Here is a 56687-nt window from a genome sequence, read left to right as displayed (position 1 = left end):
CATTGAACGCCTCTTTAGTCAGCATATGCACTTCGTCGATTATGAAAATTTTATAGCGCGCCATCGCGGGCTTGTATTTGGTTTGCTCGATGAGCTCTCTTATGTCGTCGATCTTTCGGTGGCTGGCTGCGTCCATCTCGATGATGTCCATATGGCGCGATTCGTTTGCCATTATGCACTGAGGGCAGGTCTCGCAAGGCCTTGATGTCGGACCTTTTTCGCATACGAGGGCTTTTGAAAATATCCTGGCGCTTGAGGTCTTGCCGCTTCCTCTAAGTCCCGAAAACAGATATGCGTGGCTTATGCGCCCCTCATCTAGTGCGTGCGTGAGGCTTTTGCTGACGGCTTCTTGGCCTATCAGCTCGTCGAAATTTTTGGGTCTATACTTGAGTGCGAGTGCTTGCAAGGCGTTTTCCTTTTGCAGATTAGATTTGCAGATTTTACAAAAAAATGGATAAATTTTTGATATAATGCGCGAAAATTTTAAAGGAAAGAACGTATGAAAAGCTTGATATTAGCCGTTTTGATCGCTCTAACGGCAGTCTGCTTTAGCGGCTGTGAGCGAAACGACTATCAGCATCCGCTTCACCGCTCGACAAAATCAAAATAAATCTACCGTGAAATTTTGAGGGATGAACCCTCAAAATTTAGCAAGAAAAACAAGTCTTGAACTCATAAGCCGTAGGGCGCGCCTCGTATGGCCAAACCTGCGTTTCAAATTTAAAATGCTGATATGTATCGATCATAAATTCGCTCATCGCCGGTCTTAGGTATTCGTTGTCGCGGATGAGCGCCTCAAGACTGCCGCGAAGTGTATGCGGCAGCTGCTCGATGCCCTTTTCTCTGATCTCATCAAGCGTTAGGACAAATAAATTTTCATCCATCGGGCCTACCGGTTCGTATTTGTTTTTTACTCCGTCAAGTCCCGCCATCAGCATCGCTGAAAAGGCTAGATAAGGATTCGCCGTGCTATCTGGAAATCTCATCTCCGCACGGACGGAATTTTCACCCGCGCCGTAAGGTATGCGGATGCTAGCCGAGCGGTTTTGACTGGAGTAGGTGAGTATGGACGGCGCTTCAAAGCCCGGTATCAGGCGCTTGTAGCTGTTCGTACTAGGGTTTGTAAAGGCGGCTACGCTTCTGGCGTGTTTTAATATCCCGCCGATGTAATGCCTCGCAAAGTCGCTTAAATTCGCGTAATTCCCCTCTTTGTAAAATAAATTTTTACCGTCTTTCCAGACTGATTGATGCACGTGCATGCCGCTTCCGTTATCGCCGTAAAGAGGCTTTGGCATAAACGTCGCCGTCTTGCCGTTTAGATGAGCGACCATTTTGACGACGTATTTGTAGATCTGCACGTTGTCGGCGGCCTCGACTAGGGTGCCAAATTTCACTCCGATCTCGCCTTGACCCTGGGCGACTTCGTGATGTCCTAAAAAGACCTCTAAGCCCACTTGCTCGAGCACTTGCATCATCTCGGCCCTTAGATCGACCATGCTATCGATCGGCTGTGTCATCAGATAGCCGCCTTTCCTACGCGGACGATGGCCCGTGTTGTAGCTGTCTTTAAACTCTCTGTCGTCGTTCCATTCGCCTTCTTCGGTATCTACCTCATACATCGCACAGTTTGGACGATCGACGATTTTGACGTTGTCGAATATAAAAAATTCGTTCTCCGGCCCGAAATAAGCCACATCGCCAAGCCCGCTCTCTTTTACGTAAGCCATCGCTTTTTTGGCGATCGAACGAGGGCATTTCTCATAAATTTGACCTTTGTAAATATCATAAATATCGCAAAAAACGACCGCAGTCACGTCTGCGGTGAAAGGATCTAAAAACGCGCTCGTGGCTTCTGGTTTCATAAGCATGTCACTTTTATCTATCGGCTGCCAGCCTCCAAGCGAGCTGCCGTCCATCGGTATGCCATGCGTGAAATTTTCTTTCGTGACAGCTTTGAAATTGTAGCTTATGCTGTGCCAGCCGCCGTTTAAGTCGGTAAATCTAAAATCTACGAATTTGACCTCGTTTTCTTTACAAAATTCAAAAAAATGATCGATGCTCGTTACGAATTTTCCCATCATATCTCCTTTGGTTTGGTTTTAATTTTCGTATTTTATCATAAAATCTAATGTTTAAGATTAGCTTTATATTAAATTTTTACTCATTCTAAAATTTTACAAAATACCTATCCCTTTTCTCGAAACAAACGCATTTGTCATAGCCTATCTCACGGGCTAAATTCTCACAAATTTCGCCGTTTGCGCCGACATCTTTTGGCGAGTGAGCGTCCGAGCCGAAGCTGATCGGGATGTCCATCTCGTAAGCTAGGCTTAAAATTTCGCGGCTTGGATACTGCTCGCCGATAGGTTTTCTAAAGCCTGCAGCGTTTATCTCGATCGCTAAATTTGCCTTTTTTATCGCTTTTAGGGCATCTTGGATCAAAATTTTGATATCCGCCTTTGGCAGGAATTTAAAGATTTTTAAAAGATCAATATGCCCTACGATGTCAAATTTACCGCACTCTGCAAGAGCTTTGACGCACTCAAAATAATCGCGCCAAATTTTATCTATGTCTTTGTTCTTGTATTCGCCTATGAATTCTAGATTGTCAAAGCCCCAACCGCCGATAAAATGCACCGAGCCGATCAGATAATCGACCTGCCTGGCAAAAACTCGCTCGTCCATGAATCCTGGTAAAAAATCTACCTCGTAAGCCAGTAAAATTTTGATCCTATCGGCGAAAATTTCGCGCGCTTCAAGCACCATTTTTTCGTATTCGTCCATTTGCTCGAAGCTCATCCTATAAGCCTCGTCGAAATTCATGGGATTATGATCGCTAAAGCCAAAAATTTCGGTACCGCATTTGATCGCAGCTTCGATATATTCGCTGACGCTGCCCTCGGCGTGGTTGCATAGGTATGTGTGATTGTGCAGATCTATTTTCATTTCAAGCCTTGCAAATTTTTGCGATTTTAACAAAAATGCAATTAAATTTTAATCAACCGACTATAAAATTTAAAGTTAGCTTTTAGCGGAGTGATTGTATAATCCTTACATTTCATTTTCAGGAGCTTTTATGACCCAAGAGGAACTTGACGCCCTTATGGCGGGCGGACTCGATGATATGGACGACACCGGCGAGACCGAGCCTAAGACAGAAGAGACAAAAACGCAAGAGATAAAAGAAGAGCCGACTCCGGCTAAACAAGCTAAAGATGACGGCGTGATGACGATAGATCCTAGCACTTACCGCGTCAGTGCGGAGGCTGCGTGGCCACCGCCGCCACCGACCGAGGATCATAAAATGGTGCACCAGCTCGACGATGTCACGCGCGACAGCGAGGCAAAAGCTACCGAGATGCTGGATAAACTAGAGACCATAAATAACTTTTTCATGGACGCAGAGAGCGGCTGCGGGACTATAAACGACGGGATATCGGCAAATATCGAGCTTTTTGGCACGCTTAAAGAGAAATTTCCTAACGTTGCGGCTTTTGCCGAGGCTTTCGAGCGAAACAACGCCCTAAAATCAAGTGTAGACGAGATAATAGGAAATCTACAAATGGGTCAAGACGAGATAATGATGGCTATGGATATGATGCAATATCAAGACATCCATCGTCAAAAGATAGAGCGCGTTATCAACGTCATGAGGGCGCTTAGCAAATACATGAACACCTTGTTCGAGGGCAAGATAGATGACGATAAACGCGTCGGCTCGGCGGTGCATATCGCAGGCGATACTACGACTGAAAATTTAGTCAGCAACGACGATATAGAAGCGCTTATCGAAAGCTTGGGCAAGAAGTGATAAAGCCCGAGCTGCTCTGTCCCGCGGGAAATTTCACCAAGCTTAAAATCGCTCTAAACTACGGTGCAGACGCGGTTTACGGCTCGGTGGCCAGTTTCTCGTTACGCACCCGCTCGGCACGCGAATTCAACCTTGAAAGCTTTGAAGAGGCTATAAAATACACGCACGCTAAAGGCAAGAAATTTTACGCGACGGTGAATGCTTTCCCGTTTAACGGGCAGATCGAGCCGCTAAAACGTCACCTGGAAATGATAAGCGAATTTAGGCCGGACGCTTTCATCATCGCAACGCCAGGAGTGATGAGCCTGGCAAAGCAGATCGCACCCGATATAGACATACATCTTAGCACGCAAGCAAACGTCATGAACTGGCTAGATGCTAAAATTTACCACGAAATGGGCGCGACTCGCATCGTCGTAGCCCGTGAGATGAACCTAAAAGACGTCATAAAGATAAAAGAAATTTTACCCCAGCTTGAGATCGAGATTTTCGTTCACGGCTCGATGTGTTTTGCGTATTCCGGGCGCTGTCTGGTGAGCTCGGTGCAAAGTGGCAGGATGTCAAATCGCGGCAGCTGCGCGAACGACTGTCGTTTCAAATACGAGCTTTACGCTAAAAATCCTGAAAGCGGCACTCTTTTTCGCCTCGAGGAGGATGAGGAGGGCGGCACTCACGTGATGAACTCGAAGGATCTAAATTTAAGCGCTCATATCGAGGAGATAATGAAAAGCGGGGCGGTAGATAGCTTCAAGATAGAAGGGCGCACAAAGAGCGAATACTACGCTGCATGCACCGCTAGGGCTTACAGGATGGCGATAGATGACGCCGCGGAGGGTAAATTTGACGCTGAAATTTACGCAGCTGAGCTTAATACGCTCAAAAATCGCGGTTTTACAGACGGCTATCTCGTTCATCGCCCTTACGAGCGCACCGATACGCAAAATCACATCTCCAGCCTCGAGGAGGGCACGCATCAGGTGCATGCCATAAGCGAGGACGGAGAATTTTTAAAGTGTAAATTTAAGCTCGTGGCGAATGAGGAGTATGAGATAGTAGCTCCGCTTGGCGCGAATGTCGGCGAGTGCGATAACGAAATAGGCGAAATTTTCACACGCGATGGCAAAAAATTCGTGAAATTTCACCAGCTCGTGACCAAAAAAGGCAAGATGATGAGCGAGATTCACAGCGGAAACGAAAACGAGATAAGATTGCCGGCAAAACTGCCTGAATTTAGCTTTTTGAGAAAGGAATTTAAATGAAATTCGTATCGATCATAATGGGAAGCAAGAGCGATTACGACGTTGTGTTAAATGCGGCGCACGAGCTTGAAAAATTTGGCGTCAAATACGAGCTCATCATCAGCTCTGCGCACAGAAGCCCGCAGCGAACGGCTGATTATGTAAAAGAGGCCGAGGCTAAGGGTGCGCAGGTGTTCATCGCAGCTGCCGGGATGGCGGCTCATTTAGCAGGCGCGATCGCTGCAAATACGACTCGTCCGGTCATCGGCATACCGATGAGCGGCGGTGCGTTAAACGGAGTCGATGCGCTTTACTCGACCGTACAAATGCCAGCCGGCATGCCCGTAGCGACCCTGGCTATCGGCAAGGCAGGGGCGATAAATTCCGCATATCTGGCGATGCAAATTTTAGCGCTTAGCGACAGTGAGCTGGCTCAAAAGCTAAAAGCCGACAGGGCAGCCAAAGCGCAAGGCGTAGCTAGCGACTCGGCTAGCGTGGAAGTCATACTTTAAGGAGGCTTTATGCAGACTTTTTTAAAGATAGATGAATTTTGCCAGCTCGTGCATTTGCAGCGCGAAGTCATCGAGGGCATGATAGAGCGCGGCGTGCTAAACACCAGGACGGACGACGGAGAAATTTACATCGAGGCCAGTCAGGGCATGATGAGCGTCGTACCGGCTGCAAATACGAATTTAACAGCGAGCCCGAATGCGCTAAACGGCGAGAGCTTCGTAGAAAAGACGATAGGCACGATATTAAATTTACACGAGAAGGTGCTTGACGCGAAAGACGAGACGCTTGAAGTGCTGCGAAATGAGAATAAATTTTTAAAAGAGGCGCTTTTTTCGATGCAAGAGCTTTACGACGAGGACAGAAAGACGATCGAGACGCTCACACAGCAGCTCAAGCTCGCACAAGACGAGGTCGAGTTTTTGAAGCGAAAATACAAGCTGATGTGGAACAAAGCGGTTGAAAATTTTAAGGAAAGCTAAAATTTATGCAAATCGTTGAGGTAAAAAGCGGCTTTGAAATTTGCGGACTAAAGACGCGAACGAGCAATACCCTTGAGATGAGTGGACGCGGTAAGATCGCGGCGCTTTGGGATGAATTTTTAAAATTTAGCTACGATGAAACGGGCGAGGTATTCGTGCCGCAGAGTGAAATTTACGCCGTATATCATGACTATGAGAGCGATTTTAACGGCAAATACTCGCTTCTTATCGGTGTAAAAGCAGATACTTTAAAGCCGGGTGCGAATTTAGAAAAGATTTACGTGCATGCAGGGCGATATGCCGTTTTTGGCACGGAGGATCTAAGCGATGAAAATTTAGGCGCTAAGGGGGCGGATCTAACCATCGCACTTTGGAAAGCGATCTGGGTAAATTTTGAAAATTCAAGCTTAAAGCGAGCGTATGGCACGGACTTTGAGCTATATTTGGGCGATGGGATCAAAATTTACATATCGATAAAATAAAAGGCTCTATTAAAATATTTCATTGATTTTTAACTTTCAAGAGCGAAGTCAAACCTTGTGAAGCGACGCTATCGCCGCCGATTTACAGGGAAGCGGTAGCTGACCGCGTAAATCGTGCTATATGTTCGGCGTTTTGCGGAGCGAACAGGGTTTGCGAAGTAAGTGTCAATGATTTATTATAATAGAGCCAAATAAAAATAAAGGCAAAAAATGACATTTTCAGAGATTATTTTAACACTTCAAAGCTACTGGAGAGAGCAAGGCTGCGTGATACTTCAGCCATACGATATGCCGGCTGGTGCGGGCACCTATCATCAAGCGACCTTTTTACGAAGTCTTGGACCAAAACCTTGGGCGACAGCCTATGTAGCGCCTTCACGCCGCCCGACTGACGGCAGATACGGTGAAAATCCAAACCGCCTCGGAGCCTACTATCAGTTTCAAGTGCTTATCAAGCCAAGCCCTGAAAATATCCAAGAGCTTTATCTAAAGAGCCTCGAGCGACTCGGTCTTGATCTGAAAAAGCACGACATACGCTTCGTAGAGGACAACTGGGAGAGCCCGACGCTGGGTGCTTGGGGACTTGGCTGGGAGGTCTGGCTAGACGGTATGGAAGTGACGCAGTTTACTTACTTTCAACAAGTAGGCGGCATTGCATGCGAGCTGATCAGCGGTGAGATCACCTACGGGCTTGAGCGTCTGGCTATGTATCTGCAAGATATCGATAACGTCTATGATATCGTTTGGGACGATAAAAACGGCATCGTGACCTATGGCGACGTGCATAAGCAAGGCGAATACGAGTGGAGCAAATATAACTTCGAGATCGCCGACACCGCGATGCTTTTTAATCAATTTGAAAACGCATTCAAGGAGTGCAAGCGCTGCCTTGAAGCCAAAATTTCGCTGCCTGCGTATGATTATTGTATGCTGGCGGCGCACACGTTTAATGTCCTTGACGCGCGCGGAGCGATCTCGGTAACGCAAAGGCAGGAGTATATCCTCAAAATTCGCGAACTAGCTAAAGAGTGTGCGCTCACATATAAAGCTAGCCTTGAGGAAAAAGGTGAGTAAAATTTTATGAAAATCGTTGAAATTTATAAAATTTTAGATGCCATAGCTCCATTTGATAGCCAAGAGAGCTGGGACAATAGCGGCCTGCTCGTTGGCTCGCTCGAGGGTGAATTCGAGCGGATTTATCTAAGTTTAGATCTAAGCCGTGAAATTTTGGAAAACGCCCTGCCAAATTCCCTTTTCATAACTCATCATCCGCTGATCTTTAAAGGGCTAAAAAGCCTAAATTTCAGCTGCTACCCAAGCAATCTGATCCAAAAAATGATAGAGAAAAACATAAACCTCATCTCGATGCACACAAATGCCGATCTGGCGTTTTTAAACGAGTATTTCACTCGCGAAATTTTAGGCTTTGAGCCAAGCGGAAAAGATGGATTTTTGATGTATTGCGAGGTGAAATTCAGCTTTGATGAGCTCGCTTGTCTTTTAAAAGAAAAGCTCAGGGTCGAGACTATAAGAGCGGTTCATGCAAAAGATGAAATTTCAAGGATCTGCGTTTGCACCGGTAGCGGAGCCGATCTTATCGGCGATGTCAGAGCTGATGCCTTTTTGACCGGAGATCTAAAATATCACCAAGCACTCGAGGCAAAAGAGAACGGGATAAATTTATTTGACATCGGACATTTTGAGAGTGAGCGCTATTTTGGGGCTGCTTTGGCAAAATATTTGCAAAATCTTGAAATTGAGGTTATAATAGCGGATTTTAAAAACCCATTTACGCATTGCTAATAAAGGACATACATGAATAAATACCTGGAACAATTGGTCGAGCTTTCAAAATTTGATAAACAAATCGACGAATTCACGCCTCGCATAGAAAACGTAGAAAAAGCCTACAAGGCTATACAAGACGAGTGCAACGAGCTTGCGCAAAAGATAGGCGAACTAGAGGACGAGATGAACGAGCTAAGATCTCAAAAATCCGGCACGAACGCGCATATAGCGGAATTTTCAGCCAAGATAAAAGAGGTCGCCAAAAAAAGCGGCTCGGCAAAGAGTGAAAAAGAGGTAAAAGCCCTTTCTCTTGAAGAAGACATCGCAAAAGAGCAGCTCGAAGCTGCAAACGAGGAGATCGCGAGACTTGAAAAGCTGATCGATAATAAAACTTCCCAAAAAGATGAGCTTGGCACTAAAAAATCCGAACTCGAAACAAATCTGAGCAAGATCGAGAGTGAAATTTCATCTCAGCTAGAAGCCATCGAAAAAGAGCGTGCCGAAGTCTATGCTAAAAAAGAGAAATTAGTCGGCCAGATGAATCAAAAAATCCTCACATTTTACGAGAAGATCCGCAAATGGGCGCACAATACCGCTGTCGTTCCGGTCAAAAAACAAGCTTGCTACGGCTGTTTCATGCAGATAAACGACAAAACGTTCTCGGCCGTCGTCCGCGGCGAGGACATCATCACTTGCCCGCACTGCGGAAGAATTTTATTTAAAGAAAACGTAGAGGCATAAGCCTTTTTGTGGTTGCGATCTATTATATTTTAGCCCTGATAGTTTGGCTTTTCGGGGCTGTTTTCCTACTTTTTTTAAGCCTTAAAACAAAATATCGTCGTTCGATCCCGGCTAGATTTTTTTTATATAAAAATGCGAAATTCGCCCCATCAAAGGTGCATTTTCACGCCTGCTCGTTTGGCGAGATCCAAGCCCTTAAGCCTATTTTAGAGCTTTTTAACGACAAGGCTATCAGCGTCGTAACGAATACCGGCTACGAAGCGGCTAAAAAAATAACGCAAAATTCACGTTTTTTACCGTTTGAAATTTTCATACCTTTTTGGCTGCAAAAGAGTAAAATTTTAGTCGTTTTTGAGGCTGAGCTTTGGCTAATGCTCGTTTTTTGGGCGAAATTCCAAGGCTCTCGCGTGATACTCATAAACGCCAGGATCTCAGACAGAAGCTATGAAAGATACCTGAAATTCGCCTTTTTTTACCACGTCATATTTAAGTATATCGACCGCGTCTATGCGCAAAGTCAGATCGATAAAGAGCGTTTGAGCACGCTTGGAGCGAGGGAAATTTTGGTTTGCGGCAATATAAAATCAGCCTTTTTGCCAAAGCCAAGTAAAATTTATAAAAAGCCAAAAGAGCGGGTCATAGTGCTAGCCAGCACGCACGAAGGCGAGGAAGCGGCCTTGCTAAACGGGCTAAATTTAGGCGTTGATGATAAGCTCATTATCGCTCCGCGCCATCCAGAGAGATTTGGTGAAGTCGCAAATTTAGCGGTCAAGTTTGCCACTAAAGGCGGCCTTAGCTTTGCGAAATTTAGCCAAAGCCAAAATTTGGGTGCACAAGTAAATCTCATAGATAGCCTAGGCGAGCTCGTAAATATCTACGCGATCAGCGATGTAGTAGTGCTTGGCGGTAGTTTCATGCCGGGTATCGGAGGGCACAATCCCATCGAGGCTGCGCAGTTTGAGCCGGTACTGATAAGTGGAAAGCACATTTTTAATCAAAAGGCGCTTTTCTCGCTGGTCAGTGATGTGAAATTTGCAAGCGCGGACGAGGTGGCAAAGCTCATAAATAGCGAGTTAAAAAGGTGTAAGATCATGCAAAAAGGCGACGTGTCGCAAATAATCGAGGACATCAGGAGCGCTTATGAATGAGGAAAAAGCATATAAAATTTTAGCCATGCAGCTAAATATATCAAACAACGAAGCTAAGGACTTGATAGACAGCGGGCTTGTTTTTGCAAAGGGGCAAAAGGTCGCTATCGCAAGGGCTTTGATGAACGTAAATACGAAATTTAGCGTGCAAGAAACATCAAAGCCAAGCGTCATCTTTGAGGATGAAAATCTACTCGCCATAAATAAACCCGCCTTCATCACGAGTGAAAAGATCTCTCAAATGTATAAATTTCCTCTCTTACACCGACTCGACAAGGAGACTAGCGGCGTTTTGTTGCTCGTAAAAAACGAGGAATTCGCTAAGCGTGCGATAGAGGAATTTAAGCATATGCGCGTGGAGAAAATTTATGTTGCTGCAGTGCGCGGGATTTTAAGCGAAGAAATGAGGGTGAGCGAGCCCATTTTGACGATAAAAAGTAAAGGCGCAGCGATCTCTAAGATATCAAAAGACGGCAAAGAGGCCGTCAGCGACGTCACACCGCTCATGGTAGTGGGTAAAAAGACGCTCGTGAAAGTAGCGATAAAAACGGGCAGGACTCATCAGATCAGGCTTCATCTAGCAAGCATAAATGCACCTATAATAGGCGATGAAAAATACGGTAAAAATCGTGCGAAAAGAATATATCTGCACGCTTATTTCATAGCTCTTTTGGGGTATAAATTTAAGGCTGATGTCCCAAAAGATTTTAACGAGCTCGGGTTTGAGATATCAAATAAGTTTGATATTTAAAGAGCAATAAAGAAAAAATTTAGTAAAATACGCCCTTTAATGAGAAATTTAGAAAGGTAGAGTCGTGTTTGAACAAATCAGCGAGTCGTTTCGTTTAGCCGTCAGCAAGATACGTTTCGTCGATGACGAAAAGGCTTTGAAAAACGCTCTTGACGTGCTAAAAAAAGCTCTTTTAAAAGCTGATGTTCATCATAAAGTCACCAAAGACCTCCTCGCCGCGATAGAAAACGATATAAAAAAGACCGGTGTGGGTCAAAAGAATTTCCTAGATGCGATAAAGTCGAATTTGACAAACATCCTGACTGCACCGGGTAATCAAGGCTTTGTATATGCAAGCTCGGCTCCTACGATCGTTTTGATGGCCGGTTTGCAAGGATCTGGCAAAACGACCACGACGATAAAACTGGCAAACTATCTAAAGCTCAGAAAAAAGAAAGTCCTAGTCGCGGCGTGCGATCTACAAAGACTCGCTGCAGTCGAACAGCTCAGGCAGCTTTGTGAGGCAAACGAGATCGATCTGTTTTTCATAGAAGGTGAAAACGATCCGATAAAAGTGGCAAGGGCTGCTTTACAAAAAGCCAAAAGTGGGCTCTATGACGTTCTTTTGGTCGATACTGCGGGACGCCTTGCGATAGATGAAACTTTAATGAATGAGATAAAGCTTGTGAAAGAAGCGATAAAGCCGCATGAAATTTTTTATGTAGCCGATGCGATGAGTGGGCAAGACGGTGTCAAATCAGCAGCTAGTTTCAACGAAGCGCTAAATATCACCGGTGTCATTCTTTCTAAATTTGACTCCGATTCAAAAGGCGGAGTAGCTATAAGCATTGCAAAGCAGCTTGAAATTCCGCTTAGATTTGTCGGTATCGGCGAAAAAGCGAGCGATCTTGAGAGCTTTATACCAGAGCGCATAGTAAGCCGCATAATGGGTGAGGGCGACCTTGCTACGCTTGTAGAGAAAACAAGCATGGTGATCGATGAGAAAGAGGCCAAGCGATTAAATCAAAAGATAAAAAAAGGTCAGTTTAACTTCAACGACTTTTTAGAGCAGATGGAAAGCGTAAAAAAGCTTGGAAGTATGAAGTCGTTGATAGGCATGATACCGGGGCTTTCAAATATGGCAAATCAGATAAAAGATATAGATCTTGACAATTCAAAAGAAATTTTACATATCAAAGCGATGATAAATTCCATGACTCAAAAAGAGCGTGAAAATCCTGAGCTTTTAAACAATAGCCGCAAGCGTCGTTTGGCAGCTGGGGCAGGGCTGAATCAAATAGAGGTCAATCGCTTTTTAAAGCAGTTTGAAAATGCCTCGAAACTAGCAAAGAAATTTTCAGGAAAGGGTGGAGCGAAGGGGCTGGTGAATATGCTGGCACAAACAAACGTAAAGCATCCTATGTAAAATGGATTTAAATTTGGACAGCTTTTGTGTCTAAATTTAAGCCTTATTTAAAAATATAAAAGGAGAAATCAATATGGCAACAGTAGTAAGACTAACAAGAATGGGACGTAAGAAAAGACCATTTTATCGTATAGTTGTAACGGATAGCAGAAAAAGACGCGATAGCGGCTGGATAGAGAATATCGGCTATTATAACCCTATGGCAGAGCCTGAAGTCGTTAAATTTGACGCTGAGAGACTTTCTTACTGGAAAAGCGTAGGTGCGAAACTTAGCGACAGAGTAGCTCAAATAACAAGCAAATAATAAAATGGTTGAAGATTTTTTATACGAATACGCCAAACTGATAGCGGACTATCCTGAAAAGATCAAGATCGAACGAGAAGAGCTTGGCGAAAATTTTGCCGAGATCATCATAAGCGCCGATAAGGTCGATACCGGGAAGCTTATCGGAAAAGACGGCAAGATGATAAATGCCATAAAAACCGTCATCATAGGCTGCAAGGCAAAAGATCCGACTAGTTATAGAGTAACGGTAAAAGCGCTTGAACAGTGAATTTGTAGAAGTTGCGATAATAGGCAGATGTGTTGGACTAAAAGGATGTGTCAAGCTTCATAATAAGGGCGACTTTCCCGAACAATTTAAAAAAAATGCAGTCTTTTTTGATAAAGACGGTAACGAATTTATCATCAAAAGCTACGACGTATCAAAAGAAACGGCTTTGTTCGAGGGATACGAGGATATCGACTCGGCAAAAAGCCTTGTAAATAAAATTTTATATACTACAAAAGAGCTTACTCGTAAAAATTGCAAACTTAAAGAGGGTGAGTTTTTTTATTTTGACGTGCTTGGCTTAAATATAGTCGAAAATGGCGAAATTTTAGGCGTAGTAAAAGATATAGAAGATAATCTGAATAATGCCTTGCTATATGTAAAAACAAGTGACGATCTCGTTTCTATCGGCTTTGCAAAAAACTTTTACGTCCCATATATAGATCGCTTTGTTATAAGCGTGAGTTTGGAAAATAAAGAGATTTTAACAAAAGACGCTAAAAGCATACTTGAAAATTCATGAAATTTACTTTTGTCACGCTTTTTGAAAATTTAGTAAAGCCTTATTTTGATGACTCGATCCTTGCAAGAGCGGTCGAAAATAACAAAATCGATGTAAATTTCATAAATCCTCGTGATCATACTACACAAAAACATTTCAAGGTCGATGAATATATGATAGGCGGTGGAGCGGGGCTATTGATGATGCCTCAACCGCTAAACGATACTCTAAAAAAGATCAAAGAAAACGATCCTGATGTGCATATGGTATTTTTAACGCCTGCGGCCAAAAAATTTAACCAAAAAGACGCGAAAAGATTAGCCGGTAAAAAACATATTTGTTTTGTATGCGGCAGATATGAGGGGATCGATGAGAGGATCGTTGAGCTTTGGGCTGATGAGGTGTTTTGCGTAGGGGATTTTATCTTGACCGGTGGAGAGCTCGGAGCCCTTTGTCTAGCTGATGCTATCGCTCGCAATATAGAGGGGGTGTTGGGAAATAGTCAAAGCCTTGCGATAGAGAGCTTTGAAGATGGTTTGCTTGAGGCGCCGTCCTTTACTAAGCCCGATGTATTTGACGGGAATTTTGTAGTTTCAGAGTTTTTAAAGGGAAACCATGCTAAAATCCGTCTTTTAAAAAACAAGATGGCGCATTGTAAAACAAGGTTTTTTCGCCCTGATTTATACCAAAAGCTCAAGCCACAAATTAAGGAAAAACATGAGAAATAAATATATCCAAGCATTTGAAGACGCTCAAATTGCTAGCAAAAGCGTGCCTGATTTTCGTGCAGGAGATACACTTCGCGTAGCTATACGTATCCACGAAGGCGATAAAACTAGAGTTCAAAATTTTGAAGGTATCTGCATAGCTAGGCGCGGAAGCGGTGTCGGCGAGACTTTTATCATAAGAAAAATCGGCGCAAATAGCGTTGGCGTAGAGAGAATTTTCCCTATTTATAGCGACAGCATAGAAGAGATAGTGGTTCTTAGAAAAGGTCGTGTCAGAAGAGCTAAATTGTTTTATCTACGCGATTTACGTGGTAAAGCTGCTAAGATACGCGAGCTTAGAAAATAATGCATTAATCCAAAAGAGGAATTTCTCTTTTGGATTTCCTTCTTTAAACATCTACTTTCATTAAATATAACTTAATCAGTATCAACGATATCATTCTAGGATAATACTATAATCCTTAAATCAGAGGATCAAAAATGGAAAAAATAGTATGGAAAAATGATATATTCAATGGTATTACTATAAATAAGCTTCATGAAATGGGCGGTATCAAAGAGATACGTATAAATTTACAAAAAGACTCTGAGATGAAAGAGCATCAAGCCCCAGGAGAGATAGTGATCTAAGTTCTTAGTGGCAAGATAGAATTGGTGCAAAAGAGGATAGCATCACCTTGGACGCCCTTGATATGGTCAGTCTAGAGGCCAATGCCCCGCACTCTTTGCTCACACTTCAGGGGTAGTATCGTCCGTCTTAGTCTTAGTAAAAATGACGATGTGAGTCACATGTTTAGAGTATTGTGAAAATAAACTAATTGATATCGTGAGCCAAAAGTCAATCTAAAATTCGGCTGTGTTTCAATAAAGTGTTGATTGCTCAAATTTTTATAACACTCTAGCTAGGTCAAATTCATGAAGCAAAAAATCGTGCTACAAGTTTAGGTTTGCTATTACTCGCACTATCTCCCCTTGCGCAGGCTTAGGAACGGTAGAATAAATTTTGCGAAGCGCCCTTTGCGAAGGCATTGGTGCTTTGGAAGCATTAAAGCAAAATAAGGCCTTATAAAATTAAGCCATTGTTTGCACTGCATACCACAGTGAAAAGTATTTGACTATATCTATCTGCAGCGATTATAAAGCACCCATAAAGGCCATCGGCATCTTGTCAAATAGCTTAACTGCTCTATTTTTTAGCTTTTGGTTTTACCGGTTTTTTAGCTTTCGCTACGGAAATTTTATCTTTTATCTTTTGAACTTGCGAAAAATTTACACCCTTTACTTTTGTTAGCTCGTCCGTGCTTTTAAAAGGGTGCGCCTTTCTATACTTTATGATGTTCATAGCTTGGCTTTTGTTAAAGCCTAGCTCGATGAGCTCTTTTTTATCAGCCTTGTTGATGTCGACGCTAGCAAGTGTGAAATTTATACCACATGCTAGAGCCAGTAAAATTCTGGAAAATTTCATTTTTGTCCTTTAGAAAATCAAACCTTCGTTCTCCTGATCTTGAATGATCTCGTTTAAAGGCGTCATCTGAGGCAAAGGCGAGTCGTTGGTGTAAAACTCGTCACCACCATCGTAGTAGCCCTTATAAACGCCCTCGGGCTGCTCAAACACCCGTCTGAGCGTCGGATATTGCTTTATATACTCTTCCATAAATTTCTTAAATACAGGTGCCGCCGTCCTACCGCCGCCCTCGATCTTTTTCATCGGTGAGTTATCGTCGTTCCCGTACCAGATGATGGCCTCGATGTCCGGAGTGTATCCGCAAAACCACGCGTCTATGTTGTTGTTTGTCGTGCCGGTTTTGCCTGCTATTTGTATGCCTTGTATCTTTGCGTTTCGCCCGGTGCCGTTGTTTACGACATTTTGAAGCAGAGTAGTCATCAAAAATGCCTGCTCGGGCTTAAGCACTTGCTTTTTTTGCCCTTCATAGTCCATCGCCGCTCCAAAGCTGTTTTCGATGTGTTTTATCAAAGTAGGTTCGACTATCTCGCCTTCATTTGGGAACATCGAGTAAAATTTTGCAAATTCAAGCGGTGAGATCCCAAAGCTTCCAAGTGCGATGGATAAGTTTTCAGGGATATTTTCAAAGCCCATTTCGACCAGCTTCTTGCGAACAGAGCTTAGACCAAGGTCGTTTAGTAAATTTATAGTCGCTAGGTTGCGCGACTGAGTGATGGCGGACTTGATCGTGATGTAGCCCTGAAAGCCGCCGCTATAGTTTTTAGGTGTCCACTCCTTGCCATTTCCCATATCAAAAGTGCGTGCGACGTCGGCTACTTGAGAGACGACCGAGTAGCCGCTGTTAAGGGCTATTTGATATATGAAAGGCTTGAAGCTCGATCCTGGCTGGCGCTGACTTTGCGTCGCACGGTTGTAGCTGCTTTTTGCGTAGTCTATCCCTCCGATGAGCGCTAAAATTTGCCCGCTTTGAGGCTGGGTCACGACGATGGCACCGTTTAGCATTTCAGGGTTTGCCTTTTTGTCGCGCTTTAAAATTTCATTGTATCCATATACCAGTGCGTCTTGTGCCATTTTTTGCACACCAAGGTCGATAGTGCTTTGTATGCGGTATCCGCCAGTTTTTATGTCGTCAAATTTTTTAGAGGCCTCTTTGATGATCTCGTCGACTACGTAAGGGGCTTTGTTTCTAGTGAGCGTATCGTCAAACACCGCAGGCTCTTCCAGCACACCTTTTCGGTATTCGTCCTCGTTTATCCAGCCGATGTTATACATACGCTCGAGCACGCGGTTCGCGCGGCTTAGCGAGAGGTCCAGGTGTTTTGTAGGATCGTATGTGCTAGGTGCTTTTGGCAGGCCGACTAAAATGGCGATCTCTTTTATGCTAAGCTCGTTCAGCTCTTTTCTGAAATATCCCTCGGCGGCCGTTTTTATACCGTAGTAGCCGTGGCCGAAATAGACGTGATTTAGGTATCTTTCTATGATGTCTTCTTTAGAAAGCTCATTTTCAAGCTTGATAGCGAGGACTATCTCTTTGATTTTTCTTGTAAATTTCTTCTCGCGAGTAAGGACCAAATTTTTAACGAGCTGCTGCGTCAAAGTAGATGCGCCCTCTACTAGCTTTTGAGCCTTGATATCTTTTACGACGGCTCTTGCTATGGCTTCGTAGTTCGCTCCGCCATGCTCAAAATAGCTCGTATCCTCGATCGCCACTAGCGCCTCGATGACTCGCGCGGGGATGTCGTTATATCTTACGTAAATTCTGTTTTCTTCAAATATATTTGCGATCAATTCGTTGTTTCTGTCAAAAATTTGCGTCGTTAGCTTCGGCTTATAGTCGATTATACTGTAAGCCTCGAACCTCACCTGCGCGTAAAAATATAAAAAAGCACCGCAAAAAGCGATAGCCACGGCAAAACAAAAAGCCAAGATATATTTCATAAAAATGCCTTTAAAATTTTCACATTGAGCCCCATCGCGGTACTAGTTTCGCCCTGTTGGCTAATGATATATTTTTTATTAAAATTTTCGATCGTCATCGCCCCCGCTTTACCCCGCCACTCGCCGCTTTCTAGATAGCTCTGCACGTCATCTCGGCTGAATTTATCAAATTCATATGCCGTTTCGCTGACGTTTAGTAGCTCAAAATTTTCACCCGTAAATATCATCGCACTAAAAACGCTGCAAACTTTACCGCTTTGAAGCCAGAGCATATCCGAGGCTTCGTTTTTATCTGTCGCTTTGCCTAAAATTTTACCCTCGCAAGCGACGCAGCTATCAGCAAACAGCACATTTCTAGCGTCAGGATAGGCTTTAAAAAACTGCTCTTTTTTGGCTTTTGCCACCCTTTGGACATAAATATGCGGCGCACAACCCTTTGAAATTTCGCTTTCGTCGAATTCAAACGAAATTTGTTCGAAATTTATCCTGTTTTCGGTCAAAATTTTAGCGCGTGTTTGGGAGCTTGAGGCTAAGATCATCATCAAAATTCCTTATATGCGATACCAAGATAAACGGCGATGAAAGAGACGACGAGGTTTAGCGGGACGAAATAATATATCACGACGATCAGGCTCTCTTGCATTTCTAGCATTTCATGCGCCTTGAAGGCTTTGAACGCCTTTTTGTAATGATAAAACATATAGGCCAAATTTAACGCCAAAAATATCTCCAGTGCCCATTTTGTCGCCAGTATCGCCTTTGCCATTGGATTTGCCGACTTCATTAGTCCTCCGCTGTGACCGACCGTCATGCTTGTGAGCGCGATGATGACTAGTAGGATCACGATGCAGATACCAAAGCGCCTTAAAATATGCATCAGTAGCGGGTATTTCAGTGCGTCTTTGAGCTTGCTTTTCATAAAATAAGTCGCCACCAGCCAAAGGCCAGCTTGAAGCCCGATAAAAAGCGTGACCATCGACACATGAAAGAACGGCATCAGCTGATCAAGGCGCGCAAAGGCGATGTTGTATTCAGGCATTTAGTAGCTTCTCTCTTGCAAACTCAAACGCTTCTTTGACGGCGGTCTCTATCATCAGCACGTTTTTGCCGCCTGCTGTGGCGAAGTCATCGCGTCCGCCGCCGTTTCCGTCTAAAATTTTAGCCGCCATCTTGACCCACTCGCCGGCTTTTATCGGAGCGTTTTTCACGCCCGCAGCGATCGCGATCTTATCGTCATTTACCTGTAATAGCAAAATAGCAAGGCTGGCAAATTCGTTCTTGTAATTATCTATCATCGTTTTGATGTCGCCGCTTTTGACGACGGCAACGCCCATTTTTGTATCATTTATACTCGTAAATGCGATGGCGTGGGAGTCGCCGATATTTTTGAGCTTGTCTTTTAGCTCTCGCACCTCGCCTTTTAGCTTTTTGATAGCGACCATCGGTTCGTTCGTTTTTAGCTCGTTTGAAATTTCAGCCAGCTCGCTTCTAAAACCGCGAGCCAAATTTAGCGCGGCACGCGAACAGACCGCCTCGATACGGCGCACGCCCGCACTCACGCCGCTTTCTTTGGTGATGAAAAACGCGCCTATCTCGCTGACGTTTTTCACGTGCGTTCCGCCGCAAAGCTCTTTGCTCACATCACCAAGGCTTAGCACGCGCACTTTTTCGCTGTATTTCTCACCAAAGAGCGCGATCGCACCGCTATTTTTGGCAGCTTCGACGTCCATTATTTCAGTCTTTGCCGCCGCGCCGCTTGCCACGGCGTCATTCACAAATTTTTCTATCATTTCTAGCTCCTCGCTCGTTAGCGCCTTTGGATGCGAGAAGTCAAATCTAAGCCTGTCTGCTTCGACGTTCGAGCCAGCTTGCGCCACATGCGTGCCTAAAATTTTACGCAGCGCAGCGTGCAATAAATGTGTCGCCGAGTGGTGGCGCGCTATCTCGGCTCTTGCGTCGCTGACCTTTAAATTTAACACATCGTCCGTTTTTATCTGCTTGCCTACCTCGACTTGGGATAAATTTAGCCCGTGAAATTTTTGCGTATCCAGCACTTCACCTACGCCCACTATCTCGCCCGTATCGCCCGTCTGACCGCCACTTTGCGCGTAAAATGGCGTAACGTCAAACATCACCCAGCCGCTCTCACCCGCGCGTAAATTTTGCACTCGTTTAAAATCATTATCAAGCAGGGCTAAAATTTTGCTTTGTCTTTCTAGCTCGTCGTAGCCGCTAAATTTATTTTCGCCAAATTCTTCAAGAAGCTCTTTAAAATCGCCCTTTGAGCTCTTGTCGCCGCTGCCTTTCCATGCAGCCTTTGCGCGCGCTTTTTGCTCGCTCATGAGCTCGTCAAATTTAGCCTCATCGACTTTTAGTCCCTTTTCGCGCAGCATATCGGCGGTGAGATCAAGCGGAAAGCCGTAGGTGTCGTAAAGCTTAAACGCCGTTTCGCCGCTAAAAATTTCTTTGGTTTTGGCTAGCTCTTCGTTAAATAGCTCCAAGCCCGATGCGATCGTCGCTAGAAACCTCTCCTCTTCCAGGCGCACCTGCTCCTTGACCGCCGCTTTTTTCTCGTTTAGATAGGTGTAGTGCCCGCCCATCATCTCGCAGACCTTATCCACGAGCTTATACATAAAGGGCTCCTTGATGCCTAGCAGATAGCCATGGCGGATCGCGCGGCGCAAGATGCGGCGAAGCACGTATCCACGACCTTCTTTGTCAAATGTTGTGCCCTGAGCGAGTAGGAACGTGACCGAGCGGATATGATCGCTGATGACGCGGTAGCTAGCCCCACTATCGTAGCTGTAAGGCTTGCCGCAAAGCTTCGCGACCTCGTCGATGAGCGGCATGAAAAGCGAGCTGTCGTAGTTGCTAAATTTGCCCTCCATTATCGCCGTGACGCGCTCTAAGCCCATGCCCGTGTCGATACTTGGCTTTGGTAGCGGGCTTAGTTTGCCGTCCGCCGAGCGTTCGTATTGCATGAAGACTAAATTCCAAATTTCAAGGAAACGGTCGCCATCGCCGCCCATGTAGTCCTCGGGCGTATTAAAATGCTCGCCGCCTTGATCGTAAAAGATTTCAGAACATGGTCCGCAAGGTCCAGTATCGCCCATTTGCCAGAAGTTATCGTGGTCGCCAAAGCGGTAAATCCTGTCTCTTGCGATGTGCTGCGCCCAAAGCTCGAATGCTTCGTCATCGCTCTCATGCACGGTCACGTAAAGGCGGTCAATTGGCAGTTTTAGCACCTGCGTTACAAATTCCCACGCGTATGCGATCGCGTCTTTTTTGAAATATTCGCCGAAACTGAAATTTCCAAGCATCTCAAAAAACGTGTGATGGCGCGCGGTGTAGCCGACGTTGTCAAGGTCGTTGTGCTTACCGCCGGCGCGTATGCAGGTCTGACAGCTGGTGCGGATCGGTGGGGTAGGGCGCGGTACTTCGCCTGTGAAAATGCTCTTAAACGGCACCATGCCGGCGTTTGTGAAAAGTAGCGTCGCGTCGTTTGGCACGAGCGGTGCGGAGGGGATGATCTCATGTCCTTTTGATTTAAAAAAATTCAGATAAGCTTCTCTTACGTCTAAATTTTGCATATTTTTTCCTATAAATTTTAAAATTTCGCTTGATTTTACCTAAAAATCGTTTTGAAATTTATAAAAAATCTAAAATTTCGCCAGGTTTGGGCGCTCTTTAAATTTATCTGTTTAAAAGTGAGATGTAAATATAATTGGTTCTGTTATATTAAAGTATTGATACTTACTTCGCTTCTGCTTTGCAGTTGCGAACGAAGTGAAGCAAAAACCTTGCTCGCTCCGCAAAGCGCCGAACGTATAGCACGATTTACGCGGTCAGCTACCGCTTCCCTGTAAATCGGCGGCGATAGCGTCGCTTCACAAGGTTTGATTTCGCTATTGAGAGTTAAAAATCAATACTTTGTCAGAATAGAGCCATATAATTATTAAAAATTTCTAAAATTTTAAAGGGCGCAAATGAAGCTAAAGATCGGTATCGTTGGCTATTCGGATGTTGGCAAAAGGCACTACGCAGAGCTTAGGCGTTCTGATAAATTTGAAGTTTGCGGCGTCTTTGACAAACAAAATACCGATACCTTTTGCAGGGCTGAATTTTTTACCGATTTCAAGCGCTTCATAGAAGTAGCCAAACCCCAAGCCATCGTGCTTTGTCTGCCGCATCAAGAGACGATGGATGCGTTTTGTCAGAGCGTGAAATACTGTCAAAATATCCTGATCTCTCGCCCGATCTTTAAAAACGCCAGTGAGCTTAAAGAGATAAAATACGCTGCGGGCGTGAATAAAGCGCGAGTTTGCACGGGAGTTGATGAGAGGTTTAACCCCACGGTCGTATCGCTGAAAAGAGCGCTTGCTAGAGAAGAGGAAGTATATAGCGTAAATATCGCTCATTTTAAGCCCTCGCACGAGGGAAACATCATAAATGAGCTCTCTTTGTGCGACATCGATCTGGCAAAGACCCTACTGGAGAGTGAAATTTGCGAATTTTCCTGCATGCAGACAAATAAAACCAACACCAGATCCTCTGACAACGCCATCATAAATTTCAAAAGCAAAAACCAAATTTTAGTAAGTATCACCGACTCTTTTTGCGGATCGTTCGAGCGCTTTGGCATCGAAGTGAATGCAAAAAGCGGCGTGTATTTCGGCGATCTTATACATTACAGACTTCATCAGCTCACCGAGGACGGGCAGATAAATTTAAAGATAGACGCGCAGATGAACGAGCTAAGAGCGCAATACGACGCCTTTTACGATCTTTGTCAAAGCGGCGATAGCGACGAGCTCTCAAGCGTGGATGACGCTATAAAGATCAAAGAGCTTTTTGCATGAAAAAACTTATATTGCTCCTAAATATGGGCGGCCCTAGCAAGCCCGAAGAGATCGAGATCTTTTTAAAAAATATGTTCAACGACCCCTGTATCCTGGGGATAAAAAACAAAATTTTGCGAAAATTCGTAGCGATGATGATAACCAAAGGACGACTCAAGACCGCGCAACGAAACTACGCCAAAATAGGAGGCAAGTCTCCGATATGCGAGCTCATTCAAGCGCTTTGCGATAAAATTTCAAACTACCAAGATGAATACGCAGTAGATTTTGCGATGAACTACACGCCGCCATTTACAAAAGATGTGCTCGCAAGATATCAAAATTTTGACGAAGTGATCGTTTTGCCGCTGTATCCGCATCACTCGGTGACTACGGTGGTCTCTAGCCTAAATGACCTTGAAAAAGCCTGTAAAAAGCTAAATTTTAAGGGCGAGATACGCGTGCTAAAGCCATTTTATGATGAGCAAAGCTACAACGAGCTCATCATAAAGAGCATAAAAAATAAAATTTTAGGCGTTGATATCAGCGATATGAGTTTGATATTTTCGGCTCACTCTTTGCCTCAAAAGATCATCGATAACGGCGATATATACGAGGCTCACGTCAAAGAGCATGTAAAAATACTCTCAAAAATGCTAAACGATGAGGGTTTAAAATTTAAAGAGATCAAGCTAGCCTATCAGTCCAGACTAGGACCGGTTAAATGGCTGGAGCCGCCATTAAACGAGGCTTTGAAGGTTTGTGAGAGCAAAAAAGCGCTCATCTATCCGATCTCATTTTGCATCGACAACTCGGAGACGATCTTCGAGCTTGTCATAGAATATAAGCGTGTTGCCGATGAGCTTGGCTTTAGCTTTTACGATGTCGTGGAGTGCCCTAACTTTAGCGATGAATTTGTAAATTTCATCTTGCGATACGCAGTGGAATAAAATTTGCTTGCGTAAAGTATCTCATCTTAAAGGAGATACATGAGAGTCGAGAACAACGATATTGTTGATTATCTGCTTCAACGCGGTAAGGCTAACGGCAAAAACAAAAGCAATAGTTTTGATGAAATTTTGAACCTTTCGCTCAAAAAAGTAGCTAGCGAGTCTAAAATTTCAGGTAGCGTCGAGGAATTCAAGCGCAAACTCACCGAGCTTGGCGCCTACGGATATCTCACGCAGCTAAACGCCGACAAGATAGAGCAGAAGATCCAGCAAAAGAAAAAGGAGCTCACCGAGCTTTTGGGGCTCAATGACGCGAGCAAAACGGATAGCCAAAGGGCTGAGCTCGCAAAGGTCGTGGACGAACTGCTAAGCGAGTATCGCAAGGAGCTAAACGCCGCCATGACGAGCTCGACTTTGCTTGAGAGGCAAAAGAAGCTAGCCGGCACTTCAAGCTCGTCTGTCGATCTAAATTCCGTCCTTTCGGAGTTTGGACTATTGTAGGCAATGGCCTGAATTTGGACGTCGCCAAACGATAGCGTCCAAATTTTCAGTCTAAAATTTGCTTTTGCGGCTTTGCTTTCTCGTCTTTTTGCTTCTCTTTTTTAGCTTCAAATTCAGCTATGACCTGTTGATCGGGTACGAGATATCCCTCTTCTATCATCAGATCGATCGCTTTTTTAAAGGTCGGTAGCGCACTTTGCGCACCAAAGTAATAATACGGCTTTTTAGGGTCGCGCGCTAGTACGCCGATGGTGTAGCTGTTGCCTTTGGTGTCGTTTGCGAAGCCAAAAAACGAGCCATTATAAGTGTTGCTGTATCCGCCTTTGCCGGAGGCTATGTGCGCCGTTCCCGTTTTGCCGCCCACTTCAAGACCCGGTGTCATCGCCTTTAGACCGGTTCCCTTTTCTACGGTTTTGATGAGTATCCTTTTCATGATCTTAGCTGTTTCTTGGCTGATGACTTGCTGGGGTTCAGGCTTTGGCAGCTCGAAGCGCTTGCCGTTTTTCTCCAGGAATTCGACTATATGAGGCGTGACCTCGACGCCTTTGTTGTTGAAGGTGTTGTAGGCTTTTAAAAGCTGCATAAATGTCGCTTGTAGGCCGTATCCATAGCTCACGGTCGCTTTGTAGGTGGAGGAATTTAGCTTATTTACCGTCGGCATCATGCCTACTTGCTCGTATGGCATATCGATGCCACTCTTTCTTGAAAAGCCGAAGTTTAAAAGCCCTTGATAAATTTGTGGACCGTTTAGGCGCTCTACTAGCTGTATCATGCCGATATTTGAGCTATGCACGATGACATCCTCCGCGCTCATGAAGGGCTCTGGGTGCGTGTCTTTGATGATGCGCTTGCCAAGCTGATAGCGGCCGTTGTAGGTATTTACGAGTTCAAAAGGATTTACCTTTTTTTCTTGAAGCAAGAGGGCGAAGACAAAGGGCTTGAATACCGAGCCAGCCTCGTATGCGTATTCTGTCGCGGTAGAATTTAGCGCACCGTAGTCTTGCTTTTTGATATTTGAGGGATCGTATCTGGAGCTTGAGGCGAGGGCTAAAATTTCGCCGTTTTTGCTGTTCATTATACAAATGACAAGCTCCTTGGCGTCTAAAAATTCTCGCCTATCGTCTAATATCTGCTCGATCTTGGTTTGAAATTTCAGCGGTATGGAGAGCACAGCGTTGTAGCCGTCCACTCTGTTTGCCAGATTTGAGTCGCTTGTTAGGATTATGTTGTTGCCTATGTCTCTAGGGCCTAAAATTTTGGCGTTTTGTATCGGTGCCAGATAGTCCTCGTAGTATTTTTCGAGCCCTTTTACGCCTTTACTTTTAGTGAGTGCGTCGCTCTCGGTTTTATTGACGTATCCGATGACCGGTGTCAGCGCACTTTTTGACATGAAAAGCCTGTTTTGCCCGCTTTCCATTATACGCATACCTTGAAAGGAAGCCAGTCCTGTCTTTGGGTCTTGATAGGAGATCAAGATGCTTTTTCTATTTAGCTTTCTTGAGAGCTCTTGAAGATATGTAGCACCCTTTGCATCGATACTGTAAGATAGTGTGACAAGCCCTTTGGTGGCGTTTATTATCTTTCTTACTTTGTCAGGATCGTCGCCGCTGTAAAGCGAATAAAGCTTGATAAACATCTCTTTTTTGTTAGGATCGATGTTTCTGGTGTCTAGCATGACTTTATAGAGCTTTTGGCTGGAGGATACGCTAAAGCCGTCTTTTGTTACGATATTGCCGCGAAGTGCGGTGTTTATCTCGCTAGTTTGGAGTTTAGGCAGTCTGCGTTCGATCGTCGCTCGGTAAAATACTACCGCGACAAAGATGATGATCCCAAATGTGATAAATAAAAAAAGTATGGTTATTTTTGATTTTTTGGGATTCATAAAGCTTTAAATTTGGGTTCTTGAAATTTCTTTATATGCGCTGAGCGCTTTGTTACGGATTTCAAGCATGAGCTTCATGCTAGTCTCTGCTTTGCCGATGGCTAGAGCCGCTTGGTGCAGGTCTTTTACCTCGCCGGTAGCTAGATCGGCGATGGCTTTATCGGCATTTTCTTGGACTTTATTGAGTTCTTTTAGCGAGTCGTTTAGCATGCTGGCAAAGTCGCTGCCATCTGCTGCCGGAGCTATCTTTTTGCTATTTTGAGAGCCGGATACGCCATTTAGTTTTTCGATATTATTTATCATGATAATTGTCCTGATAGAAGTGTGATAGCACTTTGAGCTATCGTTTTTGCGCTTTGAAAAGCGGCTACGTTTGCTTGATAAGCCCTGGTCGCCTCGACAAGATCGGCCATCTCGATGACCGGATTTATATTTGGAAATGCGACATATCCGTTTGCATTCGCATCCGGGTGGCTAGGATCGTATTTTAGCATAAAATCCTTATCGTCGCGCACTACTTTATCCACTACGACGCTCATTAGCGACGGATGCGCATTTTTGGGCGAGCTTGGATCGTCAAGCGGATTTTCGTATTCTAGTAAGCCGCCCGAGTTTTTCATCTCTTCGTTTAAAATTTTATCAAAGTCAAACGCCTTAAAAACGACCTCTTGCCTTCTATACGGTCCACCCTCGGCGGTGCGGGTAGTTTGAGCGTTTGCGATATTCGAGCTTATCACATTCATCCTGAAGCGTTGCGCGCTAAGTCCGTATCCGCTTATGTCAAAATCATTTAAGTATGACATCCTATCTCCTAAATTTTGCTGCTTGCGTCGATGACGCTTTTAAAGATATTGCCTTGAGTCTTATACGCTCCGTCGATCGCACTTACCATGATGTTGTTTTTGCTAAGCTCGGTCGTTTCTACGTCAAGATCGACCGTATTTGCGTCGTTCCTAGCCATATGTCCGTCGCGTAAAAATACCTGCGCGCTATCGTTTTTAGGAAAATCGACCGCCGCAAAATGCGCTTCGTCGGTCTTTGCAAGCTCAAGCTTTTTTGAGCTTTTGGCATTATAAATTTCGTCCGCTTTTTGCCTTAAAACGCTTTCAAAATTTATATCTCTGGCTTTATAAAAAGGAGTATCGATGTTTGCGATATTGCCCGATATCAGCTTTTGGCGCATTTCGCGAGCCGCCATCGCAGCTTCTACCAAGGGGCGTGATTTTGAGGTTTGCACTACAAACATTGCTAGATCCTTTCTAAAATTTCAAATTTCTAAGCAAAATACGTTCCAAAACGGCTTAAATTTTAGTTTGAGCCATATATTCTTTGCAGATCTTGCCTCATTCTGGATACTTTTATGCCGCCAAGATAGTATTTGACGCCAAATTCTCCGCTGTCTACGTCGGTGAGAATTTGATATTCGCCGTCTTTTATCACGACTTTAAAGGGTAGGGCGATCTCGTGTTTGTAACCTATGTCGCGCACTATTTGCTCGCTTAGACGGTCGTTTATGGACTGATCGTTGGTTATGAAGTAATAAGCGTTATATTTTTGCACGAATTCTTTCAAGACGTAATCATCCGTAACGTTTTCAAAATGCGTCAAGCCTATAATGGTGAATTTACCGCTGTTTTCCAGCTGATATTTGGTAAGCTCGGCCGCCTCTTTTTGACAAGGCGGGCAAAATGTCCCGAATATATCTATCATTAAAATTTTACTCTCGTCGCCTTTTATGACAAAAGCGCCGTTTTTACGCACTAAAGTTATCGTTTTACCGTTTACGTCTTTTAGCGCGATCTCCTCGTTTAGTGAAAATTCTTTGAAGCTCGCCGCTTGATTTTTCTCCTCTGTGCCACAACCGGCAAAAACAAACAGTGCAAATATCAAAGCTATCAAATTTTTCATTTTTTTCCTTTTATATAAATTTTTTCATCGCCGCACGTGCTTCCAGGTCGGCCTCGCGCTTTTTGAGAGTTTCGCGTTTATCGTGTAGGTTTTTACCCTTTGCCAGAGCCACGCGGGCTTTGATAATGTTTTTGTCATTTAGATAAAGTGCGAGCACAACCATCGTTAGTCCGTCTTTGGTGACCGAGCCAAAGAGCTTGTCGATCTGCTTACGGTGCATGAGGAGCTTCCTAGGGGCGCGCTCGTCCGGGCGAAAGTGAGAATTTGTAGTGTCTAGATGACTGATGTGCGCGTTTAGTAAAAAAATTTCGCCCTTGATGATACGCACGAAGCTGTCTTTTAAATTTGCCCGTCCTGCACGCAGGGCCTTGACTTCGCTACCTTTTAGCACCACGCCCGCCTCAAAGGTCTCAAGGATGCTAAAATCATGTAGGGCTTTTTTATTTTTTGCCAGATCTTTCATCGTTTCACCTCAAATGTTGTGCTCCCGCTACCGCTTAGGAATTTATCTCTGTAAATTTTAAGCTGCGGATATAGCGCAAAGCAGGGCGCATAAAGGTCGTTTAGCTCGTAGTTTTTAAAATTTTCCAAAAGCTCGCGCGAGCTTAAATTTATAAATTCATTTGCCATTTTGACATTGATGTTTTGCATGAAGTCGCTTCTAAATTTCTTATAAACCTCGGGCGTCGAGCAAAAAACATCCGGAGTGAAAATTTCAAGACTTGGCACGTCGTCGTCAAATTCTTCTACCTTTTCGCCGATGCCGCTCACGTTCGCAGCCTTGAAGCCATGGATAAAAAATGCCACATCGGCGCCTATTTTCGCGCCTATCTTACAAAGCTCCTCGCGTGAGAACTTTAAATTTAGGCTCTCGTTCGCCATCATTAAAAAGCTGGCTGCATTCGAGCTGCCACCTCCTAGCCCTGCGCCCATCGGGATATTTTTACGAAGCGTGATCTTGTGCGAGCTGAAAAACTCGTCTATCTCGTTTGCAAATCCCGCACGCGCCAGCTCATCTTTGGCCTTTAAAATGATGTTGTTTTCGATATTCACGTTGCTTTCGAGGTTAAATTTAGACGCTTTTTCAAAATTTATCTCATCAAAAATCTCGTCCAAAAGCACGAAACGCGATAAAATTTCGTGATAATCGCCGCGCGTGCCGACGATCTTTAAAAAGATATTTATCTTTGCGTAGCTTTTCATTTGCCGATTTTCTTTGCGAGTTCCTCGATGTCCGCGCTTGATGCGATCTTGCTGGCCTCGGCGTTCTCTTTTTTTATGTCGCTAGCGAGCTCGCTGCGAAGTATCATCATATTTTTAGGAGCTTCTATGCCAAGCTTCACTCCACTTTTTGAAACGCCGACTACGACGATCTTTATGTCATTCCCGAGTAAAATTTCCTCGTTCTCTTTTCGTGCTAGTATTAACATTTTTCAACCTTATTTAAGCAATAGCTAATTGTATCGTTTTTAATCTCGATTATGCTTAGGAATTTATCGTATTCAAGCAGATAAGTCCCATCCTTTTGCGTGGTAAAGTCGCTTGGTTTCAGACTCTTACCGTCCATTATATCGGCAACATCGCCTAAATATTTATTGCGCGGCAAATTTAAAATTTCACAGATATCTAGAAATTTCTCGTTCTCAAAGCGAAATTTCCCCTCGCTTATTCGTTTAAGCTCGCTTAGACATACGTCATATCCAAGTCTTTTGCCAAAAAGCTGCGCATAAGAGCGCACGTATCCTCCCTCGCTTAGGCTGATGCGAAAGGTGAGGAATGGGTGGCAGTAGCTTAAAATTTCGCAGCCAAACACTTCCATCTCCTGCTCTTTTAGGCTAAATTCCTCTCCTGTGCGAGCCAGCTTGTAAGCGCGCGTGCCGTTTATGTTTTTGGCGCTAAATTTTGGCGGGATGTATTTTAGCCGTCCAAGTAGGCTTTTGCGCGCTATTTCCAGGCTCTCGTCGGCAAAGGGCTTTAAAATTTTGACATCCGTGATGTTTTCATTATCGCCGCTTGGGCTGCTCGCGCCTATCCACATCGTAGCTTCGTAAATTTTAGGCGTTTTGTCTAAAAATCTAAAAAATTTCGTGTAGCTACCAAAAGCCACGATGAGGCAGCCGCTGGCAAAGGGATCGAGCGTCCCCGAAAAGCCTGCTTTCTTGACGCCGTATTTTCGCTTTAGGTGACTTAGAAATTGATTGGAGCTAAGGCCTGCCGGTTTATTTGCGACAAAGATCGCGTTCATACCGCTTTTTCCACGAAGCTTGACATTATCTCGCGCACATTGCCTGCAAAATTTATAGTGAGTTTGAACTCTTTTTTGACCTTGCTTACGGCCGTCACGCGCCCGATACCGAAAATTTTGTGTTTTACTAGGTCGCCTTTTTTAAATTCATTGCTCTCTTCGATGACGAGCGAGCCTTGCGTCGTACCGCTCTCGCTTAAAAATCTGCTCTTATTTAGGCGCGTCCTTTGGCCTTTATAAAAGCGCGAATTCGCAAAGCTTAGAGTGAGTAGCTTTTTAGCGCGCGTGATAGCCACGTATGCCAGTCGTCGCTCCTCCTCGATGTCGCTACCATCGCCTATGAGTGGGAAAAATCCCTCCTCAAGCCCGATCACGAAAAGATACTCAAACTCAAGTCCCTTGCTAGCATGCACGCTCATTATGCTGATAGCCTCCGAGCTTATGTTGTCCTGTTCGCTGACAAGAGCCAGCTCGTTTAGGAATTCCTCCAGCTCAAAGCTTGGATTTTGTTTGATTTGATCTTTTAACATGGCATAAAATTCGTCGATGTTGGCTGCGCGCTCGTTGCCGTCAGGTAGGCTCTCGTAATATTTTTTTATGCCGAATTTCGCCTCCATTTTATCGATGAGCTCGTAAAGCGAGTCCGTCTCTTGCAACTCTTTTAAAATCTGCGTAAATTCCACGAGCGCCGTTTTTATCTTTTTGCTGAAAGCCTCGTCTTTGTCATCGATATTTAATATCGCATCAAACATCGAGGTCTTGCCCTCGTAGGCCATTTTTTCCAGTTTATCGAGGCTGACCTTGCCAAGGCCGCGTTTTGGGCGGTTGATTATACGTTTTAGTGAAAAATCATCGTTTTGATTTATTATGAGGCGCAGGTAGCTTATGACGTCTTTTACCTCGGCTCTTTCGTAGAATTTCACTCCGCCGACCATTTTATAAGGGATGCGCTCCTTTGTCAGGCCGTCTTCTAGTGAGCGAGAGAGGGCGTTTATGCGGTAAAGTATCGCTATGTCTTTGGCTTGCGCCCCCTTTTTTAGGAGCTCTTTTATGCTTTTTGCTATCTTGCCGGCCTCTACGCTCTCATCGAGGCTTTCTAGTAAATTTACGCCTTCGCCTTCGCCTTTTACGCTAAGTAGCTTTTTGCCAAGGCGGTTGCGGTTGTGATCGATGAGCTCGTTTGCAGCCTTCAATATCGGTGTCGTCGAGCGGTAGTTTTGCTCTAGGCGTATGATCTTGGTGTCTTTGAACTGATCCTTGAAATTTAGGATATTTTCTATCTTCGCACCGCGCCAGCCGTAGATGCTTTGATCGTCATCGCCTACGACGCAGATGTTTTCGTGTGCAAGGCAAAGCTTTCGCAACAGCTTATACTGAAGGTCGTTGGTGTCTTGATACTCATCTACCATTATGTATCGGTATCTGTTTGAAATTTCACGCGCCAGATCCTCGTTCTCGTCTAAAATTTTATACGTCAGCACGAGTAGATCGTCAAAATCGACCAGGTTATTTGCCCGTAGATACTCTTCGTATTTGTCGTATATCGCGGCGGCTTTTTGATAGAAATTTTCCTTGCCTTTTTCGTTCGTGAGGAAATTTGCGTTTTTATAGACCTCCTCGACGCTTAGCAAAGAATTTTTGTAGTTTGAAATTTCGCTTGAAAGTATTGCCGTGGAGATCGGGCTCTCAAAGCTTTTTATGATGCGCTTTTTATCATCGGTGTCGATAATGATGAAGTTGTTTTTGCGCCCGAGTCTGTCGATATAAAATTTCAAAAACAAAAGCCCGAATTTATGAAACGTGCAAAGTAGCGGCGTGCAAGCTTTGCCGGATTGATTTAGCATGGCAAGCGCGCGCGTTCGCATCTCGTTTGCGGCTTTGTTCGTAAAGGTGAGCGTGAGCGTGTTTGCGGGATCGATACCGACCTCGCCTATGAGGTAGGCAAGGCGCGTGGTTATCGTCTTTGTTTTGCCGCTTCCAGCACCTGCTAAGATCAGCATAGGACCGTCTATGTGCCGCGCGGCCTCACGTTGAGCGTCGTTTAGGTTGTCTAGTAAATTTTCCATTTGCCACTTTTTAAATTTTCTTTTGATTTTAGCTAAAAATACTTAAAAATGGCGAATAAGGCTATTTTTTCTTTTTAAAGATATCCTTGTTTTGCGGGTTTGACATAAACGCGGATATCGATTTTTCAGTGTGATCTTTGTGAGCCGTTTTTGATTTATGTATCGAGAAATTTACCAAGATCGGGCTATTTTCGACCAAGATCTGCACTATCGCGCCAAGCGGCAAAGATACCAGCGAGGCGTAGTCCTGAGCGCCAAATCCGGCCTCAAAGCTGATGCTGTCCTCGGACAATCTCGTACTCTCAAAGGTATAGCCCGCAAGCGTAAAGATGATGACTGGCATATTAAAACCGGCCTTTATCTCGGCAGGAAGCTCCGGCTCGAAGCTAACTAGCGGTAAATTCGCCATGATCGAAAAATTTATATTTCTTTGCAGTAAAAAGTCGATACATTCATACACGTGCATCTTCATCAAAAGCGCAAATTTTTCATCGTCTAAAATTTCCTCTATCATTTCAACCCCTCAAATTCATCGACTAGCTTCTTGACCTCGTTTATGCCGATCTGCCAAAATTTGGCGTCCTCGATGTCAAAGCCAAATTTCGCCACCAGCTCTTTTGGCGAGCGACTTCCGCCAAGGCTCAAAAACTCAGTGTAAATTTGCACGAAATTTTCGCATTTACCGCTTTTAAACAGCCCAAAGATCGCCAGCACCAAAAGCTGCGCGTAAGAGTAGGCGTAGCAGTAAAATGGCGTATGGATGAAGTGCGGGATGTAGCTCCACCAAATTTTATAATAGTCATTTAGCACGACGCTGTCGCCAAACATTTTCGCGCTCTCTTGCTGCCAGATCTTATTTATCTCATCAAGCGAAATTTCGCCCTCATATGCGTGGATACGGCGCTCAAAGGTCGTGAAATTTATCTGGCGATAAAGCGTAGCGAAGATGTCCTCGATCTTGCCCGCAAGAAGCGATATCTTTTCCTTGCCTTTGAGGGTGTTTTTGACGTAGTCAAAGACTAACATCTCGCAAAACACCGACGCCGTCTCGGCCGTGGTGAGCGGTGTCTCGGCGTTTAAAAAGCCCACGCCGTAGGATAGATTTTGATGTATCGCATGTCCTAGCTCATGCGCGAGCGTGAAGAGATCGCGCCTACCGTCGGTGTGATTTAGCAGTACGTAAGGGTGCGCATCCGGCGAGCCCGAGTGACTAAACGCACCGCCTCTTTTGTTCGGTGTAGGATAGACATCGATCCAGCCCTCATCGAAGGCTCTTTGCGCGATAGTGCCGAATTCAGGGCTAAAGTCTTTAAACGCTTTTAAAACTATATTTTTGCATTTTTGAAATTTATACTCGCTCTCTCCCTCTAGCGGAGCGTATCTGTCGTAGTCGTAGAGCTTTTTGAGCCCTAAAATTTTGCGCTTTTTATCATAAAATTTAGAGACCAGGTCAAAATTCGCCTCGGTGGCTTTTATCAGTGCATCGACGCTTTTTTTACTGGTTTGGTTTTCAAGATGCCTTGGCTCTTCGGGAAGCTTGAAATTTCGTAGCTCACAGCTCGTTTTTAGACTCGTTTTTATCATATTGTAGATGTAGCCAAGCAGGTGCTGATTTTTTGCGAGTATGTCGCTAAGGCTCTTTGCAGCGAGCTTTCGGACGTTTCTGTCTTTATCGTGAAGCTTGCTTAAAATTTCCTCCTCGCCGAGCCACTCGCCTTTAAATTTAAATTTCATCGCGCTCATCGTCTCGTCAAAAAGCCGTGCAAAGCCGTCACTACCGGTATTTGCAGTGCGAAGCAAGATCTGTTCCTCTTTGACGCTTAGCTGATGAGCCTTTGCCTTGGCGACGTTGCTTAAATAGTATCCGTGCGTTTTCGAGGCTTTGATGATATTTTGCTGCTTAGCGTCGTCAAATTCGTTGAACATTATCTCAAAAAAGAGCAGATTTTCTTGAGCTTTGGTGCAAATATCCTCAAATTTTGCGTAAAACGCCCCTTTGCTAGTGTCTTTTGCAAAGACTAAAAAAGCGTATGTCGAGACCTTTGATATCTGCAGAAGCAGGCTTTCGTATATATCAAAGGCCTTTAAAAACTCGTCCGTTTTTAAATTTAGAAAATTTTTCTCATATGAATTTTTAAAATTTTGGCATTTTGTTTGTAGCTCAAGAGCCGTTTTTTCAAGCTCTTTTTCGTTTTTAAATAATGCAGTCAGATCCCAAGTCGTCATGTAAAATCCTAAATTTTTCTTGACATTTTACATAAAATTTAATTTTAAATTTATAAAGAGATAAATTTAGGGCGAAATGGCCCTAAATTTTAGTTTGAAGTTTCGGATGCGATAGCAGTGAATAAGACGTCTGAGGAGCTATTGAGCGCGGTTTCTACAGAGTCTTGGATGACACCGATGATAAATCCTACCGCGACCACTTGCATCGCGATATCGTTGTTTATGCCAAAAAGTGCGCACGCAAGAGGTATAAGAAGCAGCGAACCTCCGGCCACACCAGACGCTCCGCACGCACCGATAGCGGCTATGAAGCTAAGAAGCAGCGCATCGCCAAAAGTCACCGTGATAGACGGGATGGAATTTATCGCTGCAAGCGTCATTATGCCGATCGTCACGGCTGCACCGCCCATATTTATAGTAGCGCCTAAGGGTATCGAGATGGAGTAAAGCTCCTCTTTTAGCCCGAGCTTTTTACAAAGTGCCATATTTACGGGGATGTTCGCGGCCGAACTTCTAGTGAAAAACGCCGTGATCGCGCTCTCTCTTAAACACGTCATTACGAGAGGATACGGGTTTTTCTTTGTTATCAAAAATGCCATCAAAGGATAAATGACGAAAGCTACCGTGAGCATCGCCGATACAAGTATGCAGATGAGTTTGATGTAGCTTTTTAAAGCGTCAAATCCGGTCTCGTGTATGCTTATGGCAACTATACCAAAAATACCAAAAGGAGCGAGACGAATGACAAATTTTACGATCTTTGTAAGGCCGTCGCTGATGTCGCTGAATATCTTTTTGGTTTCTGGCGAACAGCCTCTCATAGCTATACCGCCGCCCACAGCCCAAGTGATGATACCTATGTAATTTCCGGAGCCAAGAGCCGATATTGGATTTTCTACCATTTTAAAGATAAGATCTTTTAGTACAGTTACGACATTTTGTGGAGCGCCCATACTGGCTTTTTCAACGCCTTTTAATAGTATTTCGGTAGGAAAAAGAAAGCTAAATATCACCGCCACGACAGACGCCAGGAAAGTACCGACTAGATATAGGCAGATGACTTTTTGCATGCCCTTTGTATGTCCGAATTCTTTCGTGATGATGGATGTTGCGACTAGGGCAAAAACCAGGACAGGAGCCACGGCCTTTAATGCACCTACAAAGAGGTTGCCAAGTATCGCTATGCCGTTTGCTATGCTATTTGCCATTTGGGCTGCACCTTTAACGGCGTCTAATTGTACGGCATCGGTCACGCCGTTTTTGATGAGCTCGTTGAAAGGGGCTACCATTTGGTGCGTCCAAAAGCCTACGATTATGCCTAAGACTATGCCGACGAGAATTTGGACTATCAAATTCCCATCAGCATAACGTTTGGTTAGTTTGCTTATCATCATTTACGCCTTGTTTTAAATTTATTGGCTCAAAGTATAGCCAAAAAAGCTGAAAGTTTTAAAATTCATACTTGATTAATCTGAATTTTATTATGAAATGTTACAATCACGAGATTAATTATCGAAAAAAGGAAAATTTTATGTATTTATTTACCTCAGAAGTAGTTAGCCCAGGTCACCCCGATAAATGCGCGGATATCATCGCAGACAGTATCGTCGATACGATTTTGACGCAAGATCCAAACGGACGCGTCGCGAGCGAGGTCTTTGTCGCGGGTAAAAACATCATCATCGGTGGCGAGATAAACTCAAAGGTCAAGCTTGCCTTTCACGACTACGAGCATATCGTAAAAGAGGCACTTGCGCACATCGGCTACGACGGTAAGTCAAATTTCACAAAAGAGCAGTGCCTACACCCCGACGACATCGAGGTCAAGGTCTGCATCAATCAGCAAAGTAGCGATATAAATCAAGGCGTGGATCAAAGTGGCGGCGAGATCGGCGCGGGAGATCAAGGCATTATGTTTGGCTTTGCAAGCTGCGAGGCGAAGGAATTTATGCCGGCTGCGATCACGTATGCGAGGATGCTTTGCGATAAAGTTTATAAATTTGCCAAAGCAAATCCCGACAAACTGGGCGTGGATATAAAAACGCAGGTCACGATCGATTATGGCACGAAGGACAACTTTGAAAATTGCCGCCCGCAGCGCATCCACACGATCGTGGTCTCCGCTCCTTGCGTCGAGACGATGAAGATCGAAGAACTAAGAGCGCTGGTGCAAAATTTGATCGACGAAGCAGGCTTGCCAAAGGAGCTTTATGACAAGCAAAATACGCTCATCTACATCAACCCGACAGGTCGCTACGTAAATCACAGCTCGCTTCACGACAGCGGTCTAACTGGACGCAAACTCATCGTCGATAGCTTTGGCGGATACGCTCCTATAGGTGGGGGCGCGCAGTCTAGCAAGGACTACACAAAGGTCGATCGTAGCGGACTTTACGCGGCTCGCTGGATAGCAAAAAATATCGTCGCAGCAGGGCTTGCTAAAAAGTGCATCGTCCAGCTAAGCTACGCTATCGGCGTGGCAAAGCCGACATCTGTTAGCGTCGATACTATGGGCACTCACGTAGCGGGCGTGGATGATGATAAGCTGTCAAAATTTGTAAGCGAGACATTCCCGCTCACGCCACGCTGGATAACTGATAAATTTGGGCTTGATAAGCCCGGCAAAGATACATTTTTATACGCCAAAGTTGCAGCCAAAGGACAGGTTGGAAACGCCAAATATCCGTGGGAAAAGCTTGATGCGGTCGATACCTTTAAGGCTCTTATTTGAAAACGCATAAGTATAAATTTAAGGTTGATTACGTAGAGGACAAAGAGGGCAACGCGCAGGATAAAAGCATAAATTTCGATATGCAAACGCACGATGAAATTTTTACCGTCATCGAAAAAATGGGTGCGAAATTTGAGCTTGACGGCGAGGTGGCAAAGCGTGCATTTACCGCACTAAAACTCTTTGGTGAGACGATGGATGCAAACAGCGATCATCCGTTTTTTAAAGCGGTAAAGCCACATTTCATGCAGATAAGAAAGATCGTCAAAGGCGGGGTGGAGTGAAACTCCTCCGCCTAAATTTAGCTGATAAAATTTAGTGATTTAAATTTTGTAAATTTTGGCTTTGTTGTAATATTTTATTGATTTTTAGCTTTCAAGGCAGGAGAATGCGATCAGCATCCCTGTAAAAACCTTGTGAAGCGACGCTATCACCGCCGATTTTTACTTCGTGCTATGCACTCGTAACGAGACTTCACTACGAGGACAGGGAAGCGGTAGCTGACCGCGGTCTGCTCGCAGTTGCGGGTGTAACGAAGCAAAAAATCGTGCTATGTTCGGCGCTTTGCGGAGCGAACAGGGTTTTTGCTTCATTTCGTTTGCAACTTTAAAGCAGAAGCGAAATGGGTATCAATGATTTATTATAACAGAGTCTAAATTTTATAGGGGGCGGACAAGGGTTCTGTTTATGGGAAAATGCGACAAGTATTCAAGTATCGCTACCTACTCCACCTTACTATTTTTCGCTCGTGTAGCAAATGCTGTTCGCATTTGCAAACACACTCGCTCACTACATGACAGGCTTAAATTTACTTCTTTAAAATTTATCAAACACCGAAATTTTAGGCGTTATGATTTCAGATGGCGAGCCATTTACGCTGTGGTATATCGCTTTGGCGTATTTGGTGGCGTAGTATTTTAGTAGCAGGCGTTGCAGCGTAGGCTCGGTGCTAGGCACGAACCAGCCGTTGTTTGTGATAGCGATCATCGCGTCAAATTCTCCGCTAAAAAGCTCATCTCGCGTCGCCTCGTAGCAGATCGCGTTGCGGATCTTCGCACCTGCTAGCTCGTAGTCGCTCACTGAGCTAGCCGTGGCAAAGTCGCTCGCGCCGCTGAAAAAAAGCCGATTTATCGTATCTTTTATAAATTTTGGTAGCGGGATCTCCTCACCAAAAGGCACGAGGATAAATTTATCCAGCCGCGTCATCTGCCCGCCTGCAAAGACAAAGGTCGAGTTGTAGCTAAGCTTGTTTTCGTATGCCAGCGCGCCCGCGATTATCGTGATTTGGCGCGATTTTTCTTTCAGCTCGGCTACTAAATTTTTCTCATGCGTCATAAAAAGAGGAAACGCGCTCTCGGGCAGCACGACAGCGGTAAAATTTTCATCTATGGCACGCTCAATCAGGGCTAAATTTTCATTTATAAATTCGTTTTTCATCTCCTTTTGCCATTTTAAATCTTGCGAAATTTGCGTGTTTTCAAGCTTGATTTTAAAGGACAAGCTCTTGTAATCTGGCGTGTGAAACTGCAAAGCACAAACTAGGCAGGCAAAAGCGGCTATAAATTTGTAAAATTTTGGCAAACATGCCAGAGCGATCGCCGCTAAAAATACAAAGATAAGTCCGCGCACGCTAGGCTCGAAAATACCTAAAACAAGGGTCGCTTCGAGGTTTAGCCAGTTAAAGCCAAACGGATGGATGTAACTAACCAAAAAGAGCATCACGGCGCGCAGGGCAACGAAGCTCGGAAAGCTTGCCAGCCAAAAAATCAGCCCGTAAATCAGCCCGATAAAAAGGATCACAAAAGGTATCAAAAAGCTTAACTCATAGTAAATAAAACTAAAACTGATCCAATAAAACCACAAAATCCCTGTGAAAAATCCAGCTGCAAAAAAGCCAGCGCGTGGCAAATTTATGATGATATAAATGCCAACTAGTGTGAGAAACGGCGAGCAAAAATCCGCAATAGAATTTTCAAATAGGCTTAAAAAAATAAAATTTGCGAGCAAAAATGCACCGACAAAGGCTTTTATTATAATTTTAGTGCTAAAATGTCTGTTTAAAAATTTTAAACACAAGGAACACCATGCAAGAAGGAAATTTCGTAGCTTCATTACTGCCTCTAATCGTGCTTTTCGCGATATTTTATTTTTTGGTCATCAGGCCTCAGCAAAAACAGCAAAAAGCGCACGCCAAAATGCTCTCCGAGCTTGAAAAAGGCGATAAGATCATCACAAACGGCGGACTGATATGCGAGGTGATAAAACCAGAAGAGGATTTTATCAAAGTTAAGCTTAACGACGATGTAATCGTGCGCGTCTCACGAGAATTTATCGCAAGAAAGATCGAAGTCTCAAATGCGTAGTGCAAGGGTGACTTATAGGCTGATCATACTTTTGATCGCCTTAGTTTTTGGCTTTGGCTTTTCGATGCCATCTTTTTTGCAAACTCAAAGCGGAGCTAAAATTTCGCTTGGTCTTGACTTGCAAGGCGGTCTTCATATGCTCCTTGGCGTAGAGACCGACGAAGCGATCCACTCCAAGATCAAATCAATCGCCGGCAGCATCAACTACTACGCAAAAAAAGAAGAAGTGCTCATCGATAAATTTAAAATAAAAGAAGATAGCGTGGAATTTGCGCTCCTTGACAATGACGAGGTGTCTAAAGTAGATGCGGCTCTAAAAGAGATAAACGGTATCAACGTCGAAAAAAACGGGCTTTCTTATACGATCACCCTTACGGATAAAGAGCGCGCCGATACGATAGAATACGCCATCTCTCAAGCAGTAGAGACTATACGAAACAGGCTCGATCAGTTTGGCCTCGCAGAGCCGACCGTAGCTAGGCAGGGCAAAGACAACATCCTAGTCGAGCTTCCAGGTATCAAAACGGCTGATGACGAGCAGCGCGCGCGCGATCTCATCGCAAAAGCCGCGCACCTTCAGCTGATGGCTGTCGATGACAAGAGGCAGGATCAAGCTAGGACTATGAGCCCTGCCGAGGCCGAGAGCTACGGCGATATCATATATCCGGACGCAAAAGACGATCACATAAAATACGTGCTTAAAAACATCCCCGTGTTAGACGGGGCGATGCTCACCGACGCTAAGGTCGCATTTTCTCAGCAAAATAACCTGCCTATCATAAATTTCACTCTAAATTCCGAAGGAGCTAGGATATTTGGCGATTTTACCGGGGCAAATGTCGGTAAACGCCTTGCTATCGTGCTTGATGGTAAGGTGTATTCAGCCCCTGTGATAAACGAGCGAATAGGCGGCGGTAGCGGTCAGATAAGCGGTGGTTTCACGCTTGATGAGGCTCACGACGTAGCGATCGCACTTAGAAGCGGTGCGTTATTAGCCCCTGTAAAGATGCTGGAAAAACGCAGTATCGGCCCGTCTTTGGGGCAGGAGAGCATAAATCAAAGCATGATGGCGCTAGCGGCAGGATCGATAGCAGTCGTGCTTTTCATGCTTGTTTATTATGGGATTTCAGGCGTTTTTGCAAACATCGCTTTGATCGCTGACGTCGTGATACTTGTCGCTGTGATGGCACTTTTTGGTGCGACGCTCACACTGCCTGGAATGGCCGGTATAGTGCTTACTATTGGTATGGCGGTGGACGCTAACGTCATCATAAACGAGCGTATCAGGGAGCTGCTGCGCGACGGTGCCAGCGTCAAAACGGCCGTGCAAAAGGGCTATGAACATGCGATGAGCGCGATCATAGATGCGAATTTAACGACTATCATAACCGTCGCCGTTCTTTACGCTTACGGCACTGGGCCGGTAAAGGGCTTTGCCGTCACGATGAGTATCGGCATCATCGCTTCGATGATCACGGCGATATTAGGCACTCACGGTATGTTTGACGCCTTTATGGAAAAGATCGAAAAAAGCGGAAACACAAGCCTTTGGTTTGGTTATAAAAGGAGCTAGGGATGCAAATTTTTACAAAGGCTAGAGTTTATGATTTTATGAGATTTAGGTTCGTCTCGGTCGTATTTTGCCTCATTTTGTTTGTCGGTTCGATATTTTTACTGGCTACTAAGGGGCTAAACTACGGTATCGACTTTTCGGGCGGCACGCTCATTCAGCTAAAATACGACACCAAAGCGCCGCTTGATAAAATTCGCGAGGCTTTTGCGTCAAATGAAATTTTAAAAAATGCTTCCGTTACGGAGTTTGGTGCGACAGATGAGGTCGTAGTGCGATTTTCAGGCTCCAGCTCAAATTTAGGCTCTGATATAGGAGTGACCGTAAAAGAGCTTTTGAAAGATACCGGAAACGTCGAGGTGCGCCGCGTGGATATCGTCGGACCTAAAGTAGGCGACGAGCTGCGCGAAAAAGGCCTAATGGCGATCCTGATATCGTTTGGTGCGGTGCTCATTTATATCGCATTTCGTTTCGAGTGGCGTTTCGCTCTTGCGGCGATCGCGACTGAGATACATGACATCATCATCACCATGGGAGCGATCTCGCTTTTTGATATAGATGTAAATTTAGACACCCTGGCCGCGATACTGACCGTGCTTGGCTACTCGCTAAACGATACGATCATCATTTTTGACCGTATACGAGAGGGCATAAAAAGTAGCAAGAGGACAGATATCGAGGGCGTGATAAACGAGTCCGTCTCGGCAACGCTTTCAAGGACTATTTTGACCTCAGCGACTACCATGATGACGGTTTTGGTGTTATTTTTGTTTGGTGGAGACATGATACATGGATTTTCTTTCGTTTTGATCGTAGGCATCGTCATAGGAACGATAAGCTCAATCTATATCTCTTCGCCTTTGCTTATTTGGTTTAAATTTAGCATCGAGCATTTTAGAGCTAAAGAGGCGCAAAAGCAAAAGGATAAAAAAGAACGCGATAGAGAGCGGGCCATGTTTGAAAAAGGTGTTGTGTAAGGAGCTAAGATGAACTGGGGAAAAGTCATATACATATTTTTTGCTTTGATGAGCCTTACGACGGCGGTGGAATTTTTATACGATAAAAACGAGATCGCACTGTTTGTCGCGGCCAGTATAAATTTAGTCTCGACACTGCTTAAGATCGGTGTTAAAAATTTGCTCTCGGCCGAGCTTTTTGCCAGCTCGCTTGTGGCTGATTTGCACCTGATACCGGCCTTTGTGATACTGCAAGTATCGGGCAATGCGGTGCTTTGCTACTCGCTTGTCATCGGTGCCGTGATCGCAAATATCTTTTCGCTTGTGCTCGTTTTGATAGAATCAGCCAAGACACAAGAGGAATTTTAGGAGATAAAATGGCTCAAAATTCAAAATACGAAGCCGCGAAAATCGAGAAAAAATGGCAGGAAATTTGGCATAAAAACGGTGAATTCGAGCCAAAAGACGATTACACTTTGCCAAAAAAATATATCCTTTCGATGTTTCCTTATCCTAGCGGACGCATACACATGGGACACGTGAGAAACTACTCTATCGGCGACGCTTTGGCGCGTTATTACCGCAAAAACGGCTTTAACGTGCTTCATCCCATAGGCTTTGACAGCTTTGGCATGCCTGCTGAAAATGCTGCGATAAAGCACAAGATCCATCCTAAAAAATGGACGTATGAAAATATCGACTATATGAAAAAAGAGCTTTCCAGTCTTGGCTTTTCATTTTCCGATAGAAGGATGCTCGCTACTTCGGATCCGCTTTATACCAAGTGGGAGCAGAGCTTTTTTATAAAGATGTTTGAAAAAGGGCTGATTTATAGGAAAAGTGCGATCGTAAACTGGTGCGAGCATGATCAAACCGTGCTCGCAAACGAGCAAGTAGAGGACGGATGCTGCTGGAGATGTGGCAACGAGGTCGTCCAGCGCGAATTCCCGGGGTATTATTTCAAGATCACGCAATACGCCGAGGAGCTTTTGAACGATCTTAAAACGCTTGAGGGAAAATGGCCTAATCAAGTCATTGCGATGCAGGAAAACTGGATCGGCAAGAGCTCGGGCCTTGAGTTTAAATTTTACCTTGATGATGCTTCGAGCCGTGCTTTGGGCGGTAAATTCGACGGATTTGAAGTGTTTACTACGCGCCCGGATACGATCTACGGCGTGAGCTACGTCGCACTGGCACCAGAGCATAAGGTAGTTAGGGCTTTGCTGGGTAGCGAAATTTTAGACGATACAAAGAAAGCCAAGATAAGATCGATCCTCAATCAAAGCCCGCGCGAACGCCAAGCTAGCGACAAGGACGGCGTATTTTTGGATATTTATGTGCTTCATCCGCTCACAAACGAGCCAGTACCCGTTTGGGTGGCGAATTTCATCTTGGCTGATTACGGTAGCGGCGCGATAATGGCCGTTCCGGCGCATGATCAGCGAGATTATGAGTTTGCGAGTAAATTTGGCTTGCCGATAAAGCAGGTCGTCATGCCAAAAGAGGGCAAATTTGACACGGACAAAGCAAACGCCGAGTATGGAATTTCCATAAATTCGCCGCTTATAAACGGACTTGAAACCAAGCAAGCCAAGCAAACGATAATAGAAAAATTCGAAAAAGACGGGCTTGGCAAAAGGATAACAAACTATAAGCTACGTGACTGGGGGATCTCACGCCAGAGGTATTGGGGTGCGCCGATACCGATAGTGCATTGCCCGCAGTGCGGAGTAGTGCCTGAAAATGAGCAAAATTTACCTATCGCGCTACCTGATGATGTGGTGATAACTGGTGAGGGCAACCCACTGGACAAACATCCTACTTGGAAATACACAAAATGCCCAAAATGCGGACACGATGCCGTGAGAGAGACCGATACGATGGATACTTTCGTCGAGAGCAGCTGGTATTTTGCTAGATTTGCAAGCGACGAAAAGACTTGGCAGGAGACGGCTTTTGATAAAAAGAGCGTTGATTACTGGATGAGCGTGGATCAATACATCGGCGGCATCGAGCATGCGATCTTGCACCTTTTGTACGCGAGATTTTTTCAAAAAGTGCTTAGAGATTTAGGGTATTTAAGGGACGATGAGCCTTTTAGCAACCTTTTGACTCAAGGGATGGTGCTAAAAGACGGTAAAAAAATGAGCAAAAGCAAAGGCAACGTAGTAGATCCCGATGATATCATAAACAGATACGGAGCCGATACGGCGCGCCTTTTCATACTTTTCGCCGCTCCTCCGCAAAAGGAGCTCGAGTGGAACGATAGTGCGGTCGAGGGGGTGTATCGCTTTTTAAACAGGCTTTGGGACAAGGCCAAAACCATCAAAAAAAGTGAAATTTTGCCTGCTATCGAGCATGCGAATTTAAGCAAAGACGAAAAATATGCGCGCATGAAGGTCTATGAGGCGCTTAAAAAATCAAGCGAGGTGTTTAACGAAACGTTTGCGTTTAATACCTTGATCGCTGCTTGCATGGAGGCGCTAAACGCTCTAAATGCTCAGGACAACGACGATGTCGATACCGAGGGCTTTTTTATTATTTTAAATTTGCTTGAGCCTATAGTCCCGCATATCGCAAATGAGCTTAGCGAGGAGCTTTTTGGACGCAAGAATTTTACAAAGCTTGAAATTTTAGACGAAGTGTTTGTGAAAGATGCGATAAATTTAGCCGTCACCGTAAACGGTAAAAAAAGAGCTGAATTTGAGATAAGCGCCGATGCTAGCGAGGCTGATGTATTAAAGGCCGCTAAAGCCAGCGTTGCAAAATGGATAGAAGGTAAAGAGATAATAAAAGAAATTTACATCAAAGGAAAGCTTGTAAATTTAGTCGTCAAAGGATAAATTTTGAGGTATATTTTAGGAATTTTCATAGCTTTACTCATCGCAGGATGCGGGTATAAGCCCGTTTCAAAAATCACGCAAGACATCATGGGTGAGAGCGTATATGTCGATGTCATCATAAGTAAAACCGAGCCTAAAAACAGCGTGTGGATAAAAGACGCTGTAAAAGAGGGCATGGTCGCTAGGCTAAACAGATCCCTAAGCGACGATAAAAACGCGGACACATCGATAATCGTATCTATAAAATCGCTAAGCTACGAAGCTACGGTTTATGACGAAAAGGGCTATATCACATCGTATAAGGCTATTTTAAATCTCAACTACAAGACGAAATTCAAAGACGGAAGAGTGGTAGATATACCTGCTAGCGGCGAATACGACTTTAGCGTCGCACGCCGTCAAAAAAGCATGCGATACGCAGATAGTGTCATCAGTGATACAGATAAATACGAGGCTATAAAAGAGGCCTCCAAAGAGGCGTTTGATGAATACATCGCAAATTTAGCAGTAAAAGGATACAAAAATGGCAGCCATAACCGTTAGTCAGATCGTAAAAGAGGCGCTTGGCGAGATAAAAAACCGCCATTTGATGCTGACACCTGAAAACTACACCGATATATTCAATGAAATTTCAAAAAAACACGGCTTTACCACCGAAGAGAGCCAGAAAATAGAAAAATACATCTCCAGACTAAGCGGCGAATACAAAAACCAAGCCTTGGGACTAAATATCAAAACGATCGATGAATTCGTCGCGTTCATGATAGCTAGGCTTTGTAGGAACGCCTCGCAAAGCGCTCCAAATTCCGCCGAGGATAAAAAGACGACTCAGGCGCTAAACTCGTTTGCCAGAAAAATTTTACAAGCCATATCCATACTGCATAATAAAAAAGCCAAGGCTCTAGCGGAGCAAGGTATGCAGCTTTTGGCGAAAAAATACGATGAAAAGACGCTTGAAGCCATGTGCGAGAAGTGGTTTGAATTCATCAGCTCATATAATGACGAATTTCTTGATTTTATGAAATATTACGGCGTCAATGACTTTGATGACCTTGAGACGATGAGCGCCGAGCTTGAGAAATTTTTGATGATAAAAGACGAGGGTTGTGAGGCGGCTAAACTAGCCGAGCTCATAATGTTTTCACTAGAGCCTTCTATCACCAAAGAGCTTGCAGGCGAGCTTCACTCGTTAAAAGATATCATAAAGCAAAATCCGGCCAGTCTAAACTGCACTGAATTTCAAGACAAGATAAAAAACTTCGTCGATCGCAGGATAGAAGAGGACAGGGCCGAGATAATAGAAAAAGTAGGCTCGCTAAATAGCGTCCTGCAAAGCATAGGCGAGAAGATCTCAGAGATCGCCGTTAGCTCGCAGACAAATTCCATAAAAGTGCAAACCATCAAAAATGACCTAAAAGGCATAAATCTAAACTCAAGCAGCATAGATCAGGTCAAAAATATGCTCATCGAGATCGCCGGTGCGCTAGAGATAGAAAGCCGCGAGCTTGGCGTCGAGATGAACAGCAAACAAGCGACCATCTCGCAGCTGCAAGATAGGGTCAATACCCTCGAAATAGAGCTCGCCGCAGCCAAGCTTGAAAGTAAAGAGGACTTTTTGACCAAGGTAGCGACTAAACGTGCGCTGATGAGCGAGATACAAAAGATAGAGGAAGCCTACAAGCGTTATGGGACGGACTACTCCATTTGCTTTGTGGATATCGACTTTTTTAAAAAGATCAACGACACCTACGGACACGAGGCCGGGGACGTCATCCTCTCTTCCGTCGCACAGGTGCTCAAAAAACACGCCAGAAAGATAGACTTTATCGGCAGATACGGTGGGGAGGAATTCGTGATCTTGCTTCCTAGCACGAGCCTTAATGACGGAGTGAAATTTGCTGATAAGCTTCGCTTGATGATAGAAAATTTCAAATTTATTTATAAAACGGAGACGATAAAGGTCAGCATAAGCTCCGGCGTGGCAACCAGAAGTGCGAATTTAAGCGATACGATGACGCTTGAAAATGCCGATAAGATGCTATACGCCGCAAAACAAGGCGGTCGCAACCAAGTCATGCCAAAGATAATCGGCTAGGTTTTAAATTTTATGCAGCTTCAGAAATTCCTAGAGGGCAAGCCTCTATTTTACAAAGAGATCGACTATACCCGCATGCCACGCGCTTTTCGTAGTATCAAAGGCGCGCTAAAGCCCTTTAAGATCATTCACGTCATCGGCACGAACGGCAAAGGCTCGACAGGGCGCTTTTTGGCTCAAATTTTAAGAAGTACGGGCGCTAGCGTCGGGCATTACACCAGTCCTCATATTTTTAAATTTAACGAGCGATTTTGGCTAAACGGCTGCGTGGCGAGCGATGAAATTTTAGAGGCGGCGCATGAGAGATTGCAAAATTTATTAAGCGACGAATTTAAGATAAAAACGAGCTACTTTGAATACGCTACCTTGCTTGCTGCGGTGCTCTTTGAGGGGTGCGATTATTTCGTATGCGAGGCGGGTATGGGCGGAGAATTCGACGCTACGAACGTGTATGATAAAATTTTGAGCCTTTTTACGCCGATCGGGCTTGATCACATGGCGATGCTAGGAGATACGATAGAGCGGATATCGCTCACGAAATTTAACGCCATGAGCGATACAAATATCCTAAACGATACGATGAACGAGACTAGCCTGAAAGTGGCGCTTGATATCGCCCGCACTAGGCGTGCAAAGCTAAATTTCGCCTCTGAAATTTTAAACCTTGATGAAAAAAATGAAATTTTAGACTACGCGCAAAGGTTTGATCTGCCTGATTTTTTGATCTCGAATTTGACTCTGGCGGCTGCAGCGGCGAGACAGCTTGGAGTAAAATTTGATATGAAAAATTTAGGCGCGTTAGATCTTGGCGGAAGGTGCGAGAGGGTGGCGCGAAATTTATACGCTGATGTCGGACATAACGAGCTTGGCGCGCAGGCTATCGCTAGGAATTTCAAAGGTAAGAAGCTCACGCTCATTTACAACTCCTTTTTAGACAAGGACTTTAGAGCGGTCCTAAGTGCGCTAAAGCCCGTCGTATCAAGCGTTTTGGTGTATGATTACAAAAGCGAGGAGAGAGAGCTTGGCGGCGAGCACATAAAAAAGGCCTTGACGCAGCTAAATTTGCCTTATCGTGACTTTGCCAGAAGCGATATGACTGAAATTTTAGCCGCAAGAAACGGCAAAACCTACCTCGCTTTTGGCTCGTTTTATCTCGTGGAGGCCTTTTTGAGGGATTATTATGCAAGCAAGGGTCTATGAATATCTTTTAAAAAACGACGCTCAAATTTTGATCTGCGAGGACGACAAAGAGGCGAGCCTATGCGCCGATGCGGCGGAATTTGCCGGCTTTAAAGCATTTAGACTACCTGATTTTAGAGCGCATTTTGGCGACGATCTGCGAAGCTTCAGCGAGGAGCTTTTTGAAATTTCAAGCGTGCTTAGCGCTTATTATAAATTTAACGGCAAAAAGCTCATAATTAGCCCCTTTCACACCCTGCTAAACCGCCTGCCAAAGGCAAAACACCTACAAAGCAGGACGATAAATTTCGGTCAAAAGCTGAATTTAAACGAGCTTGCAGACGAGCTCATGCGCTTTGGCTACGAGGCCGTTGATATCGTCGAAGGTGCGGGAGAATTTAGCCTTAGAGGCGAGATCATCGACATTTACGGCGTAAATATGAACGAGCCGGTCAGAATTTTGCTCTTTGGCGATGAGGTCGAGAGTATCAGAAACTACTCCACCGCCACGCAAATAAGCTCGAAAACGGAGCTAGAAAGCGTGGAGATAACGCCGTTTATCGCGAATTTAAGCAAGGCTGAGTTTGAAGACGTGAGCCAAAAGATAGAGCGGATGCAAACGGACGCTTTGGTGAACGATCTAAATTCGCTGGGTTTTTGGGCGATAGATGATTTTGGCGATTATCTGGCCGAATTTGAGTGCAAACTCGTTAAAAAGATCGATCTTAGCGAGCTTGCAGACGATGCAAAGAGGCTTGAAAAATTTAAAATTTTACCCGAGGCCAAAGTCTATAAAGACCTGGTCGTTACGTTAAACGATGATTTTTTCGAGCTCAATCAAAACAAAAAGATCAGCGTCCTGGCGCGCAACGAAGGGCTTTTTAGCCAGTTTGATCTAAGGCGCTTTAAAAACGTGCAGTTCGTGCAAAGCCCGCTCGTTTTAAATTTGACCTCGAACGAGCAGATCATCGTTTCGCTCAATAAATTTGAGAAAAAAAGACGCGTAAAGCGTGCCAGCCTTGTAGTGGACGAGCTAAAGATAAACGACTACGTAGTGCACGAGGACTACGGCATAGGCAGGTTTTTAGGACTTGAAAAGATAACCGTTTTGGGTGCAACGAAAGAATTCGTCGTGATCGCTTATCAAAACGACGATAAGCTGCTGCTACCGGTAGAGCATCTAAACCTGATCGATCGTTACATCGCGCAAAACGGCTCGGTCGCGGTGCTGGACCGTCTAGGAAAGGCAAGCTTTGCAAAGATAAAAGAGAAGGTGCGCGAGAAGCTTTTCGTCATCGCCTCAAAGATCGTCGCTATGGCTGCAAAGCGCGAGCTCATAGCTGGCAAAGTGATAGAAAAAAACGATCTTGAATATCTAAAATTCGTGCAAAACGCAGGATTTGACTACACTACCGATCAGCAAAAAGCGGTCGAGGAGATAATGAGCGATCTAAAAAGCGCGCGAGTCATGGATAGGCTTTTAAGCGGGGATGTTGGCTTTGGAAAGACGGAGGTCGCGATGAGCGCGATATTTGCCTGCGTCAAATCAGGCTTTAGCGCGCTCTTTTTCGTGCCGACCACGCTTCTTAGCGCGCAGCATTATAAGAGCCTAAAGGAGCGGTTCGCGGACTTTGGCGTCAAAATTTTCAGGCTCGATAGATTTACATCCGCTAAGGAAAAATCAGCGATGTTAAAGGCGCTAAAAGACAACGAACCTTGCGTGTGCGTCGGTACTCACGCGCTTTTAGGCGTAAAGGCGAACAACGTCGGGCTCATCGTCATCGATGAGGAGCATAAATTTGGCGTCAAACAAAAAGAGCAGCTAAAAGAGGTCTCGGCAAATTCTCATATCCTGAGCATGAGCGCCACACCGATCCCTAGGAGCCTGAATATGGCGCTTAGCAAGATAAAAAGCTACTCGGTCTTAGCCACTGCGCCAAGCTCTAGGCTCGATGTGCGAACGAGCGTGAGAGAGTGGGACGAAAAGGTCGTTAAAGAGGCCCTCATGCGTGAGATGAGACGCGGTGGACAGGCATTTTATATCCACAACCATATCGCAGACATAGAGCAGACCGCGCAAAATTTACGTAAAATTTTACCTAAAATCCGCATCCTCGTGCTTCACTCCAAGATAAACGCCAAAACCACCGAGGACGAGATGATGAAATTCGAGCGTGGCGAATACGACGTGCTGCTTTGCACGAGCATAGTAGAAAGCGGCATCCACCTGCCAAACGCAAACACCATCATCATCGAAAATGCAAATAAATTTGGCATGGCCGACTTGCATCAGCTGCGTGGACGCGTCGGTAGGAGCGACAAACAGGCGTATTGTTACTTTTTAGTCGAGGACAAGGACGCGCTGGGAGGCGATGCGCTGAAGCGTCTATTGGCACTTGAGAGCAACTCGTTTTTGGGCTCCGGCTCGCTACTAGCCTATCATGACCTTGAGATCAGAGGTGGCGGCAATATCGTAGGCGAGGCGCAGAGCGGACACATCGAGGCTATCGGCTACTCGCTTTATCTAAAGATGCTTGAAGACGAGATAAACAAGCTTTTAAACAACGACAGCGCAAAGCTTGACAAGATCGATCTAAAGCTAAGCATAAACGCCTTTTTAAACCAAGACTTCATCCGCGAGGATCGCCTCAGGCTTGAAATTTACAGGCGTCTTAGCAAATGCGAGAGCGTGGGCGCGGTCTACGAGATAGCAAATGAGCTTGAGGATAGATTTGGCAAGATGGACGTTTATACAAAGCAGTTTTTAGACCTCATAGCGATCAAAATTTTAGCTCTAAAATGCGGCTACAAGGCGATCTCAAACAGCGAGCAAAATATCGTTTTGACGCGCAAAAACGATGAAAAAGTGCGCCTAAGATCTCGCAGCAAAGACGATGACGACGTGATAGATGAAATTTTGATCCATCTAAGAAAGGAGGCCAAATGATAGACTGGAAGAAGCAAAAAGCAGCCGTTTTTAGAGCCGGCAAGGGCGCGCTGGTGGCTGTTAGCGATATTGATTTCGTAGATATGGGCAGTCTGCTTGGTATCGAGGCTCAAAAGAGACAAATTTTAGAAAATACGCAAAATTTTTTAGACGGCAAAGGGGCAAATCACGCGCTTCTTTGGGGTGAGAGAGGATGTGGCAAATCAAGTCTGGTAAAGGCTGTTTTCACTAAATTTTGCGAACACGGGCTTCGTATCATCGAGCTTGGCTCTGAGGATCTTAGATTTTTAGCCGACATCATCGACGAAGTGCGCGAAAGCGAGTTTAAATTCATCATTTTTTGCGACGATCTTAGCTTTGAAGATGGAAACAAGGAGTATAAATTTTTAAAGCCACTCATGGAGGGCTCGATACAAAAAGCCCCGAGCAACGTGCTGTTTTACGCTACTTCAAACCGCAGACATCTGATGAGCGAGAGCAAAAGCGATAATGAAAACACGCTGATCTCTCAAGGCGAGATACATCACGGCGACGCGGTACAAGAGAAAATTTCGCTTGCCGATCGCTTCGGACTTTGGATAAGTTTTTACCAAGGCAGCTTTGATGAATATCTGCGTATCGTAGACTTTTATTTTAAAGATCATCGCTGCGATAAAAACAAGCTTCACGAGCTCGCCAAAAACTATGCGACGCTTCGTGCCAGCCGTAGCGGACGAACGGCGAAGCAGTTTTATCTAGCCTTTAAGGAAAATTTAAAATGACGACGACCGAGCTTTTTGTGGCGCTGCTAAATTCTATGAAAGAGCGAAATTTTAAGGAGCTAAAATGGCCTAATGAGGGGACGTTTGAAGTCGTCGTGGGCGCTGTGCTGGTGCAAAATACAAACTGGCGGAACGTAGAAAAAGCGCTTGAAAATTTAAAAAATGCAGGCAAGATGAGCCTGTCTGCGATCTGTGAGCTTGACACCCCAAGCCTTGCAAACCTGATCAAGCCAAGCGGCTTTTACAATACCAAGGCAAAGAGGCTTCGCGCACTGTGCCTAGCCATGCGAGAGAGCTTTGATGATTTTGAAAATTTTAAAGAAAATGCAAGCAGGGAGTGGCTACTTGGCGTAAAGGGCGTGGGGGCCGAGACTTGTGACGCGATCTTGGCGTATGCGTGCGGTAGGGCAGTCATGGTCGTGGACGCGTATGTGCTTAGGATATTAGGTTTTTTGGGGTATGAATTTGATAGCTACGACGAGGCACAGGAGTGGCTAAGCGGGCTTGAATACTCTAAAATTTATGAGATTTTAGACGATGAAATTTATGATGATGTTGAAATTTTAAAGCTCTATCACATTTTGGTGTTGGAATTTTGCAAGCAAAATTTCAAAGGTAAAATTTTAAGTGAACGAGGTAGGGCGATACTTGGCGAAGCTGGTTAGGCTCGTTGTATTTTGGTTGTAAAATTTACGATAAATTTACAAACTAAATACCTAATATTAAAGGAGGGTAAGATGATTTACCAAAATATCGCGCAAACGATCGGCAAAACGCCTGTCGTCAAGCTAAAAACCGGTGCCGATGAGGCTGAAATTTACGCCAAGCTCGAGTTTTTCAACCCGGGTGGATCGGTCAAAGATCGTATAGCTTTAAATATGATAGAAAAAATGCAAGCTGACGGCACTCTTAAAAAGGGCGATACGATAGTCGAGCCTACTAGCGGGAACACCGGCATCGGTATCGCGATGGTGGCGGCATCTTTGGGCTATAAAGTGGTGCTTTGCATGCCTGAGAGCATGAGTATCGAAAGGCGTAAGATAGTCGCAGCTTACGGCGCTCGTCTGGAGCTCACGCCTGCGGCAAACGGTATGAAAGGCGCGATCGCAAAGGCTCACGAGCTAGCTAGCCAGCCAAATCACGTGATGCTAAGCCAGTTTGAAAACAAATACAACCCGCAAGCGCATGAGCTGACGACAGGCGAAGAGGTGGCGGCCGATTTTACCAGCCTAGATGCTTTCGTAGCCGGAGTAGGCACGGGTGGGACGATAAGCGGAGTCGCAAAAGCGCTCAAAGCAAAGGGCTATGCTACGAAATTTATCGCAGTAGAGCCTGAGGCGTCGCCGGTTCTAAGTGGCGGCAATCCTGGACCTCATAAGATCCAAGGCCTAGCGCCCGGATTTATCCCGGCGACGATGGATATGAGTATCGTTGATGGTATCGAAAAGATCAGCAACGAAGATGCGATGTCCGGCTCGCGCGCGCTGGCAAAGAGCGACGGTATAATGCTTGGTATCAGCGGCGGTGCGGCTTACGTAGCGGCAAAAAGGGTCGCAAAGGCGCTGGGAGCCGGCAAAAAAGTTCTGTTCGTAGCTCCGGATAACGGCGAGCGCTACCTAAGCACAGAGCTTTACGGAGCGTAAAATTTATGTGGGATGGTCTAAAAGAGCTAGTCAGCGTCGTTCGCGAGAAAGATCCGTCGGTCAAAAATTGTTGTTTTGCAGCGATCTTGATAAATACGCCGGGCATTCACGCGGTCGCTTTTCATAAAATTTCACATTTTTTATATCTGCGAAGACACTTTTTTCTGGCTAGATTTATCTCACAGATGGCTAGATTTTTGACCGGGATCGAGATACATCCCGGTGCCAAGATCGGCAAAAGATTTTTCATAGATCACGGCATGGGCGTCGTCATCGGTGAGACTGCCGAGATAGGCGATGACGTGATGATGTATCATCAAGTCACGCTGGGAGGGACGGGCAAGGAGACCGGCAAGCGCCATCCGACCGTCAAAAATGGCGTGACTATCGCTGCCGGAGCTAAAATTTTAGGCGCTATCACGATAGGTGAAAACACCAAGATCGGAGCGAATTCCGTCGTGCTAAAAGATGTCCCATCTAACGCCACGGTGGTTGGCATCCCGGCTCGCATCGTGCGCGTGAACGGTGCTAAATTTGAACCGGAATTTATCATATAAAAGCTCTTTTGTCATTTAAATTTGGCTCTATACCTTCAAGCTACTTTTACTCCTTCACTTCTGCTAGCGGTTGCGAGTGGAGCGTTGTGAAAAATCAGTATCACGTTTTTTACTCGGTCGCTTCGCCTCCCTGTAAATCGGTGGCGATAGAGTCGCTTCATAAGATTTTTACAGGGATGCTGTTCGCATTCTCCTGCTTTGAAATCTGGAAATCAATGAAATATTGTAACGAAGCCTTAAAATTTTGAAAATTAATACTTTTAAAAATAGCGTCTAATAAAATAAAGTGGAATTTAGCGCCTCCCGCAAAAGAAGGCGCTTTAGTTAGAGGGTCTCTTTGTATTTTAATACCGCAGCGTAAATTTCGTCTTTTAGCCTGAGTTTTTCTTTTTTCATGGTGTCAAGCTCGGCACCGTCAGGCACGTCTTTGCTGTCTATGCGCTTGTTTAGTTCATCGTGTTTGGCGCATAGTGCGGCGAAACGAGCGTCTTTCGGCTTTAGCTCGTTGATGAGATCTGTGTATTCGTGTAACATCAAAGCTCCTTTGAAAAATTTCAAAAATTTTAACAAAGAAGTGTAAATGCTTGACTAAGAGCGGTAGTCCGCGTTTATACTAACGTATTTGTGTCCCAGATCGCAGCCGTAAGCGCTAAATTTAGCCTTTGCGATGCCAAGATCGCAGCTTATTTTGTAGCTTGGCTTTTGCATCACGGCGTGTGCGGCTTGCTCGCGGATCTTGTCAAGCTCCTTGTGTGTGGCGTCATAAACCAGCACATCGTCATAGTAGATGACTAGCTTTTCTTCGTCGCACTCTACGCCGCTAGCGCCGATAGTCGAGGCTATGCGCCCCCAGTTTGGATCCTCGCCAAAGATCGCAGTCTTTACTAAAAGCGAATTTGAGAGCGCCTTTGCTGCGTGCATGGCTTGTTGGGCGTCCAGTGCGCCTTTTACTTCAAATTCCACTACCTTGCTCGCTCCTTCGCCGTCGCGTACCAGCATGAGCGATAGCTCTTTGGTTATCAGATTTAAGATATTTGCAAACGCGGCTTTATCGTAGGCATCGCTCTTTCTTGAGGTAAGCAGCATCACCGTGTCGTTTGTCGAGGTGTCGCCATCGACGCTTACCGCATTAAAGCTTTTTTCGCAGGCGATACCTAGTAGCTCGTCCATGTCGGCTTTCGGGATATTTGCGTCAGTCAAGATGAAGCAAAGCATGGTCGCCAGGCAGGGATTTATCATGCCGGCACCCTTGCAAATGGCTGCGATGCTAAATTTTGATCCGTCCTCGAGCGTGACCTCGTAGGCGACTTGCTTTTTGAAGCTGTCAGTCGTCATTATGGCGCTTACTACGGCATCGCTGTCGCGTGAGCTAAAGTCAAATTTACTAAAGGCGGCCGCTATTTTCGCCGTATCCAGCCTATAGCCGATGACGCCAGTCGAGCTCATGATCGGATCAACAAGGCTGAATTTCACGTTTTTTTCGAGCTCTTTAAATAAAAAATTTATATCCTCAACGCCGGACTCACCGGTCATAGCGTTTGCGTTTTTGGAATTTAGCAAGATGAAATTCGTTTTGAAATTTTGAGGATATTTTAAAAAATGTCTGATCGGTGCAGCTTTAAATTTGTTTGACGTAAATTTAGCGCTGACATCGACCGGCTCGTCGCTTCGTATGAATCCAAGGTCGTTTGCGTCCTTTTTAAAGCCGGAATTTACCCCGCCAAAATAAAATCCCTCGACATTTTCAAGTCCGTTTTCAAGAGGCGTTATCTTAAACATATTTAAATTCCTCCGGTTTATGCTTGCTTTTTATGACGCGCTTTGTTAGCCTTATGCCATCGACAGTACCGATGACTAAAAGCTTCGTGCCTGTGCCTATGAGCGTATCGCCGTTTGGCATCGGGATAAATTTGTTATTCATATCGCGGATACCGACGACATCGGCGTTTGTGATATTTCGCAGATGCGTCTCTTTTAGGCGCTTAAAACGCACCCAAGAGTAGTCAGGCACCGAGATCTCCTCGATGTCGATAGGAGAGTTTTTCTTATATAAAAACTGCTCGAGCATATTTTCCATGTCGGGGCGCACGCTCATCGCACTTAGTCGCTGAGCGACCAGACGAGAGGGGCTCACGACGTTGTCCGCACCTAGTTTTTTTAGACGCTGAGTATCGTCCTCGCTATCTGAATTCGTGATGATGTGATATGGCTTTCGTCTTGAAATTTCCTTTTCATAAAGGCGCACGGATGCGATCAGGGCGATATTATCAGCGATATTTGGACTAAGCGTGATGAGGCCTTTCGCGCTTGAGAGGTGAGTCTTTAAAAATGCGACCTGGGTGTGGGGCTGGGCTTTGATGAAATAAGGATATTTATAAATTTGTGCGATCTCCGCCAAGTCCTCTCGGTCGTCCACGACCACAAAAGGGATGTGATTTTCGCGAAATTCCGCGCTTAGCTCGATGGTGTAGAGGTTGTGGTAACAGATGACGAAATGGTTTTTTAACCTTGCGATCTTATAAAGCATGCGTCTTTCCTTTAAAATATTTATTAGCGTGCCTCTTTTCAAGACCTCGATTACGACGCCGATAGATAGCGTGAAGATCATAAAGCCGATCAAAATGAATGTGATGGTGAATATCCTGCCCTTTGGCGTTATAGGTGCGACCTCGGTAAAGCCGACTGTCGTAAATGTCATGCCCGCTTGATAAAAGGCGTCTATCAGGGAGAAATTGTCTATAAAGACATATCCGAGCGAGCCAAAAAGTAGCAAAAGCACAACGGCTATCAGAGGAAATCTAAAAGGTTTTAACTGTTCGTAAAGTTGGGTATCGAGGCTTATTTCGGGTTTAGAGGAGCTTGACCAGTTGAGGAATTTTAAAAGCC

Annotated in this window: 60 protein-coding genes (2 of these 60 only partly in view); 35 read left to right on the top strand and 25 right to left on the bottom strand. The window is 44.8% G+C overall.

What is annotated here, in order from left to right; genetic code table 11:
* The 3 genes from CCVT_RS06415 to CCVT_RS06405 form a co-directional block, all read right to left on the bottom strand.
* Window positions 1–406 carry the start of a DNA polymerase III subunit gamma/tau gene (locus CCVT_RS06415; RefSeq protein ID WP_018136570.1) on the bottom strand. It extends 1256 nt beyond the left edge of the window, so only the first 406 of its 1662 coding nucleotides appear in the window; the start codon lies at window positions 404–406; its stop codon lies off the left edge, out of view.
* A gap of 241 nt (window positions 407–647) precedes the next feature.
* The gene (glnA, locus tag CCVT_RS06410; RefSeq protein WP_018136568.1) at window positions 648–2078 is read right to left on the bottom strand and encodes a type I glutamate--ammonia ligase; all 1431 of its coding nucleotides are present in this window, start codon (window positions 2076–2078) and stop codon (window positions 648–650) included.
* A gap of 88 nt (window positions 2079–2166) precedes the next feature.
* On the bottom strand, window positions 2167–2946 hold the full coding sequence (locus tag CCVT_RS06405; RefSeq protein WP_018136567.1) for a histidinol-phosphatase: 780 nt from the start codon (window positions 2944–2946) through the stop codon (window positions 2167–2169).
* Window positions 2947–3076: 130 nt separating this feature from the next.
* On the opposite strand from CCVT_RS06405, the gene CCVT_RS06400 reads away from it, so the two are divergent.
* From CCVT_RS06400 to CCVT_RS09960, 17 genes are all read left to right on the top strand, one after another.
* Window positions 3077–3811 (top strand): chemotaxis protein, encoded by a 735-nt coding sequence (locus CCVT_RS06400; protein ID WP_018136566.1) that lies wholly within the window; start codon window positions 3077–3079, stop codon window positions 3809–3811.
* The gene (locus CCVT_RS06395) at window positions 3808–5070 is read left to right on the top strand and encodes a peptidase U32 family protein (protein WP_018136565.1); all 1263 of its coding nucleotides are present in this window, start codon (window positions 3808–3810) and stop codon (window positions 5068–5070) included. The genes CCVT_RS06400 and CCVT_RS06395 overlap by 4 nt, the downstream gene beginning before the upstream one ends.
* Window positions 5067–5561 (top strand): 5-(carboxyamino)imidazole ribonucleotide mutase, encoded by a 495-nt coding sequence (purE, locus tag CCVT_RS06390; RefSeq protein WP_018136564.1) that lies wholly within the window; start codon window positions 5067–5069, stop codon window positions 5559–5561. Before CCVT_RS06395 ends, purE begins: the two co-directional genes overlap by 4 nt.
* Before the next feature lie 9 nt (window positions 5562–5570).
* Window positions 5571–6041, top strand: coding sequence for a DUF3972 domain-containing protein (locus CCVT_RS06385; RefSeq protein WP_018136563.1), 471 nt, complete (start codon window positions 5571–5573; stop codon window positions 6039–6041).
* A 5-nt stretch (window positions 6042–6046) separates the two neighbouring features.
* Window positions 6047–6523, top strand: coding sequence for a GyrI-like domain-containing protein (locus CCVT_RS06380; RefSeq protein WP_018136562.1), 477 nt, complete (start codon window positions 6047–6049; stop codon window positions 6521–6523).
* A 210-nt stretch (window positions 6524–6733) separates the two neighbouring features.
* Window positions 6734–7597: a glycine--tRNA ligase subunit alpha gene (gene glyQ, locus CCVT_RS06375; protein WP_018136561.1), complete on the top strand. Its 864-nt coding sequence runs from the start codon at window positions 6734–6736 to the stop codon at window positions 7595–7597.
* A 6-nt stretch (window positions 7598–7603) separates the two neighbouring features.
* A complete protein-coding gene (locus tag CCVT_RS06370; protein WP_018136560.1) occupies window positions 7604–8326 on the top strand; it encodes a Nif3-like dinuclear metal center hexameric protein in 723 nt (240 codons plus the stop codon).
* Window positions 8327–8338: 12 nt separating this feature from the next.
* Window positions 8339–9052 carry a zinc ribbon domain-containing protein gene (locus tag CCVT_RS06365; protein WP_018136559.1) on the top strand — a complete coding sequence of 238 codons (714 nt, stop codon included), beginning with the start codon at window positions 8339–8341 and terminating at the stop codon, window positions 9050–9052.
* 8 nt (window positions 9053–9060) lie between these two features.
* Window positions 9061–10200 (top strand): lipid IV(A) 3-deoxy-D-manno-octulosonic acid transferase, encoded by a 1140-nt coding sequence (gene waaA, locus CCVT_RS06360; RefSeq protein ID WP_018136558.1) that lies wholly within the window; start codon window positions 9061–9063, stop codon window positions 10198–10200.
* On the top strand, window positions 10193–10951 hold the full coding sequence (locus CCVT_RS06355; protein WP_018136557.1) for an RluA family pseudouridine synthase: 759 nt from the start codon (window positions 10193–10195) through the stop codon (window positions 10949–10951). Before waaA ends, CCVT_RS06355 begins: the two co-directional genes overlap by 8 nt.
* Before the next feature lie 64 nt (window positions 10952–11015).
* Window positions 11016–12356 (top strand): signal recognition particle protein, encoded by a 1341-nt coding sequence (gene ffh / locus CCVT_RS06350; protein ID WP_018136556.1) that lies wholly within the window; start codon window positions 11016–11018, stop codon window positions 12354–12356.
* A gap of 73 nt (window positions 12357–12429) precedes the next feature.
* On the top strand, window positions 12430–12660 hold the full coding sequence (gene rpsP, locus CCVT_RS06345) for a 30S ribosomal protein S16 (protein WP_009651305.1): 231 nt from the start codon (window positions 12430–12432) through the stop codon (window positions 12658–12660).
* A 4-nt stretch (window positions 12661–12664) separates the two neighbouring features.
* Window positions 12665–12910 (top strand): KH domain-containing protein, encoded by a 246-nt coding sequence (locus CCVT_RS06340; protein WP_009651150.1) that lies wholly within the window; start codon window positions 12665–12667, stop codon window positions 12908–12910.
* Window positions 12900–13430 carry a ribosome maturation factor RimM gene (gene rimM / locus CCVT_RS06335; protein WP_009651497.1) on the top strand — a complete coding sequence of 177 codons (531 nt, stop codon included), beginning with the start codon at window positions 12900–12902 and terminating at the stop codon, window positions 13428–13430. Before CCVT_RS06340 ends, rimM begins: the two co-directional genes overlap by 11 nt.
* Entirely contained in the window at window positions 13427–14137 is a 711-nt protein-coding gene (gene trmD, locus CCVT_RS06330; protein ID WP_018136555.1) for a tRNA (guanosine(37)-N1)-methyltransferase TrmD, read from the top strand. The genes rimM and trmD overlap by 4 nt, the downstream gene beginning before the upstream one ends.
* Entirely contained in the window at window positions 14127–14483 is a 357-nt protein-coding gene (gene rplS, locus CCVT_RS06325; protein WP_009651267.1) for a 50S ribosomal protein L19, read from the top strand. Before trmD ends, rplS begins: the two co-directional genes overlap by 11 nt.
* 134 nt (window positions 14484–14617) lie before the next feature.
* Window positions 14618–14767, top strand: a complete 150-nt coding sequence (locus CCVT_RS09960; protein WP_227898155.1) for a hypothetical protein — start codon at window positions 14618–14620, stop codon at window positions 14765–14767.
* A gap of 556 nt (window positions 14768–15323) precedes the next feature.
* On the opposite strand, the gene CCVT_RS06315 is transcribed toward CCVT_RS09960, so the two are convergent.
* The 5 genes from CCVT_RS06315 to alaS are packed head-to-tail and all read right to left on the bottom strand — an operon-like array spanning window position 15324 to window position 21130.
* Entirely contained in the window at window positions 15324–15602 is a 279-nt protein-coding gene (locus CCVT_RS06315; RefSeq protein WP_018136554.1) for a ComEA family DNA-binding protein, read from the bottom strand.
* 9 nt (window positions 15603–15611) lie between these two features.
* On the bottom strand, window positions 15612–17540 hold the full coding sequence (locus CCVT_RS06310; RefSeq protein ID WP_018136553.1) for a transglycosylase domain-containing protein: 1929 nt from the start codon (window positions 17538–17540) through the stop codon (window positions 15612–15614).
* Entirely contained in the window at window positions 17537–18082 is a 546-nt protein-coding gene (gene maf, locus CCVT_RS06305; RefSeq protein WP_018136552.1) for a septum formation inhibitor Maf, read from the bottom strand. The genes CCVT_RS06310 and maf overlap by 4 nt, the downstream gene beginning before the upstream one ends.
* Window positions 18082–18579: a hypothetical protein gene (locus CCVT_RS06300; protein ID WP_018136551.1), complete on the bottom strand. Its 498-nt coding sequence runs from the start codon at window positions 18577–18579 to the stop codon at window positions 18082–18084. The genes maf and CCVT_RS06300 overlap by 1 nt, the downstream gene beginning before the upstream one ends.
* Entirely contained in the window at window positions 18572–21130 is a 2559-nt protein-coding gene (gene alaS, locus CCVT_RS06295) for an alanine--tRNA ligase (protein WP_018136550.1), read from the bottom strand. Before alaS ends, CCVT_RS06300 begins: the two co-directional genes overlap by 8 nt.
* Window positions 21131–21526: 396 nt before the next feature.
* Here alaS and CCVT_RS06290 point away from each other — a divergent pair, with 396 nt between their 5' ends.
* From CCVT_RS06290 to CCVT_RS06280, 3 genes are read left to right on the top strand one after another with little or no spacing between them, the layout of a single operon-like run.
* Window positions 21527–22399 (top strand): Gfo/Idh/MocA family protein, encoded by an 873-nt coding sequence (locus tag CCVT_RS06290; protein WP_018136549.1) that lies wholly within the window; start codon window positions 21527–21529, stop codon window positions 22397–22399.
* Window positions 22396–23328, top strand: a complete 933-nt coding sequence (gene hemH / locus CCVT_RS06285; protein WP_018136548.1) for a ferrochelatase — start codon at window positions 22396–22398, stop codon at window positions 23326–23328. Before CCVT_RS06290 ends, hemH begins: the two co-directional genes overlap by 4 nt.
* Before the next feature lie 39 nt (window positions 23329–23367).
* A complete protein-coding gene (locus CCVT_RS06280; protein WP_018136547.1) occupies window positions 23368–23829 on the top strand; it encodes a hypothetical protein in 462 nt (153 codons plus the stop codon).
* Between the two features lie 46 nt (window positions 23830–23875).
* On the opposite strand, the gene CCVT_RS06275 is transcribed toward CCVT_RS06280, so the two are convergent.
* The 13 genes from CCVT_RS06275 to sstT form a co-directional block, all read right to left on the bottom strand.
* Window positions 23876–25711, bottom strand: a complete 1836-nt coding sequence (locus CCVT_RS06275) for a peptidoglycan D,D-transpeptidase FtsI family protein (protein ID WP_009651482.1) — start codon at window positions 25709–25711, stop codon at window positions 23876–23878.
* Between the two features lie 6 nt (window positions 25712–25717).
* Window positions 25718–26014 carry a flagellar hook-basal body complex protein FliE gene (fliE, locus tag CCVT_RS06270; RefSeq protein WP_009651390.1) on the bottom strand — a complete coding sequence of 99 codons (297 nt, stop codon included), beginning with the start codon at window positions 26012–26014 and terminating at the stop codon, window positions 25718–25720.
* Window positions 26011–26514 (bottom strand): flagellar basal body rod protein FlgC, encoded by a 504-nt coding sequence (flgC, locus tag CCVT_RS06265; RefSeq protein WP_018136546.1) that lies wholly within the window; start codon window positions 26512–26514, stop codon window positions 26011–26013. The genes fliE and flgC overlap by 4 nt, the downstream gene beginning before the upstream one ends.
* 8 nt (window positions 26515–26522) lie before the next feature.
* On the bottom strand, window positions 26523–26957 hold the full coding sequence (flgB, locus tag CCVT_RS06260) for a flagellar basal body rod protein FlgB (protein WP_018136545.1): 435 nt from the start codon (window positions 26955–26957) through the stop codon (window positions 26523–26525).
* Between the two features lie 62 nt (window positions 26958–27019).
* Window positions 27020–27619: a TlpA disulfide reductase family protein gene (locus CCVT_RS06255; RefSeq protein WP_018136544.1), complete on the bottom strand. Its 600-nt coding sequence runs from the start codon at window positions 27617–27619 to the stop codon at window positions 27020–27022.
* A 10-nt stretch (window positions 27620–27629) separates the two neighbouring features.
* Window positions 27630–28082: an SsrA-binding protein SmpB gene (gene smpB / locus CCVT_RS06250; RefSeq protein ID WP_018136543.1), complete on the bottom strand. Its 453-nt coding sequence runs from the start codon at window positions 28080–28082 to the stop codon at window positions 27630–27632.
* Window positions 28079–28822, bottom strand: a complete 744-nt coding sequence (locus CCVT_RS06245) for a 4-(cytidine 5'-diphospho)-2-C-methyl-D-erythritol kinase (RefSeq protein ID WP_018136542.1) — start codon at window positions 28820–28822, stop codon at window positions 28079–28081. The genes smpB and CCVT_RS06245 overlap by 4 nt, the downstream gene beginning before the upstream one ends.
* Window positions 28819–29049 carry a carbon storage regulator CsrA gene (csrA, locus tag CCVT_RS06240; protein WP_009651427.1) on the bottom strand — a complete coding sequence of 77 codons (231 nt, stop codon included), beginning with the start codon at window positions 29047–29049 and terminating at the stop codon, window positions 28819–28821. The genes CCVT_RS06245 and csrA overlap by 4 nt, the downstream gene beginning before the upstream one ends.
* Window positions 29043–29864, bottom strand: a complete 822-nt coding sequence (gene truB, locus CCVT_RS06235; protein WP_018136541.1) for a pseudouridine synthase family protein — start codon at window positions 29862–29864, stop codon at window positions 29043–29045. The genes csrA and truB overlap by 7 nt, the downstream gene beginning before the upstream one ends.
* Window positions 29861–31930 (bottom strand): UvrD-helicase domain-containing protein, encoded by a 2070-nt coding sequence (locus CCVT_RS06230; RefSeq protein ID WP_018136540.1) that lies wholly within the window; start codon window positions 31928–31930, stop codon window positions 29861–29863. The genes truB and CCVT_RS06230 overlap by 4 nt, the downstream gene beginning before the upstream one ends.
* 61 nt (window positions 31931–31991) lie before the next feature.
* A complete protein-coding gene (locus tag CCVT_RS06225; RefSeq protein ID WP_018136539.1) occupies window positions 31992–32444 on the bottom strand; it encodes a hypothetical protein in 453 nt (150 codons plus the stop codon).
* Window positions 32441–34156, bottom strand: coding sequence for a M3 family oligoendopeptidase (locus CCVT_RS06220; protein WP_018136538.1), 1716 nt, complete (start codon window positions 34154–34156; stop codon window positions 32441–32443). The genes CCVT_RS06225 and CCVT_RS06220 overlap by 4 nt, the downstream gene beginning before the upstream one ends.
* An 89-nt stretch (window positions 34157–34245) precedes the next feature.
* Window positions 34246–35547 (bottom strand): serine/threonine transporter SstT, encoded by a 1302-nt coding sequence (sstT, locus tag CCVT_RS06215; RefSeq protein ID WP_018136537.1) that lies wholly within the window; start codon window positions 35545–35547, stop codon window positions 34246–34248.
* Window positions 35548–35687: 140 nt separating this feature from the next.
* Here sstT and metK point away from each other — a divergent pair, with 140 nt between their 5' ends.
* The gene (gene metK, locus CCVT_RS06210) at window positions 35688–36887 is read left to right on the top strand and encodes a methionine adenosyltransferase (protein WP_018136536.1); all 1200 of its coding nucleotides are present in this window, start codon (window positions 35688–35690) and stop codon (window positions 36885–36887) included.
* Window positions 36884–37171, top strand: a complete 288-nt coding sequence (locus CCVT_RS06205) for a DUF3861 family protein (protein ID WP_018136535.1) — start codon at window positions 36884–36886, stop codon at window positions 37169–37171. The genes metK and CCVT_RS06205 overlap by 4 nt, the downstream gene beginning before the upstream one ends.
* Window positions 37172–37703: 532 nt before the next feature.
* Here CCVT_RS06205 and CCVT_RS06200 read toward each other — a convergent pair.
* Window positions 37704–38963 carry an apolipoprotein N-acyltransferase gene (locus tag CCVT_RS06200; RefSeq protein WP_018136534.1) on the bottom strand — a complete coding sequence of 420 codons (1260 nt, stop codon included), beginning with the start codon at window positions 38961–38963 and terminating at the stop codon, window positions 37704–37706.
* 8 nt (window positions 38964–38971) lie between these two features.
* Between CCVT_RS06200 and yajC the strand changes: the two genes are divergently transcribed.
* From yajC to epsC, 13 genes are all read left to right on the top strand, one after another.
* Entirely contained in the window at window positions 38972–39250 is a 279-nt protein-coding gene (gene yajC / locus CCVT_RS06195; RefSeq protein ID WP_009651151.1) for a preprotein translocase subunit YajC, read from the top strand.
* Window positions 39243–40823: a protein translocase subunit SecD gene (secD, locus tag CCVT_RS06190; RefSeq protein WP_018136533.1), complete on the top strand. Its 1581-nt coding sequence runs from the start codon at window positions 39243–39245 to the stop codon at window positions 40821–40823. The genes yajC and secD overlap by 8 nt, the downstream gene beginning before the upstream one ends.
* A 2-nt stretch (window positions 40824–40825) precedes the next feature.
* Window positions 40826–41797 carry a protein translocase subunit SecF gene (gene secF / locus CCVT_RS06185; RefSeq protein ID WP_018136532.1) on the top strand — a complete coding sequence of 324 codons (972 nt, stop codon included), beginning with the start codon at window positions 40826–40828 and terminating at the stop codon, window positions 41795–41797.
* 9 nt (window positions 41798–41806) lie between these two features.
* Entirely contained in the window at window positions 41807–42145 is a 339-nt protein-coding gene (locus tag CCVT_RS06180) for a DUF6394 family protein (RefSeq protein WP_018136531.1), read from the top strand.
* Between the two features lie 8 nt (window positions 42146–42153).
* Window positions 42154–44619 carry a leucine--tRNA ligase gene (gene leuS, locus CCVT_RS06175; protein ID WP_018136530.1) on the top strand — a complete coding sequence of 822 codons (2466 nt, stop codon included), beginning with the start codon at window positions 42154–42156 and terminating at the stop codon, window positions 44617–44619.
* Between the two features lie 3 nt (window positions 44620–44622).
* The gene (gene lptE, locus CCVT_RS06170; RefSeq protein ID WP_018136529.1) at window positions 44623–45162 is read left to right on the top strand and encodes an LPS assembly lipoprotein LptE; all 540 of its coding nucleotides are present in this window, start codon (window positions 44623–44625) and stop codon (window positions 45160–45162) included.
* Window positions 45143–46714, top strand: coding sequence for a GGDEF domain-containing protein (locus CCVT_RS06165; protein WP_018136528.1), 1572 nt, complete (start codon window positions 45143–45145; stop codon window positions 46712–46714). Before lptE ends, CCVT_RS06165 begins: the two co-directional genes overlap by 20 nt.
* Window positions 46715–46726: 12 nt before the next feature.
* Entirely contained in the window at window positions 46727–47914 is a 1188-nt protein-coding gene (locus CCVT_RS06160; protein ID WP_018136527.1) for a folylpolyglutamate synthase/dihydrofolate synthase family protein, read from the top strand.
* On the top strand, window positions 47895–50840 hold the full coding sequence (gene mfd, locus CCVT_RS06155; RefSeq protein WP_018136526.1) for a transcription-repair coupling factor: 2946 nt from the start codon (window positions 47895–47897) through the stop codon (window positions 50838–50840). Before CCVT_RS06160 ends, mfd begins: the two co-directional genes overlap by 20 nt.
* Window positions 50837–51601 carry an ATP-binding protein gene (locus tag CCVT_RS06150; protein ID WP_018136525.1) on the top strand — a complete coding sequence of 255 codons (765 nt, stop codon included), beginning with the start codon at window positions 50837–50839 and terminating at the stop codon, window positions 51599–51601. Before mfd ends, CCVT_RS06150 begins: the two co-directional genes overlap by 4 nt.
* Window positions 51598–52266 (top strand): endonuclease III domain-containing protein, encoded by a 669-nt coding sequence (locus CCVT_RS06145; protein ID WP_018136524.1) that lies wholly within the window; start codon window positions 51598–51600, stop codon window positions 52264–52266. The genes CCVT_RS06150 and CCVT_RS06145 overlap by 4 nt, the downstream gene beginning before the upstream one ends.
* A gap of 72 nt (window positions 52267–52338) precedes the next feature.
* Window positions 52339–53244: a cysteine synthase A gene (gene cysK / locus CCVT_RS06140; RefSeq protein ID WP_041743332.1), complete on the top strand. Its 906-nt coding sequence runs from the start codon at window positions 52339–52341 to the stop codon at window positions 53242–53244.
* 5 nt (window positions 53245–53249) lie between these two features.
* On the top strand, window positions 53250–53801 hold the full coding sequence (epsC, locus tag CCVT_RS06135) for a serine O-acetyltransferase EpsC (RefSeq protein ID WP_018136523.1): 552 nt from the start codon (window positions 53250–53252) through the stop codon (window positions 53799–53801).
* A 324-nt stretch (window positions 53802–54125) separates the two neighbouring features.
* Here epsC and CCVT_RS06130 read toward each other — a convergent pair whose 3' ends face one another.
* The 3 genes in view from CCVT_RS06130 to CCVT_RS06120 are tightly spaced (at most 54 nt apart) and all read right to left on the bottom strand, a layout consistent with a single transcriptional unit that may run on beyond the window.
* Entirely contained in the window at window positions 54126–54335 is a 210-nt protein-coding gene (locus CCVT_RS06130) for a YdcH family protein (RefSeq protein WP_018136522.1), read from the bottom strand.
* 54 nt (window positions 54336–54389) lie between these two features.
* Complete coding sequence (argJ, locus tag CCVT_RS06125) at window positions 54390–55580, bottom strand: bifunctional glutamate N-acetyltransferase/amino-acid acetyltransferase ArgJ (RefSeq protein ID WP_018136521.1); 1191 nt, start codon at window positions 55578–55580, stop codon at window positions 54390–54392.
* Window positions 55573–56687 carry the 3' portion of a potassium channel family protein gene (locus tag CCVT_RS06120; RefSeq protein ID WP_018136520.1) on the bottom strand. 16 nt of this gene lie beyond the right edge of the window, so 1115 of the gene's 1131 nt are visible here — the last part of the coding sequence; its start codon lies beyond the right edge, outside the window; its stop codon occupies window positions 55573–55575. The genes argJ and CCVT_RS06120 overlap by 8 nt, the downstream gene beginning before the upstream one ends.

This window comes from Campylobacter curvus (assembly GCF_013372125.1).
GTDB lineage: Bacteria > Campylobacterota > Campylobacteria > Campylobacterales > Campylobacteraceae > Campylobacter_A > Campylobacter_A curvus.
Note: the sequence above shows the minus strand (reverse complement) of the source record. Positions and strands in the feature narration are given on the sequence as shown.

Excerpts from the sequence above, each read along its gene's own strand:
- glnA (WP_018136568.1), bottom strand. The coding sequence starts at position 2,078 with ATGGGAAAATTCGTAACGAGCATCGATCATTTTTTTGAATTTTGTAAA.
- CCVT_RS06405 (WP_018136567.1), bottom strand. The coding sequence starts at position 2,946 with ATGAAAATAGATCTGCACAATCACACATACCTATGCAACCACGCCGAG.
- CCVT_RS06400 (WP_018136566.1), top strand. The coding sequence starts at position 3,077 with ATGACCCAAGAGGAACTTGACGCCCTTATGGCGGGCGGACTCGATGAT.
- purE (WP_018136564.1), top strand. The coding sequence starts at position 5,067 with ATGAAATTCGTATCGATCATAATGGGAAGCAAGAGCGATTACGACGTT.
- CCVT_RS06385 (WP_018136563.1), top strand. The coding sequence starts at position 5,571 with ATGCAGACTTTTTTAAAGATAGATGAATTTTGCCAGCTCGTGCATTTG.
- CCVT_RS06380 (WP_018136562.1), top strand. The coding sequence starts at position 6,047 with ATGCAAATCGTTGAGGTAAAAAGCGGCTTTGAAATTTGCGGACTAAAG.
- glyQ (WP_018136561.1), top strand. The coding sequence starts at position 6,734 with ATGACATTTTCAGAGATTATTTTAACACTTCAAAGCTACTGGAGAGAG.
- CCVT_RS06370 (WP_018136560.1), top strand. The coding sequence starts at position 7,604 with ATGAAAATCGTTGAAATTTATAAAATTTTAGATGCCATAGCTCCATTT.
- CCVT_RS06365 (WP_018136559.1), top strand. The coding sequence starts at position 8,339 with ATGAATAAATACCTGGAACAATTGGTCGAGCTTTCAAAATTTGATAAA.
- CCVT_RS06355 (WP_018136557.1), top strand. The coding sequence starts at position 10,193 with ATGAATGAGGAAAAAGCATATAAAATTTTAGCCATGCAGCTAAATATA.
- rpsP (WP_009651305.1), top strand. The coding sequence starts at position 12,430 with ATGGCAACAGTAGTAAGACTAACAAGAATGGGACGTAAGAAAAGACCA.
- CCVT_RS06340 (WP_009651150.1), top strand. The coding sequence starts at position 12,665 with ATGGTTGAAGATTTTTTATACGAATACGCCAAACTGATAGCGGACTAT.
- trmD (WP_018136555.1), top strand. The coding sequence starts at position 13,427 with ATGAAATTTACTTTTGTCACGCTTTTTGAAAATTTAGTAAAGCCTTAT.
- rplS (WP_009651267.1), top strand. The coding sequence starts at position 14,127 with ATGAGAAATAAATATATCCAAGCATTTGAAGACGCTCAAATTGCTAGC.
- CCVT_RS09960 (WP_227898155.1), top strand. The coding sequence starts at position 14,618 with ATGGAAAAAATAGTATGGAAAAATGATATATTCAATGGTATTACTATA.
- CCVT_RS06315 (WP_018136554.1), bottom strand. The coding sequence starts at position 15,602 with ATGAAATTTTCCAGAATTTTACTGGCTCTAGCATGTGGTATAAATTTC.
- CCVT_RS06310 (WP_018136553.1), bottom strand. The coding sequence starts at position 17,540 with ATGAAATATATCTTGGCTTTTTGTTTTGCCGTGGCTATCGCTTTTTGC.
- maf (WP_018136552.1), bottom strand. The coding sequence starts at position 18,082 with ATGATGATCTTAGCCTCAAGCTCCCAAACACGCGCTAAAATTTTGACC.
- CCVT_RS06300 (WP_018136551.1), bottom strand. The coding sequence starts at position 18,579 with ATGCCTGAATACAACATCGCCTTTGCGCGCCTTGATCAGCTGATGCCG.
- alaS (WP_018136550.1), bottom strand. The coding sequence starts at position 21,130 with ATGCAAAATTTAGACGTAAGAGAAGCTTATCTGAATTTTTTTAAATCA.
- CCVT_RS06290 (WP_018136549.1), top strand. The coding sequence starts at position 21,527 with ATGAAGCTAAAGATCGGTATCGTTGGCTATTCGGATGTTGGCAAAAGG.
- hemH (WP_018136548.1), top strand. The coding sequence starts at position 22,396 with ATGAAAAAACTTATATTGCTCCTAAATATGGGCGGCCCTAGCAAGCCC.
- CCVT_RS06280 (WP_018136547.1), top strand. The coding sequence starts at position 23,368 with ATGAGAGTCGAGAACAACGATATTGTTGATTATCTGCTTCAACGCGGT.
- CCVT_RS06275 (WP_009651482.1), bottom strand. The coding sequence starts at position 25,711 with ATGAATCCCAAAAAATCAAAAATAACCATACTTTTTTTATTTATCACA.
- fliE (WP_009651390.1), bottom strand. The coding sequence starts at position 26,014 with ATGATAAATAATATCGAAAAACTAAATGGCGTATCCGGCTCTCAAAAT.
- flgC (WP_018136546.1), bottom strand. The coding sequence starts at position 26,514 with ATGTCATACTTAAATGATTTTGACATAAGCGGATACGGACTTAGCGCG.
- flgB (WP_018136545.1), bottom strand. The coding sequence starts at position 26,957 with ATGTTTGTAGTGCAAACCTCAAAATCACGCCCCTTGGTAGAAGCTGCG.
- CCVT_RS06255 (WP_018136544.1), bottom strand. The coding sequence starts at position 27,619 with ATGAAAAATTTGATAGCTTTGATATTTGCACTGTTTGTTTTTGCCGGT.
- smpB (WP_018136543.1), bottom strand. The coding sequence starts at position 28,082 with ATGAAAGATCTGGCAAAAAATAAAAAAGCCCTACATGATTTTAGCATC.
- CCVT_RS06245 (WP_018136542.1), bottom strand. The coding sequence starts at position 28,822 with ATGAAAAGCTACGCAAAGATAAATATCTTTTTAAAGATCGTCGGCACG.
- csrA (WP_009651427.1), bottom strand. The coding sequence starts at position 29,049 with ATGTTAATACTAGCACGAAAAGAGAACGAGGAAATTTTACTCGGGAAT.
- truB (WP_018136541.1), bottom strand. The coding sequence starts at position 29,864 with ATGAACGCGATCTTTGTCGCAAATAAACCGGCAGGCCTTAGCTCCAAT.
- CCVT_RS06230 (WP_018136540.1), bottom strand. The coding sequence starts at position 31,930 with ATGGAAAATTTACTAGACAACCTAAACGACGCTCAACGTGAGGCCGCG.
- CCVT_RS06225 (WP_018136539.1), bottom strand. The coding sequence starts at position 32,444 with ATGATAGAGGAAATTTTAGACGATGAAAAATTTGCGCTTTTGATGAAG.
- CCVT_RS06220 (WP_018136538.1), bottom strand. The coding sequence starts at position 34,156 with ATGACGACTTGGGATCTGACTGCATTATTTAAAAACGAAAAAGAGCTT.
- sstT (WP_018136537.1), bottom strand. The coding sequence starts at position 35,547 with ATGATAAGCAAACTAACCAAACGTTATGCTGATGGGAATTTGATAGTC.
- metK (WP_018136536.1), top strand. The coding sequence starts at position 35,688 with ATGTATTTATTTACCTCAGAAGTAGTTAGCCCAGGTCACCCCGATAAA.
- yajC (WP_009651151.1), top strand. The coding sequence starts at position 38,972 with ATGCAAGAAGGAAATTTCGTAGCTTCATTACTGCCTCTAATCGTGCTT.
- secD (WP_018136533.1), top strand. The coding sequence starts at position 39,243 with ATGCGTAGTGCAAGGGTGACTTATAGGCTGATCATACTTTTGATCGCC.
- secF (WP_018136532.1), top strand. The coding sequence starts at position 40,826 with ATGCAAATTTTTACAAAGGCTAGAGTTTATGATTTTATGAGATTTAGG.
- CCVT_RS06180 (WP_018136531.1), top strand. The coding sequence starts at position 41,807 with ATGAACTGGGGAAAAGTCATATACATATTTTTTGCTTTGATGAGCCTT.
- leuS (WP_018136530.1), top strand. The coding sequence starts at position 42,154 with ATGGCTCAAAATTCAAAATACGAAGCCGCGAAAATCGAGAAAAAATGG.
- CCVT_RS06165 (WP_018136528.1), top strand. The coding sequence starts at position 45,143 with ATGGCAGCCATAACCGTTAGTCAGATCGTAAAAGAGGCGCTTGGCGAG.
- CCVT_RS06160 (WP_018136527.1), top strand. The coding sequence starts at position 46,727 with ATGCAGCTTCAGAAATTCCTAGAGGGCAAGCCTCTATTTTACAAAGAG.
- mfd (WP_018136526.1), top strand. The coding sequence starts at position 47,895 with ATGCAAGCAAGGGTCTATGAATATCTTTTAAAAAACGACGCTCAAATT.
- CCVT_RS06150 (WP_018136525.1), top strand. The coding sequence starts at position 50,837 with ATGATAGACTGGAAGAAGCAAAAAGCAGCCGTTTTTAGAGCCGGCAAG.
- CCVT_RS06145 (WP_018136524.1), top strand. The coding sequence starts at position 51,598 with ATGACGACGACCGAGCTTTTTGTGGCGCTGCTAAATTCTATGAAAGAG.
- cysK (WP_041743332.1), top strand. The coding sequence starts at position 52,339 with ATGATTTACCAAAATATCGCGCAAACGATCGGCAAAACGCCTGTCGTC.
- epsC (WP_018136523.1), top strand. The coding sequence starts at position 53,250 with ATGTGGGATGGTCTAAAAGAGCTAGTCAGCGTCGTTCGCGAGAAAGAT.
- CCVT_RS06130 (WP_018136522.1), bottom strand. The coding sequence starts at position 54,335 with ATGTTACACGAATACACAGATCTCATCAACGAGCTAAAGCCGAAAGAC.
- argJ (WP_018136521.1), bottom strand. The coding sequence starts at position 55,580 with ATGTTTAAGATAACGCCTCTTGAAAACGGACTTGAAAATGTCGAGGGA.